Genomic DNA, 55,785 nt, shown 5'->3' with positions numbered 1-55,785 from the left:
GCGGACCTCCGCGCCGACGCCGAGCACCGCGCCGGAGTCGAGCCAGCTGCCGACCCCGAGCCGCGATCCGGGCGCCATCACGGCGCCCGCCTCGACGAACGCACCGCGAGCGACCACGGCGTCCGCGGGCACGTGCGCCTGCGGCGAGACGAACCCGCCACCGTTCTCGTGCTCCAGGTACCTGACCAGCTCGCCGCGCTCGTTCTCGAACTCGACCTTGCCACGCCGCCTCTGAGGCATGCCTCACCTTCCCTTCGCCCGTCATAACGTAGAGGGCCGGGTGTCTTGTTCCAAGGGTGTGCGGCACTTCTCACAAGGCGAAACCGCACGCGGGTCAAGAAGCGGGTCGAGCAGCCGGCGGCCGACCCAGGCGCGGGTGGGGTCAGCGGGGGTCGGGAGTGGCTCGACGCCCGGTGGGGTCGGGCTGGCTCGGGGGTAGCGGCGGCTGGGACGAGTCGTGCCGGCTCAGCCGGCCGACGGCCCGAGCGGGAAGCGCTCCAGCACCTCGTGTCGACGGGCGTTGCGCCGCGCCTCGCCCAGGTGCGAGGCGACCAGCTCGACCTCGGTCGCCGTCCACGCCGGGCCGGAGTAGGTCTCCATCACCTGGAGCCAGCGGTGCGCGGGCGTCGGCCGCGGCGTGCGTGCGAGCGTGAGGTGAGGCACGAACCGGGCGCCGTCGACGGCGATCCCCGCCGTCGCTGCCGCCGTGCGGCACGCGGTGGCGAGTCGAAGGAGCTCGTGGCGCTCGCCGTCGTCCAGCTCGGGTGCCAGCCACAGGACGCGGGCGGCGAACGGGTCGGGGAACGCGCCCGCGCCGGCGAGGCGGGTCGGCAGCGCGCGGTGACGCCCGACGGCGGAGCGCAGGTTCTCGCTCAGCGCGTCGAGCGTGCGCTCGGGTGCGTCGGCGACGAAGGCGAGCGTGAGGTGCCAGTGCTCGGGTGGCGTCCACCGCACGGGGAACGCGTCGAGTCGCGGCTCGAGGAACTCCTCGAGGTGCTTGCGCGCGGCGTCGGGGACGCGGAGGGCGACGAACAGGCGCATGGTGGCTGGTGAGGTGCCAGATCAGGCGGTGCGGTCGAGGACGCCGCGCAGGAACGCCGCCTGACCGGCGTGCTCGAGCGCGTCGCCGACGACGCTCACGAGGCGCACCCCGAGCGTCACGGGCGGGTCCCAGGAGTCGTCGACCACGACGTCGAGGTCCTCGTCGGTGAGCAGGTCGAGATAGGTGCGCGCGGCGCGGTGCACGGCGTCGGCGTAGCCGAGCAGGAGGTCGACGGGCACGTCGACGAGCGCGACCTGCTCGGCGGTGTGGCCGTAGCCCATCTCGGAGTCGGGGAAGGGGAGCGCGGCGCGAGCGGCCCAGCCGTCGCTCACCCACACCTCGGGCGTGCCGGCGAGCGCGGCGAGCTGCGCGTCCTGCTCACGGCCGGTGTGCCAGGCGAGCCACGCGAGCGTGTTGGCTGCCGGGTCGACGCGTCGGGTCAGGACGGCGTGACCGTCCTCGCCGTCGAGCCCGTCAAGCGCGCGGGCGAGCAGGTCGGGGATCCGGCCGAACGCGTCGGCGAGGACGTCGGTGCTGTTCATGGGGCTCCTTGTGCGGTCCGGGGGCGGTGCTGGCGTGGTCGGTGGGCGAGGTGGGTCGGGGCGGCGGGTCGGGCGTGGTCGCGCCGTCGCGCCGTCGCGGTGATCGGGGCGGCCCTCGGGCGTCGGCCGACTGGCTTGAGGCTACGCCGAGCGTCCCCGGGCCGGGCACGAAGCAGCGCGTCGACCGCCTTGGGGCCGGCTGGGCGCTCCGCCTGCGGCGCCGGGTCGATGACGGGACCGGCGACTGCGGCGTCGGGTACCCGCCGCCTGACGCGAGAGCGACTCTGCGGGACGGGAGAGCGACTCTGCTTGGCGCGAGAGCGACTCGCCACGACTGGTCCGCCGGCAGCAGGTCTCTGACCTGCGTCGATGCGCGAGGGCGTCGCGCGAGCGGGTGGGTGAGTCGCTCTGGCGTGACGGTGAGTCGCTCTGGCGTGACGGTGAGTCGCTCTGGCGTGATGGTGAGTCGCTCTGGCGTGATGGTGAGTCGCTTCCTCGTCACGCAGTGGCCGCCCAGACGCCGTCCGCGCCGGAGCCGGGGCCGCGTCCCTCGCAGGCCCATGGCGAGCGGCCCCACACGCCGTCGGCCCCGAGACGACGGGTCGAACGCGCGGGCGCGTCACCCGTCGCTGGGGTGTACTGAGCGTCCCTGTCTCGCCGAGGGTGCGCGTCGTAGCGTCGGCGGCGGGCCGCGCGACCGGCGCGGCGAGGACTGGAGGCCCCGCCATGCACACCCGCACACTCGGCCGCGGACTCGGACCCGGCAACGGCCTGGAGGTCTCGGCGCTCGGCCTCGGCTGCATGGGCATGTCGATGAGCTACGGACCGAACCCCGGACCGCGCGAGGAGATGATCGCGGTGCTGGGCGGCGCCGTCGAGCGCGGCGTCACGTTCTTCGACACCGCCGAGGTCTACGGCCCGTACGTCAACGAGGAGCTCGTCGGCGAGGCGCTCGAGCCGTTGCGCGACCAGGTCGTGCTGGCCACCAAGTTCGGCTGGGACATCCAGCCCGACGGCTCCTTCCCCCGCCCGGACAGCCGCCCCGAGCGGATCCGTGCGGTGGCGGAGGAGTCGCTGCGGCGACTGCGCACCGACGTCATCGACCTCTTCTACCAGCACCGCGTCGACCCGCAGGTGCCGATCGAGGACGTCGCCGGGACGGTGGGCGAGCTCGTTGCCGAAGGCAAGGTCCGCCACTTCGGGCTCTCGGAGGCGGGCGCCGGCACGATCCGTCGCGCGCACGCCGTGCACCCCGTCACGGCGCTGCAGAGCGAGTACTCGCTGTGGACGCGCGACCCCGAGGCCGAGATCCTGCCGACGCTCGCCGAGCTCGGGATCGGGTTCGTCCCGTTCAGCCCGCTCGGGAAGGGGTTCCTGACCGGCACGGTCGACACCTCGACGTCCTTCGCCGAGGGTGACATCCGCACCCGCGTGCCGCGCTTCGCGCCGGAGAACCTCGCGGCCAACGAGCGCCTCGTCGAGCACGTCCGCACGCTCGCGACGGCGAAGGACGCCTCGCCCGGGCAGGTCGCCCTCGCATGGCTGCTCGCGCAGCAGCCGTGGATCGTGCCGATCCCCGGCACGCGGCGACTCGCCCGGATCGAGGAGAACAACGGGGCGACGGCGTTGGCCCTGTCCGCGGACGAGGTCGCCGACCTCAACGCGCTCGCCCGCACGGTCGGCGTCGCCGGGAACCGCTACAACGACGCCGGGATGGCGATGGTCGGGCTGTAGGGCGGGCGGGCGGGCCGCGCGCGTCGCAACGCCCTCGCGGACGGGTCGTAACGCCCTCGCGAAGTGGGAGGGGCCGGTCGGAACCGGACCCCTCCCGCTTCGGAGTCACTCGGAGTCACTCCAGTCACTCGGCATCAGTCGAGTCAGTCGGAGTCACTCGGACTCGCCGCCCTCCTCGTCCTGCGTCGACAGCTTGCTCGCGCTCGAGACGTCCTCGACGCCGTCGGCGGCCTCGGGCATGCCACCCGGACCCGTCGACGACTCTGCGCCGTCGCCACCGGGCTCGCCGTCGCCTGCGCCACCGAGCGCACCACCGAGCGGCCCGCCGTGCGGGTAGGCGACCTCGAGCGAGGGCACCTCGACCGGCTCGAGCTCGCGCTCGACGCCGACCTCGTTGGCCCGCGCGACGAGCGCCGGTGCCGACTCGGCCGACACCGCCGAGGTCTCGGCGAGCACCGCCTTGGCGGCCGTGACGCGGACGCCGAGCTCGCCGTCGTCCACGAGCGAGGCGAGGATCGGCTCGGCCTCGTGCGCGGACAGGTTGACCGCGGTGCCAGCGGCCGCGATGCGCACGAGCGGTTCCTCGCTCGCGGCCGCGGTCGCGACCACCTCGCCGCCCCCCTCGATGAGGCCGGCCAGGTAGGCCGCCTTCGAGGCGAGCATGGGCTCCCCGGTCGTCACGAGCTCGTGCAGGTGCGGCAGCGCGGCCGGGCCGAGCAGGCTCGCGAACACGTAGTCGGGTTCGTCGACGTCGAGCAGCGCCCGCACGTCCTGGAGTGACACAGTCATCTCTCCCACCTCTCCGGATTCTCAGATGTTCTGGCTGAACGCGCTGGCGTCCATCGTCGACCCCTCGGACCCGACGAGGTCGGGCGGAGGGTTGGTGATGTTGAACGTGCCGTTGCCCGTCATGAGCCGGTTGTTGTCGTTGACGTGCGGCAGGCCGAGCACGTGCCCGACCTCGTGCCCCAGCGTCCACTGGCTCGCACCCGAGGCGATGACCACGCTGGGCAGCCCGTTCGGGTGCGACGCGCAGCCGTTCAGCGGCGGGTTCGTCGCCTGCACGAAGTACGCCGCGACGTCGAGCGAGCCCACGCCGTTGCGGAACGCGAAGAGCGCGAGCTGCTCCGCCGTCGCGTTGCCCTGGACGCACGGGTTGACGTCGACCGTGTTGAGCGACGCCGGCACGGAGATCGACTCCACCGAGGCGAGCTGCACGCGGATGCCGCGCGTGGCATACACGTTCACCATGTTGGCCACGCTCGTGGCGAGCGCGACGTTCGGGTTCGTGACGATCTTCGCGTGCAGCCGCACCGTGGGCACGAGGGCCCACCACTTGTGCCACAGCGCACCGTCGGTTCCCCGGACGAACGAGTCGATCCGGTTCGGCCCCCACGAGACGGCGTCGGGGTCGGAGGTGAGGACCCCGCCGAGCGACTCCCAGCCGGACCAGCCGGCCTGGAACCACTTGTGCCACATCGCGTTGTCGGTCCCGCGGACGAAGACGTCCAGCCGGCCCGGCGCCCACGAGGACACGCCCGGTCCTGAGGTGAGAACTCCGCCGAGGGACTCCCAGCCGCTCCAGCCGCCCGCGAACCACTTGTGCCACAGGGCGTTGTCGGTGCCGCGGACGAACACGTCGATCCGACCCTCGCTCCACGAGACGGCCGCCGGGTCGGACGTGAGGACTCCGCCGAGCGACTCCCAGCCGCTCCAGCCGCCGCCGATCCCGAACGTCCCACGCCGGAACCACTTGTGCCACAGCGCGTTGTCTGTCCCGCGGACGAACACGTCGAGCCGGCCGTGCGCCCACGACGCGACGGCGGGACCTGACGTGAGGATCCCGCCGAGCGACTCCCAGCCGGACCAGCCGCCGTCGAACCACTTGTGCCACAGGGCGTTGTCGGTGCCCCGGACGAACACGTCGATGCGGCCGTCGCTCCACGAGACGGCCGCGGGGTCCGAGGTGAGGACCCCGCCGAGGGACTCCCAGCCGGACCAGCCGCCCGCGAACCACTTGTGCCACAGGGCGTTGTCCGTCCCGCGCACGAACACGTCCAGCCGTCCGCTCGACCACGAGCTGACAGCCGGTCCCGAGCTCAGGCCTCCGCCCAGGCTCTCCCAGCCCAACCACGTCATCGCTGCTCCCTCCGTACGCGCGACCTCCCCGGGCCGCGTCGCCGTCGCCCGGGCGATCCGAGCTCGACGACGATGAGGCGCCCGCCCGGCGCGCTGATACGGCAGCGTCGGGGCGCTGCCCGATGGGGCGTGCGGTCGCCTACAGTCCTCCCAGCGCGACGCCGGGCACGCCTCGGCGCGTGGGGCCGGCACGGGGGTGCACGACGGCGGCACAGCACGGTGCACGACGGCGAAGGGGCGCGATGGGCGCAGACGGCAAGGACATGGTGGTCGTCGGGGCGGTGGCCGGCGCCCGCGTCGCGTCGCTCGCCGACCCCACGCGCCGCGTCACCGGCGGCTGGATCGGCGCGTTCGCCCTCGCCTGGCTCGGCGTTTGGATGGCGCAGGGACCCGGCCGCGCGCGGCAAGGACCTGGGGATCATGAACGTCGCGCTCGCGGTGCCGCAGGCCGTGGCGCCGCTGCTCGGCGCGCTGCTCGTGGCCGCGGCGGGCGGCTTCCGGCCGCTGTTCCTGCTCGCCGCGGCGTGCGCGGCGGGGGGAGCGGTGGCGCTCGGGAGGGTCCGCGGGGTGCACTGACCGGACATGGTGAGCCACCTAGAGTGGCCGGATGCTCCCCGCCGTTCCGCCCAGCCCGACGTCCGCGACGCTCGCGCCCCACCTGGTGCGCTACCTGCCGGCGGCGAGGTGACGTGCTCGTAGGGGGCGAGCTCGCAGGTGCGCGCTCGTGGATGCCGCGCTCGTCGTCGCGCGCCCAGCAGACGCACAGGGTGACCTAGCCCGCGCACAGCGACCGCTCAGATCGGACACCGGCCAGCCGCCCTGGCCGGTGAGGTCCCCGATCCTGGCAGGACAGGACCGCTCGGGTTCGCCGTCGGACCCCTAGCATCGCTGGCGGGGGGATCGAAGCGGTTCCGCGGGGAAGCGGCACCGACCGAACGCATGAGGGCGCACCGGTGCGCCCTCGCGAGCCGAAGGAGCGCCGTGACGTCGTCTCCCGTCTGCATCGTCGGAGCCGGTCCGGCCGGCCTCGCCGGGGCCCGAGCCCTCGCCGAGCGCGGCATCGAGTACACCCACCTCGAGCGGCACACGGGGGTGGGCGGGGTCTGGGACATCGACAACCCGGGCGGCCGATCTACGAGTCGGCCCACCTGATCTCCAGCCGCACGACGTCGGGCTACAGCGGCTGCCCGATGCCCGCGAGCTACCCGGACTACCCGCGGCACGACCACGTGCTCGCCTACCTGCGCGCCTTCGCGGCCCACTACGGCCTCGACCAGCGCGTGGAGACCGGCGTGTGCGTCGAGAGCGTCGAGCGGGACGGCAGCGCGTGGGTCGTGACGCGGACCGACGGCACGAGCTCCCGGCATGGCGCCGTGGTGGTGTCGACGGGCTCGCAGTGGCACCCGCGCCTGCCCGCGCTCCCCGGGACGTACGACGGCGAGGTGCGGCACAGCCAGACGTTCCGCAGCCCGCGGGAGTTCGCGGGGCAGCTGGTGCTCGTCGTCGGCGGCGGCAACTCCGGCTGCGACATCGCGTGCGACGCCGCGCGCAACGCCGACTACGCCGCGATCTCGATGCGCCGCGGCTACTGGTTCATCCCCAAGCACGTCTTCGGGGTGCCCTCGGACGTGGTCGGCGGCAAGGGCTCGTTCCTGCCCAAGCAGGTGGAGCGCGCGGCGATCCAGCCGCTCCTGCGCCTGCTGGTGGGGGACACCGAGCGGCTCGGCCTGCAGAAGCCGGACCACAAGCTGTTCGAGACCCACCCGATCGTGAACTCGCTTCTGCTGCACCACCTCCAGCGCGGCGACATCGTGGCCCGACCGGGCATCGCGGACACGGCCGGGCGCACCGTGACGTTCACCGACGGCACGAGCGAGGAGTTCGACGTCGTGGTGCTCGCCACGGGCTACGAGCACCGGGTGCCCGTCGCGCAGGACCTGTTCGGCAACGCGCAGCACCCGGACCTGTACCTCAACTTCGCCTCGCGCGAGCACACGGGGCTGTTCGGCGTCGGCTACATCGAGACGAACTCGGGCGCGTTCACGCTGTCCGACCAGCAGGCCCACCTCATCGCCGCCTACCTCGACGGGCGCGCCCACCGCACGCCGCAGGCCGCGCGGTTCGCCGCGATGATCCGCACCGACCGGCCCGACCTGTCCGCCGGCCTCACGTTCGACTCCTCGCCACGGCACACCGGGTACGTCGACTCCGACGGCTACACGCGCTACCTGCGCCGGGTGAGCCGGATGCTGGGCTGGCCACTCACGTCGCCGGCCGCGGGTGCGGCGGCGTCCAGCGGGCGCGGCGGGCGCTTCGCGCGTGGCGACGCGGGCCCGACGGCGAGCGAGGCTGCCGAGGTCGGCTCGCCGTCGGCGGTGGTCGCGGCGGGCAGTGCGGCCGTGCGGACGGCTGCGCGGTGACGAGGGCGGGCTGCGCGTGAGCGCGCGCGGGGTCGACCAGCGCGGCCGGGTGATCGTGGTGACCGGTGGCGCAGGCGCCGTGACCTCGGTGAAGGCGGGCTGCGCGTGAGCGCGCGGCGCGGGTTCGACCACCGCGGCAAGGTGGTCGTGGTGACCGGTGGCGCGGGTGGGATCGCGCGGGCGTTCGCGCCGCGGGCCGCCGAGCGCGGCGCGGTGCTCGTGCTGGTCGACGTGCGCGGCGAGGCGGCGCAGGACGCGGCCGAGGCGCTTCCCGGCGTCGGGCACCGCGGGTACGGCTGCGACCTCACCGACGAGGCGCAGGTGCGGGCGCTGATCGGCCGGATCGAGGAGGACCACGGCCGGATCGACGTGCTGGTGAACAACGTCGGGATGACGAGCTGCGAACGGTTCGACGAGCGGTCGGTCGCGAGCATCCGCACCGAGCTCGAGGTGAACCTGCTCTCGCCGCTCGTGCTCACGCGGCTGGCCGTGCCCCTACTTCGGGCGTCGGCGGATCCGCGTGTGGTGACGACGGTGTCGCTCGGCGGCATCTTCCCCCTGGGCGAGACCCCGATCTACACGGCCTCGAAGTTCGGGCTGCGGGGCGCGATGCTCGCGATCGGCCTCGACCTGCGGGACAAGGGGATCCGCGCCGGGTCGGTGCTGCCGTCGGCGACGGACACCCGGATGCTGCGCCGGGAGGCGGTCGAGGGCGGCAACGCGCTGCAGTTCCAGGACCCTCCGCAGTCGCCCGACGTCGTCGCGCGCGCGATGCTGCGCCTGCTCGACTCGCCGCGGCTCGAGGTCTACCCCCGGCCGAGCGAGGCGTGGCTCGTCAAGGCGGCGCTGCTCGTGCCCAACGCGTTGCCGCGCCTCATGCGGCTGTTCCGGCGTCGGGGCGAGCGCGGGCAGGCGGCGTACCTCGCCCGGCTGGAGCGCGAGGGTGTGACGCGCCGCCGCGCCGACGGGTCGTGGGAGCTGCTCGACGCCGAACGCGTCCTCCGGTAGGCGCCCGCCGGCCGGGTGCCGACTGTCGGGAGCGACGACGACTGCCCGCCCGCCGGGTGGCGGGAGACGCCGTTCGCGCGTGGAGCGCGGGCTCGCTCTCGCGCGCGCCTCAGGGCCGCCTTCGTGCGCGCCTGCATGGCCGGAAGGCGCCTCGGTCGGCTGCGGGCGGCCCGTCGCCGTGCGCATTGACTGGTGGCCCGTGCGCTTTGACTGGTCGAACCGGCCCGAGCCGCGGCGCGAGTGGCCCGCGTTGACATCGCTGCAGGTCACAGGCTTGCGCCTGGACGCCGTTTCGGCGCCGGGGGATCCAGCCAGTCAATTCGTTGGGGCCTCCAGTCAAAGCGCACAGCTCCCCGGGCCCACGGGCACCGCGCGGGACCCGTGAGCCGTGCGGTGCCCGGCGAGTGGGCCGGCCGGCCGTGCGGTGCCCGGCGATTGGGCCGGCCGGCCGTGCTGGGCCGGGCTGCTGGGCCGGCCAGCCGCGCGCCGCCCGCCCGCTGGGCCGGCCAGCCGCGCGCCGCCCGCCTACTGCGCCGACCACCCCCCGTCCGAGGGCAGGATCGCGCCCGAGACGTTGATCGCGTCGTCGCTGAGCAGGTAGGTGATCGCGGCCGCGAGGTGCTCGGCCTGCGCGGGCGGCGGCAGGATCGCGTGGAACGCCTGCAGCCGGCCCATGCCGGTCGGGTTGATCGCCGGGATCGCGATGTTGGTCGCCACCCCACCCGGCGCGACGCCGTTCACCCGGATGCCGTGCGGTGCGTACATGACGGCCGCGCTCTTCGTCAGCCCGATCACGGCGTGCTTCGACGTCGTGTACGCGGTGCCGGCGGCGCTGCCGCGCAGCCCCGCCTCGGACGTCACGTTGACGATCGACCCGTGCCCAGCCGCGAGCATCGCGGGCAGCACGGCGCGCATCAGCTGGAACGATCCCGTGAGGTTGACCGCCAGCACGCGCTGCCACATCGCGTCGGTGACCTCGTGCACCGGTGCGAAGTCGTCCATGATCCCGGCCACGTTCGCCAGTCCGTCGATCTGCTCGCCGGCCGCGGCGACGATCCGCGCCACGTCCTCGGTGGACGTGATGTCGCCCCCGACGGCGACGATCGCCTCCCCGAGCTCGCCCACCACCGCGTCCAGCCGGTCCGCGGCGACGTCGACCGCCACGACCCGGCCGCCCTCGCGGGCGATGCGCGACGCCGTCGCGCGCCCGATCCCGGACCCCGCCCCGGTGACGATCACCGTGCGACCGGCGAACCGGTCCGGCGTGATCCGTTCCTGCCACTCCTGCACGGTCCTGTCCGCCGTGAGTGTCATCGTTCCCACCTTCTCCTTCTCCTTCTCCTGCCCGTCGGCGGCGCCGACGGAAGAACGCCTCGAGCTGTGCGCCGGAGGCCCCGAGGTGACTCGGGGCGGAAGGTCCGCGCGGTGCGCCCCACCGGGTGGGGTGCACCGCGCGGGCGGTGCGTCGTGCTGGTCGTGCTGGTCGAGCCGAGTGAGCCGACGAGCGCGCCTCAGCCCCCCGCGCGCGCCATGTGTCGCGCGCCACGGAGCCCGAACACGGCCGCGGGGCCGATCGTCGAGCCCGGACCGGGGTAGGTGTGCCCCATGACCGACGCCGACGTGTTGCCCGCCGCGTACAGGCCCTCGATCACGGAGCCGTCCTCGCGCAGCGCGCGGGCGTCGGCGTCGGTGACCACGCCGCCCTTGGTGCCGAGGTCGCCGAGGACCACCTTGTACGCGAGGAACGGACCCTTCTCGATCGGGCCGAGGTTGTTGTTCGGACGCACGGTCGGGTCGCCGTAGTAGCGGTCGTACGCGGAGTTGCCGCGGCCGAAGTCGCCGTCGACGCCCGAGCGGGCGAAGCCGTTGAACCGCTCGACGGTCGCGCCCAGCACGGTCGCGTCGACCCCGATCGCGCGGGCGAGCTCGGGCAGGGTCTTCGCCTTGACGGCGATCCCGGCCTCCTTCATCGCCTTCATCGCGCGCGGGTCCATGGCGAACGTGCGGAAGTACCGTTTCGCGTACCGGCCGTCGAGGATGAGCCAGTAGGGGCCCTCGCCGTGGTCGCGCTCGAGCATGTGGTGTCCGAGGTCCACGTAGGACTCGGACTCGTTGGCGAACCGCTCCCCGGCGGCGTCGACCATGATCGAGTACGGCATCGACCGCTCGCCCACGAGGAACGACGGGCGCCCCCCCGGCGGAGCGGCGAGCGAGGCGCCCCACCACGCGTCGTCCATGAGCTCCAGGGCCGCACCGGCGCGCCGGGCGACGTCGATCGGGTGGCCGAGGTTGCCGAGGTTGCCCGACGGGTCGCCATCGATGCCCTGGTACTTCTGCCGCCACTCGCGGTTGCCCTCGAACCCGCCGCCGGCGAGCATGACGCCGCGGTCCGCGCGGACGGTGACGGAGGCGCCCTCGTGCGTGACGCGCACCCCGACGACGCGGCCGTCCTCGACGACGAGGTCCTCGAGCGGGCTGTCGAGCCAGACGGGTGTCGCGTGGTCGACCATCACGGCCTTGCCGAACGCCGTCGCCCACGCGTTGCCGATCCCGACCAGACGCTTGCCCGTGACGACCCCGCCGGCGATCCGGCCGACCACCTGCGCGCCGCGGACCATGCCGCCGACCGTCGACCACGAGCGGCCCAGGAGCCACACGTCGTTGGTCATGGCGGGCAGCGGGATCGCGCCACGCAGCGTGTCCCACCAGGGTCCGAGGACCTTGGAGTCCAGCGGCTTGACCTCGATCGAGCGGCCGATCTTCCCGCCCGGCAGCTCGGGGTAGTAGTCGGGGTAGTCGGTCGCGCGCGCGAACACGACCCCGTACCGCTCGGCGGTCGTGACGAAGTCGTCGACGCCGTCGACGAACGCCTCCTTGCGCGCCCGGTTGGCCGCCTCGCCGACCTCGCCGACGCACGCGTCGAGGTAGGTGAGGGCCTCCTCGCGCGAGTCGCCGACGCCGTCGCGCGCCATCAGCGGATTGTCCGGCAGCCACATGCCGCCCCCGGACATGGCGGTGCTGCCGCCCCACTTGTCGGTCGACTCGACGATCAGGACCGACAGTCCCGCGTCGATCGCGCCGAGCGCTGTCGCCAGGCCGGCGCCCCCGGACCCCACGACAACGACGTCGTAGGCGAGTTCCGTGGTCGTGCTGCTCATGTGAGCTCCCCTTCCATCCGGACAACCTTGTCCGGATCGATAGTATGCGACGGTGAGCGAGATCGGAAGCGGAACGCTCGGCGCCGCTCGGACACCGGCGCGAGCCTCGGAGCCGACCTCGAGGCGGGCCTCGGGGCGGGCCTCGGGGCGGACGGCCTCCGCGCGCACGAACCGGGGCCCCGCCGTCGCGGCGGAGAACCGCCGCGCGATCCTCGCCGCGGCGCGCCGGCTCTTCGCCGAGCGGGGCTTCGAGGTTCCGCTCAGCGCGATCGCGCGCGAGGCCGGCATCGGCCAGGGCGTCCTGTACCGGCACTTCCGCTCGCGCCTCGACCTCGCGATCGAGGTCTTCGACGACAACTTCCTCGAGCTCGAGGCGGCCGCCGCCGACCCCGCGCCGGACGCCTTCGACCGGCTCTGGCGCCTCCTCCTCGCGCAGACCGTGCGCGAGGCCGCCTTCGTCGAGATGGCCGTCGAGGCGCAGCGCCTCGAGGTGACGTACGACGGCGACGCTCGCCTCGCCGCGCTCGTCAGCCTCGCGCTGGGGCGTGCGCAGGCGGCGGGCACCGCGGATCCCGCGCTCACGCTCGAGGACGTGCTCGTGAGCTGGCGGATGGCGTTCGGCATCGTCGCCACAGCGCCGAACCCCGCCGAGGCCGAGCGGCTGCTCGCGCAGCGGCTGCCGCGCCCGATCCCGCTCGGGCAGCCGCTCGCGCCGGTCACACCCGGCGGCTGAGCCGCCTGACCGGCGCTGCCCGGCTGCTGGCCGCCGGCCCGGCGCTTTCGGTCGGCACGCCGACCGCGCGCCTCGGCCAAGCAGATGCGTGCGCCTCAGCGGTGCTGCTGCGCCGAGTCGTGGTGGGCGAACACGCGCCGGGTGGTGAGGTCGGCGCCCGTGAGGATGCCGGCGCGTGCGAGCAGCCGCCCGTGCTCCCAGTTCGACAGCCCCAGCTCGGGCTGCGCGAGCGCGTACTGGCCGTCGACCCACCGGGTGAACCCGTCGCCCACGAACGGCGCGTCCACGGCGTCGCGGAACCACGCGTGCGCCGCGGCGTCCTCGCTGATCAGCGAGGCCACGAAGCGCGGGCTCCAGCGGTTGAACAGGTCGGCCGCGGCCGCGAGGTCGGGCACCACCACGAGCGTGAGCTCCGGGGTGTCCTCCCACTCCCACTCCTGCCCGAGGCGCTCCACGGGAAGGAGCGACGCGCGCGGCTCGGTGTGCACGCCGTCGGCTCGGTGCACCGGGATCTGGCGGGTGAGCTCGCCGTCGGGCAGCGCGCCCTCGCTGCCCTCCACCACGTGCACGCGGGCCGTGCCCGAGCGCGTCGCCGCCGCCTCGTCGGCGGCCGCGAGCAGCACGGGCACGAGCTCCTGGGCGCGGTCGGCCACGAGCACCGCGACGTTGAGCGTGTTGCAGACCTTGCGGTCCAGGGAGTGCCGCACTGCGCCGGCGAACCGGTCGACGTCGGCCGCGGAGTCCGCGACGAGCCACGCCCCGCCGGTCCCGTGCGCGCTGACGGGGACGCCGGCCGAGCGCGCCACCCCCGACAGCTGCGCGACGGCGGGCCCCGAGCCGCGCGCGACGGCGAGCGCCAGGCGGGAGTCGCTGAACAGCGCCCAGCCCGCCGAGCGGTCGCGCACCGGGAGCAGGCTGACCGCGCCCTGGGGCAGCCCGGCCGCGGCGAGCGCGGGCCGCAGCGCACCGTCGCGGATCGCCTCAGCCGTGCCGAGCGCGTCGCCGCCGATGCGCAGCACGGCCGTGTTCCCGGTCGCGAGCACGCCCGCGGCGTCCGCGAACACGTTGGGCCGGCCCTCGAACACGAACGCGACGACGCCGAGCGGCGCGGCCTGGAGCTCGACCTCCCAGTCCGCGTGGCGCACGCGCTCGTCGGCGGAGACGCTTGAGCCGCGGGACAGGAGGATCCCCGCCCACTCGCGCAGCCCGTCGACCATGTCGGCGCGCATCCGGTCCGAGACGGTCAGCCGGGTCGTGGTGCGCCCGGCGGACCGTGCGCGCTCGACGTCGGCCGCGTTCGCCGCCCGGATCCCCGCCCAGACGGCGTCGTCGGCGAGGCGGTCGGCGAAGGCGGTGAAGAACGCCTCGATCGTGGCGCGGGGGGCCGCGCGGACGACGCCGAACGCGGCCACCGCGGCGTTGATCTGCTCCGCGACCACCCGGCGCACCGCGGCCGGCACGTGCAGCAGGGCGCCCGTGCCGGGGTCGACGTGCAGCGCGTCGCCAGGGGCGAAGGCGGCGGCGAGGGCCTCGTCGACGACGGCGTAGCGGTCCCCGCCGAAGGGCACGAGCGTGCCGGCGGTCAGGTGGTCGAGCGTGCCGTGGGTCACGGCGTCCATCGTATTTGCGGCGCGCCGCGCGCCTTACGGTTGTCCCATGGCACGGACGATCGCCACGAGCACGCGCCTCGAGCGCCCCGAGCTGCTGGACCTCCTGCGCTCACGGCACGACGGCATCCTCGTCACCACCCGCCGCGACGGCTCGCCACAGCTCAGCCCGGTGACGTACGGGGTCGACGGCGAGGGTCGCGTCGTCGTGTCGACCTACCCCGAGCGCGCGAAGGCCGCCAACGTGCGTCGCGACGAGCGCGCTTCGCTGCTCTCCCTCGGACCGAAGTTCTCCGACCCGTGGGTGCAGGTGGACGGCGCGGCCGAGCTGATCGAGCTGCCCGAGGCCGTCGAGCCGCTCGTGGAGTACTTCCGCGTCATCAGCGGGGAGCACCCGGACTGGGACGAGTACCGCGCGGCGATGGTCGCGCAGGGCAAGTGCCTCATCCGGCTCACGATCGGGCGGTGGGGTCCGGTCGCGACCGGCGGATTCCCCGCACGCCTCGCGTGAGCCTCGCCGGGGGTGAGCTGAGCGCCCTGCCGGCGCTCGCCGTCGTGGGCTCCGCGAACGTCGACATCACGGCGATGACGGAGCACCTGCCGCGGGCCGGCGAGACCGTCGGGCCGGGGCGGCTGCGGCGCGACCCGGGAGGAAAGGGCGCGAACCAGGCGGTTGCCGCGGCGCGGCTCGGCGCGCGAACCCGGATGATCGGGGCCGTCGGCGACGACGAGGACGGCACGTGGATGCTCGCGACGCTCCAGGCGGCCGGTGTGGACGTCGCGCACGTCCGGCGCGCGGCGGACCACACGGGGACGGCGCTCATCACCGTCGACGCCGAGGGGGAGAACCAGATCGTCGTCTGCCCCGGCGCCAACCGGCTCGTGACGACCGACGGTGTGGAGTTCGGGCCCGACGAGGTGGTGCTCGCGCAGGTCGAGATCCCGGTCGAGGTGGTGGCCGGGCTCGCGGACGTGGTGCCCGGCTTCCTCGCGGTCAACGCCGCGCCCGTTGAGCTCGATGCCGCGCTCGTTCGTGGAGCGGGTCGACCTCGTGGTGGTCAACGCCGTCGAGTACGCGGCGCAGCCGTGGCTGCGGGACGTCCGGATGGTCGCGGTCACGTACGGCGGGGACGGCGCGCTGCTGCTCTCGGGTGGGCGTGAGGTGGCGAGCGCGCCGGCGCTGCACGTGCCGGTGGTGAGCACGGTCGGCGCGGGCGACGCGTTCGGCACGGCGCTGACGCTGGCGCTCGCGGCCGGGGTGGACCCTGAGTGGGCGCTCGCGGCGGCGTGCGCGGTGGGTGCCGACGCCGTGCAGCACCCCGCGAGCCAGCCTCCGCTGCGACGGCTCGCGGAGTATCTGCGCTGACGCAGACCGCTCCCGGGTGAGCGTGTCGGCGGAGCGCGCCATGATGGCCCGGTGACGACGCACACCTACCGCACCGACCTCACCTGGACCGGCGCCACCGGCGTGGGCTACGCGGCCTACCCGCGGGAGCACCGGGTCGAGGCGCCCCCGGCGACGGCGAGCCTCGACCTGTCCGCGGACCCGCACTTCCGCGGGGCGGCCGAGCGGCTCAACCCCGAGCAGCTCGTGGTCGCCGCCGCGAGCTCGTGCCAGCTGCTGTCCTTCCTCGCGGTCGCGGCGCGCGCCGGCGTGGACGTCGTGGGGTACGCGGACCACGCCGTCGGCACGATGGACCTGCGGGACGCGCCGATCCGGATCGGGGCGATCGCGCTCGACGTCACGGTCACCGTGGCGCCGGGCACCCATCACGCGCTCGTGCACCGCCTGGCGGAGGAGGCGCACGGGCAGTGCTACATCGCCAACTCGCTGCGCTCGGACGTGACCCTCGCGCTCACGGTGGTCGACGCGTGAGCAGCGGCGCCGAGCCCGTCGGGGGCGACGGCATCGGGGCGTTCGCGCTCGGGCCGGGCGAGCCGCCGGCGGGGCCGTGGACGGCGCGACCGGTCGCCGACCTGGCCCGGGAGCTGCTCGAGCTCGCGCGGGCGCGTCGGGCGGGCCAGGTCGGCCGAGTGGCCGGCCCGGTCGTGATCGCCGTCGACGGACGGTCCGCCGGCGGGAAGACGACCCTCGCGGGACGGGTGGCCGACGCGGTGGGGCGCTCCGCCGTCGTGCATGCGGACGACCTGGCCTGGCACGAGCCGATGTTCGGCTGGGCGCCCGTGGAGCGCGCGCTGCTCGAGGCGGTGCGCGCCGGCGGCCCGGTGCGGCTGCGGCCGCCCGCCTGGGCCGAGCGGGGGCGAGAGGGCGCGATCGAGCTGCCGGAAGACCTCGAGCTCGTGGTGATCGAGGGGGTCGGGTCGGCGCAGCGGGAGGTCGCCGACCTGCTCGACGCCGTCGTGTGGGTGCAGTCCGACGACGCCGAGGCCGAGCGCCGCGGGATCGCGCGGGACATCGCGTCGGGGGAGAACGGCGACGTCGAGGAGACGATCGCGTTCTGGCACGCCTGGATGGCGCACGAGCGTGAGCACCTGCGCGCCGACCGGCCGTGGGAGCGGGCGGACGTCGTGGCCGCCGGGACGCCGCCGATCCCGCTGGCCGACGGCGAGGTGGCGGTGGCGCCGCCCCTTCGGCCTCCCCATCCGGCCCTTCCGCCGCAGCCGTGACCGGGACAGGGTGGGCGCATGCCGACCGGTGACTGGCCCGCCTACGACCCCGGGTTCCTCGGGATCGACGTCGCGCCGCCGGCCGTCGGCCTGCCCGCCGGCTCGGCCGGCGCGGAGGCGGGCGAGGTGCCGGTGCTCGACTACACGCACTTCACCGTCGCGATGAACCGCACGCGGCGGCTCGCCTGGTGGTCCGCGTGGAACATCGACGGCCTGCGGCTGCTCACCGGCGACGGCCTGGACCGGGACGGCCTCGCCTTCCGCACCGACCCCCGGCTGCCCGACGACGAGCAGACCGACGACACCGTCTACCGGAGCAACCGGCTCGATCGCGGCCATCTCGCACGCCGCGCGGACCTGCTGTGGGGCGCGCTCGCCGAGGCACAGGACGCCAACGCGGACTCCTTCTTCTTCACGAACATCACCCCGCAGGTCGACGACTTCAACCAGTCCAGCAAGGGCGGCGTGTGGGGGCTGCTGGAGAACGCGCTGCTCGCGCAGGAGGGCCTGGTGGACCGGCGCCTCGCGGTGTTCGCCGGCCCGGTGCTCGCCGACGACGACCCGCCCTACCGCGGGATCGTCCAGGTCCCGCGCGAGCACTGGAAGGTCGTGGTCTACCAGCTCGACGGCGAGCACCGCTTCCAGGCCTTCCTCCTCACCCAGAACCTCGAGCGCGGCGTGCTGGCCGGCGGCTTCCTCGAGGAGTTCCGCACGTATCAGGTGCCGCTCGCGACGTTGACCGGACGGACCGGCCTGACGTTCCGGGGCTCGACGGGCTGGTGGCGGGCGGCGAGGGTGTCCCGCCGGACGGTTCGCTCGCCGGCCCCGCACCGGCCGCCCCGCGCCCGATCGACGAGGTGAGCGCGCTCGCGTGGTGAGGGCGGGCGCCGCGATCGGGAGCGCTGGTCGAGTCGCTCCGTCAGGTGAGTGCGCCGGGCCTGCTCAGGTGATCCGGAAACCCTCGGCGCCGGTCACCGGCACGTCCTGCACGTGGACGCCGCCCACGCGGGCGTGCCGCGGTCCGTGCCGGAGCCAGTCGACCATCGTGCCGACCGCCTCCGCGGGCCCTTCGACCTCGCACTCGACGGTGTCGTCGGGCAGGTTGCGCACCCACCCGGCGACGCCGAGTCGCGCCGCCTGCTCTTGCGCGGAGTAGCGGAACCCCACGCCCTGCACGAGGCCCGACACCACGGCGCGCACCCGGATCATCCGCCCATGATGCCGCCGCCTCGGCCGCCCCGCACACCCCCGCGCGGGCGTCCCTCGTCGGAGCGCGCTGCCTACGATGGGCGGCACCACCCGGAGAACGAGTGAACGACGAGGTCCGATGAGCGACGCAGCGCCGTCCGCGCAGATCGGAGCGCGCCTGCGCAGCGTGCGGCAGGCCTCGGGTCGTTCGCTCGCCTCCGTCGCGCAGGCGATGGGGATCTCCTCCAGCGCGCTCTCGCAGATCGAGACCGGGGCGATGCAGCCGTCCGTGAACCGACTGGTCGAGCTGGTCGGCGTGCTCGGCGTCCCGGTGTCGACGATCTTCGACGGCCACGAGCCCTTCGCCCCGCACTTCGAGGGGGAGGCGGGCGCGGTGAACGAGCCGGTGGAGGGCGTGCTCGTCGCGCGGCCCGACGTCACCGACGCTGCCCACCTCGGTCAGGGGGTGACCTACCGCCGCCTCTCACCGGCCGCGCTGCCCGGCGTCGACTGGTTCGAGTCGACCTACCCGGCCGGCTCGTCGTCGTCCGTCGACGGCGCGATGCTCGTCCACGCCGGCTACGAGTCGGGACACGTGCTGCGCGGTGAGCTCACGTTCGAGTTCACCGAGGGGTCCGTGACGCTGCAGGCCGGCGGCTCCCTGTCGTTCGCGGCCACGCGGCCGCACCGCGTGGTGAACACCTCCGACGACGTCGCCGTCGCTGTGTGGCTCACCCTCACGTCGTTCGACGTGAGCGGGACGCACGACGGCGAGCACCCGGCCTGAGCGCCTCGACGCACCTCGGGCGGGGGTGAGCTCGCGCCGGCCGATCGGCGCAGGCCGCTCCGCGTGTCTCTGGCCTCGGCGCCCGGGATGCGCCACGGTAGGCCGGTGACCTCGACGCTGAGCTTCCGGAGCTGGGACACGCTGCGCCCCGGACCCCGCCTCATCGTCCTGGGCGGAGTGCACGGCGACGAGACGTGCGGCACCCGGGCCCTCGAGGCGCTCGAGGCCGAGATCGACGCAGGGGCTCTCGTGCTCGAGCGTGGGGTCCTCACCCTCGTGCCGCGTGCCAACCCGCTCGCGTGCGCGCAGGGCACCCGAGCGGGCGAGCGCAACCTCAACCGGTCCTTCGTGCCCCGCCCGGCCGAGGCTCGGCAGGACTACGAGGACCACGTCGTGGCCGCGCTGGCGCCGGTCCTCGCAGCCCACGACGTGCTGCTCGACCTGCACTCGGCGACCTCCGACACCGTGCCCTTCGTGATGATCGAGCTCGCCGAGCCGGACGGCGTCCCCTTCCGTCACGCCGAGCACGAGGCCGCCCTCGCGGGAGCGCTCGGCCTGGACGTGGTGGTCGAGGGCTGGCAGGACGTCTACGAGGCTCGGCTCGAGGAGCACGCCGAGCGCGCCGGGGTCCCGGTCACCCCCGAGGACCGGGCGGTGGGGACGGGGACGAACGAGTACCTGCGCGAGCGGGGCGGATGGGCGCTCACCGTCGAGTGCGGCGGACACGACGACCCGGAGGCCTTTGCCGTCGCGCTCACCGTGACGCGCCGCGCGCTCGCGCACCTCGGACTGGTCGCGGCGCCCCAGGGGCCGCATGCCACGGCGCCTGCAGCGCCCGGCGCGGCGCCGCGCGTGCTGCGCACCGCTGTGGTGGTGGACAAGGAGGACCCGGCCGACCGATTCGTGCGACCGTGGCAGCCGTTCGAGCCGGTCCGCACCGGCGACCTCATCGGGGTGCGCGCCGACGGCACCGAGGTTCGCGCGAGCGTCGACGGCGCGATCATGTTCCCCGACGACGACGCCGACCCCGGCGAGGAGTGGTTCTACCTCGCGGTCACCAGCGATCGACCGCTCGGCTGAGCAGTCGGTCGGCCGGCGAGCTCAGCGGTCTGTCGCGCATCCGACGGTGGATACAGCGATCTGTCGCGGGTCGGTGCCCCGAACCGGCACGGATCGCTGGCATCGCGGGGGCTGCCGGCACGGATCGCTGGCATCGCGGGGGCTGCCGGCACAGATCGCTGGCACGGCGCGGGCGATCGGTACGGATCGCTGGCATGGCGCGGGTTGCCGGCACGGTCGCGCCGCTCGCCAGGGCCAGCGGTCATGCCGTCCCCCCCGTGGACAGCGGGAGCCGTCCGTGGAACGGCGCGGACCCTCGCTCAGGCGGCCGACGCGGAGGTGCCCGCACCGCCGGGGGCGGGCTCGCAGTCGGGCACCTAGGCGTCGGGAAGCTCGTAGGTCGTGACCTCGAAGCGCCGCAGCTCGTGCGAGCCGAAGACCGTGGTCATCGCGACGTCCGCGGCGTCGCGGCCGTAGGCGATCTCGATCCGGCCGATCCGAGGTTCGTTGTGCCGCGCGTCGAAGGCGTACCAGCGTCCGCCGAGGTACACGTGGAACCAGGCCGAGAAGTCCATCGGGTCCGGCAGCGGCTCGATGCCGATGTCGCCGAGGTAGCCGTTGACGTAGCGCGCGGGGATGTTGAGGCAGCGGCACAGGGTGACGGCGAGGTGCGCGAAGTCTCGGCACACCCCCGTGCCCTCGCGGAACGCTTCGAGCGCCGTGCGGGTGGGACGCGCGTTGGCGTAGTCGAACCGGATGCGCTCGTGCACGGCGTCGACCACCGCCTGCACGCGCGCCCAGCCGGGCGGGACCGAGCCGAAGGTCTGCCACGCGTAGTCCATGAGCTCGGAGTCGACCTCGCAGTACCGGCTCGGCAGGAGGAACTGGAGCACCTCGACGGGGAGCTCGTGCAGGGGGTGCTGCTCGGCGTCGGGCACGACGGGGTCGGGCTCGCCGGAGTAGTAGGCGACCGTGTCGAGGGAGAGCTCGACGAGGTCGACGCCCTCGGGGATCGCCACCCGGACGGCGCGATTGCCGAACGGGTCGGAGTAGGCCTCGGAGACGAGCTCCGGCGAGATCGACAGGTGCTCGAGAGCACGCAGGTCACGCTGGAACTCGGGCCGGACGAGGAGGTTCGCGACGAGCATCGTGGGGCTGGACACGGCCAGGTGGATGTCGAAGCCGATGCGCTGCAGCACGGGTGCCTCCGAGGGTCGGGTCTCCCATGATGCGGCCCGCCCCGCCGCCGGCGCTACGCCCGGAAGGATGGCGGTGTGCGGCGCGGTGCGGCGCGGTGCGGCGCGGTGGCGCCGAGGGCCCGCCTCAGTACTGCGCGGCCAGCCGCTCCAGGCAGTCCAGCCAGCCCTCGCGCAGGTCCGCCAGCGCAGCCGGCCGAGCGCGGTGCGCCACGTGCACCTGCGTCTCGCCGACCCCGAGCGCGAACGACACGGTCACCGTGTCCGCCTCGGTCTGGTCCTCGTCCGTCTCCCACCACCACGTGAGCACTATCAGGTCCTCGTCGACGTCGAGGAACTCCCCGCGTGCGCCGAACCCGCCCTCGGCGGTCGCGATCCGCCACGAGCGCCCGACGGCGGGCGCGAAGTCGTACGTCGTGTCGCCGAACATGGGCCACCACCAGGAGGCCATGCCCTCGCTCGTCCACGCCGCCCGCACGGAGGCGAGGGGAGCGGCGACGGCGACGATCATCTCGGCGACGTCGCTGCCGGTCGCGTCGCTGCCGGGCGCGCCGCCAGGCACGTCGCCGGTGCCGTCGCTGCCCTCGTGCGCCATGGCCGCACGGTAGACCTCAGACGGCGCCCTGTCGCCGTGTCGCAGGTGCGGCGTACGGTCGGCCCATGATGGAGATCAGCGAGCAGGGGTGGCCCGAACCGGCGCTCAACGGCAGCGAGGAGGACACGCTGCTCGGCTCGCTGGAGCGTCAGCGCGCCACGTTCATCTGGAAGGCCTCCGGTGTCGACGCCGCGGGTATGCGCATGCGTGTCGGGGCCTCGGAGCTGACGCTCGCCTCGCTCGTCAAGCACCTCGCATTCGTCGAGGACGAGAAGATCGCCACGTTCCTCACCGGCGAGTACGGCGGGCCGTGGGACTGGTACGCGATCCGCGAGGACCGTTCCATCCCCTGGCGGATCACGGACGAGGACACCCCCGAGTCGCTGATCGCACTGTGGCAGGGCGCCGTGCTGCGGTCCCGTGCCGCCTACGCGCAGGTGCTGGCCGACGGCGGACCCGCCGCGCTCACCCGGGTCGAGTGGGACGAGGACGTCAGCGTCCGTCGGCTGCTGGCCGACGTCATCGAGGAGTACGCGCGGCACACGGGGCACGCCGACCTCATCCGCGAGGCGGTCGACGGTGTGGTGGGCGAGGACCCGCCGGACGGCGCGCCGCCCGCGGCCTACCCGCCGCTGCGCTGAGCCGGCCGGCCTGGAGGCGCAGGGGGAGTGGTGAAGTGAGCGGCTACGTGAGCGTGCTGGACCTGTTCTCGATCGGGATCGGACCGTCCTCCTCGCACACCGTCGGGCCGATGCGCGCGGCCCGCGCCTTCGTCGCGCGGATCGCGGCCGCGGACCGGCTCGAGGAGGTCGAGCGCGTCCAGGTCGTCCTGTGCGGGTCCCTCGGCGCGACCGGGGAGGGGCACGGCACGCCGGACGCCGTCGTCGCCGGCCTGCGTGGGCTGGACCCGGAGACCTGCGACTGCGACGACGTGCCGCGCGGCTGGGAGAAGCTCGGCGACGGCGTCGACGTGCTGCTGCTGGGCCGGCGCGCGGTGCGGATGACCAGCGCCGACGTCCGGCTCGCCCCGCTCACGCGAATGCCCGGCCACTCGAACGGCATGCGGTTCGTGGCGCTCGACGCCGCCGGCGAGGTGGTCCTCGAGGAGGTCGCGTACTCGATCGGCGGCGGGTTCGTCGTGACGGAGGCCGAGCTGCTCGGGGTGACCGAGGCGCAGGCGAGCCCGACGGCGGAGGGTGCGTTCGCCGTCGTGCCCCACCCCTTCGCCACGGCCGCCGACCTGCTGGCCACGTGCGAGCGGGAGGGGCTCGACATCGCCGAGGTGGCCTACGCCAACGAGTGCGCGCTGCGGCCGGCCGAGACGGTCGACGCCGGGCTGGACCGGATCTGGCAGGCGATGAGCGACTGCGTCGACGCAGGGCTCGAGCGGCAGGGCGTGCTGCCCGGCCGGCTGCACGTGCGGCGTCGCGCGCGGGCGCAGCGCGAGCGGCTCGAGGCGCTCGAACGCACGGACGCCGCCACGGGCCGGCCGATCCTGGACCGCGGGATCGAGTGGCTGCAGGCGTTCGCGATGGCCGTGAACGAGGAGAACGCCGACGGGCGGCGGGTGGTCACGGCGCCCACGAACGGGGCGGCCGGCATCATCCCGGCGGTGGGGCGCCACCACCTGCGGCTGTCGGGGCTCGACGGCGAGGCCCGCCGTCGAGCGATGCGCCGGTTCCTGCTCACGGCCGGCGCGGTCGGGTCGCTGTACAAGCGCAACGCGTCGATCTCGGGCGCCGAGGCCGGGTGTCAGGGCGAGGTCGGGTCGGCCGGCTCGATGGCGGCGGGTGCGTTCGCGGCGCTGCAGGGCGCGGACGTGCGGCAGGTCGAGAACGCCGCCGAGATCGCGATGGAGCACTCGCTCGGGCTGACCTGCGACCCGGTCGGTGGTCTGGTGCAGGTGCCGTGCATCGAGCGGAACGCGATCGCCGCGTGCACGGCGGTGTCGGCCGCGCGGCTCGCGATCCAGGGCGACGGTCTGCACGTGGTGTCGCTCGACGCCGTCATCGAGACCATGCGGCAGACCGGCCTGGACATGTCGACGAAGTACAAGGAGACGTCGACGGGCGGGCTGGCGGTGAACGTGGTGGAGTGCTGACGGTGAGGCACCTCGACGACGCCGAGCGACGCCGTCGCCTCGTGGTGCGGCACGCGCACCGCGGTGACGCGCACTCCCCGCACGAGGCGGCGCTCGCCGTCGTCGCCCTGCACTCCACCGACCCGGTGGCGATGACGCTCGCCGTCGCAGCCCGCACCGGAGCGGCGACGTCCGAGCCGCTGGACCGGGCGCTCTACCGCGACCGGACGCTCGTGCGGCTGCTCGCGATGCGGCGCACGGTGTTCGCCGTCCCTGTCGACGAGGTGCCGGACGTCCTCGGCGCGACCCGGGCGATGGCCGCCAACCAGCGCCGGGTCACGGTCAAGCTGCTCCGCGACGGCGGCATCGAGGGCGACGTCGAGGACGTCCTCGCGCGCGCCGAACGGGCCGCGCTGGACTTCGTGGCCCAGGCCGGGGAGTTCACGAGCGCCGACCTCGCAGCCGCCGACCCGATCCTCGCCACGCGGTTCACCCTCGTCCCCGCGGGCGCCGGTGCGAGCCAGTCCGTCGCGAGCCGCCTCCTCACGATGCTCTCGGCGGACGGGACGGTGCTGCGCGCGTCCGTCGTCGGTGACTGGACCTCGGTGCGGTTCCGCTGGGCCGGGCGCGCGCACTGGCTGCCCGAACTGCCCCCGGTGCCGGACGCCGCGACGGCGAGCTCCGCCGTCGCGCGCCGGTGGTTGGCCCGGTACGGGCCGGCGACGCCCGCGGACCTGCAGTGGTGGACCGGCTGGACCAAGGGCGTGACCACGGCGGCGCTCGCGGGCGTGGGAACCGAGAGCGTCGAGACCGAAGGCGGGCCGGCACTCGTGCTCGAGGGCGACGCCGAGCCCACGCCCGACGTCGAGCCGACCGTCGCGCTCCTGCCCGGCCTCGATCCGTCCGCCATGGGCTGGCGCGAGCGTGGCTTCCACCTCGGCGACCTCGGCCCGCGAGTCTTCGACACCGTGGGCAACGCGGGCCCGACCGTCTGGGTCGACGGGCGCGTCGTGGGCGGCTGGGCGGTGCGCGACGACGGCACCGTCGGCCTCGACCTCGCGCTGCCGCGCGCGCTCGGCCGCGAGCACCACGAGCTGCTCGGGGCGCGGGTCGCCGCGCTCGAGACGTTCCTCGCCGGCACGGTGGTGAAGCCGCGGGCACGCCGATGGACGACGGCGGAGCGCGCCTCGCGCGGTGAGGCCGCGGCGGGTGCGGGCTAGGGGGGCGAGACGGCCGAGCGGACCTCGTCGAGGATGAGCTGCATCGCGGCGCGGGCCGCGGCCGGGTCGCCCCGGAAGACGGCCTGGGCGACCGCCTCGTGTCCGTCGAGCGCCTCGGGCTGCGGCTGCGCCGGCATGAGGCCCTGGTCGGTGCGGCCCGACAGCACGACGGCGACGAGGTCGCTCAGCGCCGCGAAGAGCTCGTTCCCGCTCGAGCGCAGGATCAGACGGTGGAACTCGATGTCGTGCTGCAGGAACTCCTGCAGGTCCCCGGCCTCGCCCGTGCGGCGCATCTCGGCCGCGAGCGGGAGCAGGCGCGCGCGGGTGTGCACCGACGCGTGCCGCGCCGCGCCCTCGGCGGCCTCGGGCTCGACGACGAGGCGCAGCTGGGTGAGCGAGCGCAGCTGGTCCGCACGCCGGGTCGAGCGCAGTCGCCAGTCGATGAGCTTCGGGTCGAGCACGCTCCACCGCTCGACCGGCTGGGGCAGCATCCCGTGCCGGCGTCGCGTGAGGACGAGTCCCATGACCTCGAGCTGACGCGCGACCTCGCGCGCCACGGTGCGGGACACCCCGAACCGGGTCTGCACGTCCTCGAGGGTGCGTGCCTCGCCGACGGGCCACTCCCCGTCGATCACCTCGATGCCGAGCGTGCGCGCGCACTCCTCGTGCAGCCGCACGGGTTCTGGTGTCCCCGTTCCTGCGTCGACCACTCCAGCCTCCCCGCCGTGACGTCGTGCGACTGAGCGTACGCGTCAGCCATCAGGGATGCGGTTCGAGAAGTGAGTTGTGATCTGACTCTTGATTCGTACTCCGATTGGGCTCTATGGTCATCCCACGAGCGCAGAGGTGCGCTCCTGAACAGAGGGTCGATGATGACGCACACACATCTGGTGATCATGGGAGTGGCCGGTTCGGGCAAGACGACCGTGTTGCACCGGCTCGGCGAGCTGCTGGACTGGTCGGTCGCCGAGGGCGACGCGTTCCACCCCGAGGCGAACGTGGCGAAGATGAGCGAGGGCACCCCGCTCACGGACGAGGACCGCTGGCCCTGGCTGGACCGGATCGTGACCTGGACCGCCGTCGAGGACGCCGCAGGCCGGGACACGCTCGTGACCTGCTCGGCGCTGCGCCGCGCCTACCGCGACCGGCTGCGCCAGGCCCCGGGCCGCACGATCTTTGCGCATCTCGCCGGCACGACCGGGCTCATCGAGGAGCGGATGACCGCGCGCACGGACCACTTCATGCCCACGACTCTGCTGCCCTCGCAGTTCGCGACGCTCGAGCCCCTGCAGGACGACGAGGACGGGATCGTCGTGGACGTGCTCGGCACGCCCGAGGACGTCGCCCGCGAGATCGTCCGGCGGCTGCGGCTCGAGCCCGTCACTGCCTGACCGCACTGCCTGACCGCACTGCCTGACCGCACTGCCTGACTCACCGCCTGACGCACGGCCCGCACCACTCGTCGTACCCCGCACCACCCCGCACTGCACCCCACCCCTGATGCACCACCGACACCGGAGTCACCCATGACCACTCAGCTCGTCCTGGCGGCCCTTGCGGGCATCGCCGTGATCGTCGCCCTCATCGTCTGGCTCAAGGTCCATCCGTTCCTCTCGCTGATGGCGGGCGCGGGCGTGATGGCGATCGCCGCCGGCATGCCGTACACCGAGCTCTTCACGAGCTTCACCACCGGGTTCGGCACGACGGTGGCGGGCGTCGGCCTGCTGATCGTGCTCGGCTCGATCGTGGGAACGCTGCTCATCTCCTCGGGCGGCGCCGACGTCATCGTCGACACCATCCTGGACAAGACGCCCCTGCAACGCCTGCCGTGGGCGATGGCGCTCATCGCGTTCGTCGTCGGCATCCCGCTGTTCTTCGAGGTCGGCGTCGTCATCCTCATCCCCGTCGTGATGTACGCGGCGCGCCGCGCCAACCTCCCCGTGATCCTGCTCGGCATCCCCGCCCTCGCCGGCCTCTCGGCGCTGCACGGTCTCGTGCCGCCGCACCCCGGTCCGCTCATCGCGATCGACGCGCTCGGCGCGAACCTCGGCCTCACGCTCGGCCTCGGCCTCATCGTCGCGATCCCCTGCGTGGTCATCGCGGGCCCGCTCCTGGCCAAGGTGCAGGCGAAGTGGGTTCCGATCCCGGCCCGCGAGCTGCTCGGCTCGGACGAGAACACCCGTCAGTCGGACCGCCGCCCGTCGTTCGGCGCCGCGATCCTCGTCGTCCTGCTCCCCGTGATCCTCATGCTCGCCCGCACGGTCGTCGAGATGGCCGGACAGGAGGAGGGCCAGATCGGCCGCGCCGTCGTCTTCCTCGGCACGCCGCTCATCGCGCTGCTCATCACCGTGGTCACGGCGATGTTCCTCATGGGCTTCAACGTCGGTCGGTCGCGCGCCGAGGTCGGCTCGCTCGTCGGCTCCGCCCTGCCCCCCATCGCCGGCATCCTGCTCATCGTGGCCGCCGGCGGCGGATTCAAGCAGACTCTCGTCGACTCCGGCATCGCCGACGCCATCGCGTCCGGCATCGCCCAGGCGGCCATCCCACCGCTGCTGGCCGGCTGGATCGTGGCCGTGCTGATCCGCCTCGCCACCGGTTCGGCGACCGTCGCCACCATCACGGCCGGCGGCATCATGGCGCCGCTCGCCGCGGGTCTCTCGCCGAGCCACACCGCCCTGCTGGTCCTCGCCATCGGCGCGGGCTCGGTGTTCCTCAGCCACGTCAACGACGCCGGCTTCTGGATGGTGAAGGAGTACTTCGGCATGACCGTGGGTCAGACCTTCAAGACCTGGTCGCTCATGGAGACCGTGCTGTCCGTGACCGGTCTGGCGTGCGTCCTCCTGCTCGGGCTCGTCGTGTAGCGATGGGCTCGTCAGGCGCCGTGGACCTCGCCCGCCACGTCCGGCCCGCCCACCCCGCCGGCCTCGACCCGCGGCAGCCCCGCGACGTACGCCGCGATCGCGGGCCGGACCGGGGCGGGCGGGTCGGAGACGAAGCTCGCGAGCATGAGGCCGTCGATGAGCGCGAGGAGCCCCGCCGCAGCCGTCGTGGGGTCGGCGGCTCCGATCTGGCTGAGCAGCGTCTCGACCGCAGCGACGACGGCCGCCTGGATCGGAGACTCGGCGAGCAGGTCGAGCAGCTCCGGGTCCCCGCGCAGGTCGATGAGCAGCACGAGACGCGCCAGCTGGTCGGTGCCGTGCTCGGCGAGCAGCAGCTCGACGGCCGACGTCAGCGCGGCCACGGCCTCCGGCTCGGTGCTCACGGAGGAGGCCTCCCCGAGCGGCAGCGCGTCGAGCCGCGCCGCCAGTCGTTCGACGGCGAGCGCCACGAGCTCCCGCCGCGACCGCGCGTAGTACGAGGTGGTGCCGGGCGGGAACGCGAGCGCCGCGTCGACGTTGCGGTGGGTGAGAGCGTGCAGGCCGGAGGACGCGATGATCGTGAGGCCGGTCTGGCCGATCCGCTCGCGACGACCGCTCGGGCGACGGGGCACGGGGGCAGCCTAGGGGTACGCCGCCCCCGGTCGCCTGCGTCTTCCCCGCCCGTTCGGGCGAGACTCGTGGCCGGGACGGCCCCGACCGCCCGCCGAGGCTGCGTAGCCTTCACCCGTGAGGACATCGCACGTGGGCGGGGTGACGGTGCTGACCGGCGCCGGCATCTCCACCTCCGTCGGCATCCCGGACTTCCGGGGACCGGACGGGGTGTGGACGCGCGACCCGACGGCGGAGCGACTGCTGGACATCGACGCCTACGTCGCCGAGGTCGACGTCCGCACAGCGGGCTGGGCCTCCTGGGCGAGCCACCCCGCCTGGCGCGCGACGCCGTCGCCGGCCCACCGCGCCCTGCTGGCGCTCGAGGGCGCGAACGCGCTGCGCGGGGTCGTGACGCAGAACTTCGACGGGCTGCACCAGCTCGCCGGCACGGCGAGCGATCTCGTCGCGGAGGTGCACGGCAGCCTGCGCACGACGTCGTGCCTCGCCTGTGGCGCGACGCAGGAGACTCCCGAGGTGCTCGCCCGGCTCGGCCAGGACCCCGACCCGCACTGCCCGTGCGGCGGCGTGCTCAAGGTCGACGTCGTCTACTTCGGCGAGATGCTGCCGGGCGGGACGTTCGAGCGGGCGGTCGGCGCGACGCGCGCGTGCGACGTCTTCGTCGCGGTGGGCAGCACCCTCACCGTCCAGCCCGTGGCGATCCTCGCGGTGGAGGCGGTGCGCTCGGGGGCGCGGCTCGTCGTCGTGAACCGCGACCCGACCCCCTACGACCCGCTGGCCGCCGACGTGCGCCGCGGACCGATCGACGTCGAGCTCCCGCGGCTCGTCCAGGAGCTGCTGGACCAGGTGTAGCCAGGTACGACCCCCCGCCGACCCCCTGCGGTCGGCCGACTCGAGGAGAGACATGCAGCTGGGAATGATCGGTCTGGGCCGGATGGGCGCCAACCTCGTGCGCCGCCTCATGCGCGCCGGGCACGAGTGCGTGGTGTGGGACGTCAACGCGGACGCGATCGCGGCGCTCGCGGCCGAGGGTGCGGTGGCGGCCACCAGCCTCGAGGACCTCGCCGCGCGGCTGACCGGACCCCGGAACATCTGGGTCATGGTGCCCGCCGGGTACGTGCAGTCCACGGTCGACGGCCTCGCCGAGGTGCTCTCGCCCGACGACGCCGTCATCGACGGTGGCAACTCCTACTACCGCGACGACATCGCGCGTGCGGCCCAGCTGCGCGAGAAGGGGATCCACTACGTCGACTGCGGCACGTCCGGCGGCGTGTGGGGCCTCGACCGCGGCTACTGCCTCATGATCGGCGGCGAGGACGAGGTCGTCGCGCGGCTCGACCCGATCTGGCGCACCATCGCGCCGGGTGCGGGCGACGCCGAGCCCACGCCCGGGCGCCACCCCGGTGGCACCGCGCAGGAGGGGTACCTGCACTGCGGGCCCAACGGCGCCGGCCACTTCGTGAAGATGGTGCACAACGGCATCGAGTACGGCGTGATGGCCGCGATCGCCGAGGGCCTGTCGATCATCCGGCACGCCGACGCCGGGCTGCACACGCAGGAGATCGACGCCGAGACCACGCCCCTGCGCGACCCGCAGTTCTACCAGTACGAGATCGACATCGCCGAGGTCGCCGAGGTGTGGCGGCGCGGGTCGGTCATCGGCTCGTGGCTCATGGACCTCACGGCTGCGGCGCTCGCCGCCGACCCCGACCTGTCCTCGTTCGGCGGCCGGGTGTCCGACTCAGGCGAGGGCCGGTGGACGGTGATCGCCGCCGTCGAGGAGGGCGTGCCGGCCAACGTCATCCAGGCCGCGCTCAACGCGCGGTTCTCCTCGCGCGACCTCAACGAGTTCCAGGACAAGGTGCAGTCCGCGCAGCGCAGCCAGTTCGGCGGCCACGCCGAGAAGCCGATCGTCGAGGGCGGGGCGGCGGACGCGGCGGCCACCGCGCCCTGACGTCCGGTCCTTCGCAGCGGGCGACGCCGTACGCGAACCTCGCGTACGCCGTCGTGCGTATGGGCGAGGCGCACCCGGGCGACGGCGTACGCGAACCTCGCGTACGCCGTCGTGCGTATGGGCGAGGCGCGGCTAGCGCTGCGCGGCGCTGCCGTGCTGCACGGGGTTGGTGAAGAGCGTCTCGGTCTTCTCCAGCTCCATCCCCTTGGTCTCGGGGATGCGGGCCCACACGTAGAAGAAGGACAGCGCGGCGAACACCGCGTACATGCCGTAGGTGATCGGCAGCGACCACGCCGACATCGGCGGGAACGTCACGGTGATGAGGAAGTTGGCGATCCACTGGGCCGCGGCGGCCACGCCGAGCGCCTTCGCGCGGATCCGACTGGGGAAGATCTCGCCGAGCAGCACCCACACGAGCGGGCCCCACGACGCCCCGAACCCGATCACGAAGAGGTTCGCCGAGATCAGCGCGATGGTGCCCCAGGGGTCGTCGAGCGTCACGTTGTCGCCCGTCCCGGTCGCCGACATGAAGCACAGCGCCATGGCGCCGAGCGAGACGGTCATGATCGCGGAGCCGGTGAGCAGGATGGGCTTGCGGCCGACCCGGTCGACGAGCCAGATGGCCACGAGCGTGACCAGCACGTTGGTCACCGACGTGAACACGCTGATCGTGAGGGAGTCGTCCTCGGTGAACCCCACCGACTTCCACAGGCTCGTGGAGTAGTAGAAGATCACGTTGATCCCCACGAACTGCTGGAAGACCGACAGGATGATGCCGACCCAGACGATCTTCTGCAGGCCGAGCACCGGACCCTTGAGCGAGACGTTCGCGTTCCTGCGGTCCGTCTCGATCGCGGTGGTGAGCTCGCGCATCGTCTGGGGCAGATCGACCTCGGGCACCAGTCGGGCGAAGATCTCCCGCGCTTCCTCGGTGCGGCCCTTGGCGATGAGGTAGCGCGGCGACTCCGGCAGCGTGAAGGCGAGGATGCCGTACACCGCAGCCGGGATGACGCCGACGAGGAACATCCACCGCCACGCCTCGAGGCCGAGCCAGAGGTCGTCCGAGGCGCTGCCTGCCTGGAACGCCAGCAGCGCGTCGCTGAGGAGGGCCACGAAGATGCCGAGCGTGATCGCGAGCTGCTGGAGCGAGGCGAGGGCGCCGCGCACCTGACGCGGCGCGATCTCGGCGATGTACGCCGGTGCGACGACCGACGCGATGCCGATGCCGATGCCGCCGAGGATGCGCCACAGCAGCAGGTCCGGCACGCTGAACGTGAGGCCGGCCCCGATCGAGCTGATGAGGAACACCGCGGCGCCGAGCATCATGACCCTGAGGCGGCCCCAGCGGTCCGACAGCTGGCCGGCGACCATGGCGCCGACGGCGCAGCCGAGCAGCGCGACGGCGACGACGAAGCCCGTCAGCGTGTCGTTGATCTCGAAGTTGGCGGAGATCGAGTCGACGGCGCCGTTGATCACCGAGGAGTCGAACCCGAACAGGAACCCGCCGACGGCGGCGGCGACCGACAGGCCGATCGCGCGGCGCCCGTACGGGCTCTTCATCGAGAACGTGTTCTCGGGAATGGAGTCGTCGATCCGTGCGTCGTCGCTGGCCACGTACGCACAGTAGGCCCGGCGGGGCGTCGAGCGGCAGGGGGGCGTGGGTACGTCAGACGAAAGTCGCTGTCAGGTGCGGGTCAATCGTCGGTCAGTCGTGGGTCACAGGGGGGTCAGGAGCGCGTCAGCGCTGGTCACGCGCGTCAGCGACAGGTCACTCGCGCGGCGCGGCGGGTGGCGCACCCGTGCTGGCGCGGACCACGAGGGTGGCGGGGATGAGGTGGGCGCGTGGCTCGAGCGCCTCGTGGTCGCGGATCTGTCGCATGAGCAGCGCCACCAGGGTGCGCCCCGTCTCGGCGAAGTTCTGGTGCACCGTGGTCAGGGGCGGCCAGAGGTACTCGGCCATCGGGATGTCGTCGAAGCCGGCCACCGAGAGGTCTTGCGGCACCCGCAGCCCCGCCTCGTGCACGGCCCGCAGGAGGCCGCCGGCCATCTCGTCGTTGGCGCAGTACACCGCCGTGGCGCCCGCGGCGATGATCGCCCGTCCGGCCGCGTAGCCCGACGCCATCGTCCAGTCGCCCACGACGGGCTCGGGCACGGGCGCACCGCGCGCGAGCAGCGCCTCGCGCCAGGCGTCCGCGCGCTGGTTGCCGGGCCCGGAGTCCAGCGGGCCGCGCACGTGGTGCACCGTGCGGTGCCCGAGGTCGAGCAGGTGGTCGACCACCAGGGTCGAGCCCGCCGCCTGGTCGATCCCGACCGAGGGCAGGTGACCCACGAAGCGGGAGTCCGCGACCACGACGGGGAAGCCGGGCGCGAGCGCGAGCGTCTCGGGCGTCGCGTCCTCGGCGCGGATGATGACGAGGCCGTCGATGGCCTGGTGCTCGAGCCGTACGGCGGCGGCGGTGACCTCGCTCGTCGTCGCCTGCTCGAGGTCGACGAGGTTGACGGTGTAGCCCTCGGCTCGGGCCGCCGCGACCACCGCCTCGACCGTGCGGGACTCACCCGTGCGGGACAGCCGGTGCGCGATGAGTCCGATCGTCGTGAAGGAGCCCGACCGCAGCGCACGCGCCGCCCGGTTCGGGGTGTAGCCCAGCTCCGTCATCGCCAGCTGGACCTTGTCCCGCGTGGCGGGGCGCACGGCGTCGGACCCGTTGGCCACTCGCGAGACTGTCTGCTGCGAGACGCCCGCGCGCCGGGCGACGTCCCCGATCGAGGGCGCCGAGGAGCCGCGCCGGACCGGCGTCGGCCGCGCGGTCGGCTGCTCGCTCATGGCCCGGACCCTACCCGAGCAGGCCCGCCTCGGCGTCCCGACGATCCGCGTCGTTTCGCCGACGGTGACGTCGCCATCGGACGAAGCGCGTCCGCCGCGGCGGTGCGCACGGCCGAGGCGACGGCGTCGAGCGTGGCGGTCCGCAGCGACCACTGCTGCCAGAACAGGGTGACGTCGATCGCGGGGGAGGGTGCGCCGTCGGGCGTCGTGAGCACGACGGCGTCGGCCGCCGTCCAGGTGGGCACCTGCAGCTCGGGCACCATGCCCCAGCCGTAGCCGAGCCGGACGGCGGTGACGAACTCGGCGGACGCGGGCACGACGTGGCTCGGCGGCGCGGACCGCACGCCCCAGTCCTCGAGCAGGCGGTGCTGCAGGCGGTCGCGATCGTCGAAGACGACGACGGGCGCGACGGCGAGCGACGCCGTCGTGAGTCCCTCGGGGAAGTGCCGGCGCGCGAACGCGGGCGAGGCCATCGGGAGGTAGCGCATCGCGCCGAGCGGGGTGACGGTGCAGCCCTGGACGGGCGTGCTCACGGACGTCACGGCCGCGGTGGCGTCACCCGTGCGCAGGACCTCGGCGGTGTGGTCCTGGTCCTCGCGCACGAAGACGAGATCGACGTCGGCGGAGAGGGGGGCGAGGGCCGGGAGCACCCAGGTGGCGAGCGAGTCGGCGTTGACGGCGAGGCGGAGGGTCGGGCGCGAGGTGGTGCCGCCGACGGGTCCTGCGGCGCCGGCGTCCTGTGCCGCGAGCTCCGCGTCCGCGGCGAGCAGGTCGACCTGCCGGGCGAACCGGAGCACCGGCTCGCCCTGGGCGGTCACCCGCACCGGTCGGGTGCGCCGCAGCAGCACCGCACCCACGGTGCGCTCGAGCGCCTTGAGGCGCTGGCTGACCGCCGACGGCGTCACGGAAAGTGCTCGCGCGGCGGCCTCGAGGCTGCCGTGGTCGACGACGGCCGCGAGGGCGCGCAGCTGGGGCAGGTCCCAGTCGGGGGCGCGGTGCTGAGTGACCGCACCTGGGTCCGTGGACATCCGGCCATCGTAAGCGCTGCTAAGGAAACCGAAGAAACATTCGTTGGACTGTCTTGATGGCTGCTCGTAGCGTCGCAGCGTGACCACTGTGCTTGCCGGCCTGCTCTTCGGATGGGGCCTCATCGTCGCCATCGGCGCCCAGAACGCGTTCGTCCTGCGGCAGGGGGTGGCGCGCTCCCACGTCGGGGTCGTCGTCGCCGTCTGCGCGGTGAGCGACCTCGTGCTCATCGGGATCGGCGCCGCCGGGCTGGGGCGCGTGATCGCGGCGCACGACGGCGTGCTCACCGTGGTCACGGTCCTCGGCGCCGCGGTGCTGCTCTGGTACGGGTGGCTTGCCGCGCGGCGGGCCTGGCGGCCGGCTGTGCACGGGCTCGAGCTGGGGGCGGCCGAGGGCGACGGCTCGTCGCCGGGTGCGGGTGACGGCGGTCGCGGTGCCGCGCTGGACTCGGGACCCGGAGTCGGTGCCGGCAGTGGTTCTGCGGTTCCTGGTTCCGCCGCTCCTGAGTCCGCCGCTCCTTCCGCGGTCACCGGCTCCACGGTCACTGGCTCCGCCGTCGCCGCGGTGGCTGCCGTTCCTCTCACGCCTTCGGGGCCTGCCGCCGCGCGGCCCGCCCGCTCCAGCCTGCGCGTCGCGGTCCTGACGGCGCTCGCGCTCACGTGGCTGAACCCGCACGTGTACCTCGACACGGTGGTGCTGCTCGGCTCGGTGTCGGCGAGCTACGCGCAGCCGTGGCTGTTCGCCGTCGGGGCGGGGATCGGGAGCATCACGTGGTTCACCGCGCTGGGATACGGCGCCGGCCTGCTCGCCCCGGTGTTCGCGCGACCGTCCGCGTGGCGCGTGCTCGACACCGTGATCGCCGTCGTGATGGTCGCGGTCGCGGCGAGCCTGCTGGCCGGGCTGCGCTGACTGGTCGGCGTCGTCGGCCAGGTCGGCCACGGTCTGGGTGGACGTGGCGGTGGCGGTCTCCACGTGGGGCGCGCCGGACGGGCGTGTGCCGCGTGTGGGGTGGACGTGGCGGTGGCGGTCTCCACCTGGGGCGCGCGGTCGGCGGGGTCCGCAGCCGCACAGCTGCAGCCGCGGACCCCGCCACGGGCGGTCAGCCCTGTGGGCCACCCCCGCCGCCGAAGCCGCCCCCGCCGGACGGCGGGCCGCCCTGGAAGCCACCGCCCTGCTGCTGCGAGTCGCCGGAGAGGCCGGTGAGACCGGAGGAGGTGGAGTCCTCGTCACCGGTGTCGATGGCCTGAGTGAGGTCGGCGAGCACCACCTCGTCGCCGGCCGTCAGCCCGTCGGTGATCTCGGTGAGTTCCGCGCCGACGGCGCCGACCGTCACCTCGCGCGACGTCACCTCGCCGCCCTCGAGCACGTCGACGGTGGTCGTCGAGCCGGACACGTGCACCGCGGACGTCGGCGCCGTGAGCACCCCGGTGCGCTGCGCCACGTCGACGTCGAGGTCCGCGGTCGCGCCCTCGAGCAGCCCGCTCGTCGGGTCGGTGACCGCGAGCACCACGGTGAACTGCGGCGTCGTAGTCTCGGACACGTCGGTCACCCCGATGCTCGCGACGTGTGCGGCCACGACGGCGTCGCTCCCGCCCACGCTCCCGCTCGCGGTCTGGCCCACGGCGAGCTGCTTGACGTCGGACAGGTCCAACGTCGACGTCACGACGTAGCCGCCGTCGCCGAGCACCGTGACGACCGCAGTCGTCGAGGACGCCGTCACCTCGTCGCCCACGGCGAGCGCGACCTGCGCGACCGTGCCGTCGATCGGGCTCGTGAGCGTGCCCGACGCCGCGGCGGCCTCGGCGATCGCGAGGTCGGCCTGGGCGACGTCGACCGCGGCCTGGTCGGCGAGGATCCGCTGGGCCGTGACCTCGACGCCGGACGAGCCGGTGCTGCCCGTGGCACCGGCCGTGCCACTGCCCGTCCCGCCCGTGGTGGCGGCGCCACCCGTGCCTCCGGTCGCACCGGAGGCGCCCGTGCCGCCCGTCGACGGAGCGCTCCCGGTGGTCGAACCGCCGGACATGCCGCCCGACGTCGAGCCACCCGTGCCGCCCGTGCCCCCGGTCTGGCCGCCGGTCCCGTTCGTCGGCTGGTCGGTCGGCTGAGAGGGCTGGCCGGTGGGCTGAGTCGTGGGCTCGGTGGTCGGCTCAGCGGTGGGCTCGTCTGTCGGCTCAGAGGTCGGCTCGGTGGTCGGGTCGTCCGTGCCGGCCGCCTCGTCGGCCGCCTTTGCGGCGTCGACCGCGTCGTTCAGCGTGGCCACGGCGGTGTCGAGCTCGCTCGCGCGATCCAGCAGCGCCTGCTGCTCGGTCGCGACCGTCGCCTGGTCCGCGAGCGACAGCGTCACGGCGCCCTGGCACGCGACCAGCGCGGCCTGCAGTGCGGCGAGGTCGGCGCCCGGGTCCTCGCCCGAGCCGTCGTAGGTGGCCGCGAGGAAGGGCGCGCACGTGTCGGTCGACGTCTTCCCCGAGCCCGTCGCCGCGGCCAGCGCCGCGTTCACGGTGTCGTACTGCGCGAGCAGCGCGTCCTGCGCGACGGTCACGTCGGCGCGCGCGGCGTCGACCGCCGCCCACGCCGCCTCGACGTCACTGGATGTGCCGCTCGAGCTGTCGTCGTCGCCCGAGGTGTCGGCAACCGCCTCGGCCACCGTGAGCACGGTCACCACGAGCGGCCGGAGCAGCCCGGTCACCACGAGTGCGCCGCCGGACCCGCCGGACGTCCCGCTCGAACCACCCGATCCGCCCGAGGACGTGATCGAGCTGACGGTGTCGCCTGCGGTCTGCGCCTCGAGGTCGGAGGACAGCGTCTCCTGCGCGGTGGCGAGCGCGTCCTGCGCGTCGGCCACGGCGTCGGCCAGCTCGTCCGCGTCCAGCGTCGCGAGCTGCTGTCCGGCTGTGACCGTGTCGCCTAGGGCGACGTCGACGCTCGCGACGGTGCCCGCCGTCGAGAACGCCGCGTCCGCGCGGTCGACCGACGTGAGCGTGCCGGTGGCCGCGATGCTCTGGCTCACGTCGGCGGTGCTCGCCTCGGCCGTGCGGTAGTGCTCGGCCGGCCGTACGGTCAGCGCGACGGCGCCGCCCGCCACCGCGAGCGCCACGGCCGTGCCGGCGGCGATCGTCACGACGCGCCTGCGGCGCCGGGCCCGACGGCGAGCGGTCGCCGTGGTCGTCGGCCTCGCCGTGGGCGCGGCCACCGTCCCCGTGGTGCCCGTCCCTGTGGCGGCTGCCGCCTCCGGGCCCGTCGTCTCGGAGGTGAGCCCGGACGTCCCCGACGTCCCCGACGTCCCCGACGTCCCCGACGTCCCCGCCTCCTCCGCTGGACCCGTGCCCTTCACCGCGCGCTGGTCAGGCATTCCCGCTCCCGCTCGTGCTCTCCTCGCCGGCGCCGCTCTGACCGTTCTGGCCGCGCTGCCCGCCCGGGCCACCGCCGAAGCCACCGCCGCCGAAGCCGCCGCCCCCGAAACCGGTCGAGCAGCCCTCGTCGCCGGGCTGGGACAGCGCGATCGAGCTCGCCGTGACGGCTCCGGAGGAGTCGGCGTCGCCGAAGGCCGTCGCGCACAGCCCGGTGGCGATGTCGCTCGTCGCGGCCGTCGCGGTCACGGTGTAGGTGGTCGCGTCGTCGGTCGCGATCGTGGCGGTCTCGCCGTCGGAGGTGGTGACGGTGATCGTCGTCCCGTCGACGGCGGTGACGGTGCCGCTGGTCGGCATGCCGCCGGCGAACCCGCCGCCCGCACCGCCGCCCTGCGGCATATCGGTCGGCATCTCGCCGCCGTTCGGCATGTCGGTGGGCATCTCGCCGCCGTTCGGCATGTCGGTCGGGAGGTCGGTCGGCGTCTCGCCGCCCTCGGGCAGCTGCCCTCCGCCCGGCATCCCGCCGCCCATCCCGCCGCCGAACCCGGCGGCGCACGTGCCGTCGTCGCCCGGCTGGGTGAGCGCGACCGAGACGGCGACGTCGTCGGTGAGCTGCGCCGTCGCGCACAGACCGGCGACCACGTCGGCGATCGTGCCGTCGGCGGCGAGCGTGACGCTCGTGTCGTCGGTCCAGGTCACGGCCGTCTGCTCGTCGTCGCCCTGCACCTGCGCGGTGCTGCCGGTGACGAGCACGATCTCGCCGGACACGCCGCCGCGATCGGCGTCGCCGCCCGCACCGCCGCCGAGCGCGCCCTGCCCGCCGTCGGGCGCCGCGGAGGCGTCCACGGACGGCGCCGCGGAGGCGTCGGAGTTGCCCGCGGCCTCGGACGTGCCGGTCGAGCAGGACGCGACGAGCGCGGTGGCTGCCGCGAGCGCGGTGAGGGCGACGAGGCGGGAGGGCCGCAGGGATGCCCGCCGCGATGCCCGTGGCGAGCGGGAGGGAGTGAGTGCACGCATGAAGAGCCTTTCGGGTGGGTCACTCGCTGCGGAGTGCGTCGATGGGGGCGAGCCGTGCGGCCCGCGCTGCCGGGTAGGTGCCGAAGAGGAGGCCGATGCCGAGGGCCACCGCGATCGATCCGGCGATCGCCACGCCGGAGACGACGATCGAGGAGCCGAGCACGCTCGGGAGCGTGAGCGCCGCGACCACGCCGAGCCCGACGCCGAGCACGCCGCCCGCCAGCCCGAGGATCGAGGCCTCGGTGAGGAACTGTCGCCGGATCACGCGGGGCGGTGCGCCGAGCGCCTTGCGCAGGCCGATCTCCCGGGTCCGCTCGGTGACCGACACGAGCATGATGTTCATGACGCCGATCCCACCGACCAGCAAGGAAAGGGCAGCGATTCCGGTCAGCAGCACCGTCAGGGTGCGGTAGACCGACGTCGCCGTCTCCACGAGGGCGTCCTGGCTGGAGATCGAGAAGTCCGCCGAGTCGGCGTTGGTGATGCCGTGCAGGTTGAGCAGCAGCGTCTCGGCCTCCTGGTACGCCGCCGAGATGACGGTCGTGTCCACAGCCTTGAGGTAGATCGTCGACACCGTGGTCGGGTTCGTCCCGATGAGGTCGGAGCCCACGACGGCGAGAGGCAGCACCGCGAGGTCGTCCAGGTTCGTCTCGCTCGAGGACCCGGCCGAGTCCAGCACGCCGACCACCGTGAACGGCAGGTCGGATATGGTCACGCTGCGTCCGACGACGTCGGTGCTGCCGAACAGCTCGGTCGCGGCCTCGGACCCGAGCACCACCTGCGAGGTGGAGTCGGGGTCGACGAACTCGCCCGAGGACAGCGTCCGTGAGCGCACCTCGAGCCAGTCGGCGGTCACGCCGGTGACCGTGGTGGTCCAGTTCGTGTCGCCCGCCTCGACCGACAGCGACGTGGAGCGCTCGGCGGCCACGGCGTCGACGTCCGGCGTCGCGACCGAGGAGTCCAGCGCCTCGACGTCGGACGTGGTGAGCGTGGCGGCCGAGCCGAACCCGCCGCGCATGCCGGAGGAGTCGATGCTCGAGCCAGGCGTGACGATGAGGAGGTTGGAGCCGAGCGAGCTGATCTGCGCGCTGACGTCCTTCTGGGTGCCCAGGCCGAGCCCGACCGTGAGGATCACCGCGGCGATGCCGATGAGGATCCCGAGCGTGGTCAGGAGCGAGCGCATCGAGTGCGCGCGGATCGAGCTCCAGCCGGTGAGGAGGGTCTCGCGCCAGCTCATGCCGTGGCCCCCTGCTCGGTGACCGCGGTCGGGAACGAACGAGCCCCGGTGTCCTCGGCGATGAGCCCGTCCCGCACCCGCACCACGCGCGCGGCCCGCGAGGCCACCTCGTCCTCGTGCGTGATGAGCACGACGGTGCGCCCGGAGGCGTGCAGCTCGTCGAACAGCGCGAGCACGTCGTCGGTCGAGGACGAGTCGAGGTTGCCCGTGGGCTCGTCCGCCAGGATCAGCGCGGGCTCGCCCACCAGGGCACGCGCGACGGCCACGCGCTGCTGCTGACCGCCGGACATCTGGCCCGGCCGGTTGGGCGCCTTGTCGGCGAGCCCGACCCGGTCCAGCGCCCTGACCGCCGCCTCCTCGCGGGCCCGGCGGGCCGCGCGAGCACTCTGCCCGGGGTTCTGGCGGTAGGTCAGCGGCAGCATGACGTTGCCCTTGGCCGAGAGCGACGGCAGCAGGTGGAACTGCTGGAAGACGAACCCCACCTCGCGGTTGCGGATGTCGGCGAGGTCCTCCTCGTCCAGGTCCGCGACGTCGTGCCCGGCGAGCGCGTACGACCCGCTGGTCAGCACGTCGAGGCACCCGAGGATGTTCATGAGCGTCGACTTGCCCGACCCCGAGGGGCCCATGATCGCGACGTACTCGCCCCGGTCGATCCGCAGCGTGACGCCGCGCAGCGCCTCGAACGTGATGGCGCCCGTGGTGTAGGTCTTCCGCGCGTCGACGAGGTCGATGACCGGACCAGGGACGTCCTCCTCGGCGAGCGCCGGCTCGTCGTCGTGGCCGAGCAGCAGCGCGCTCATCCCTGACCGCCGGGGAACCCGCCGGAGAAGTCCGGCATCTGGCCGTCTCCGCCGGGGAGCTCGCCGCCGCCGGGGAGCTGGCCCTGCTGGTCCTGCGTTCCGGTGCCGGACGTGTCCTGCGACGCGATCGCGACCGTGTACTGCACGGTGTCGCCCTCGGACAGGCCCGACGTGATCTCGACCGTGGAGCCCGACGTCTCGCCGAGCTCCACGGTGGTCGTCATGGTCTCGACCGCGTTCGCCGAGTCGGCGTCGGCGGACCCGGCCGTGCTGTCACCGCCGGGCGTCGCGCCGTCGCTCGCTGCGCCGTCGGACGTCCCGCTCGAGGTGACGAGCTCGACGGTCGCCGTGCCGTCGGCGTTCTGCGTCACTGCGGCCGACGGGATCGCCAGGACGTCCGTGCGGCGGGAGTAGATGATGCTCACGTCGACCGCGACGCCGTCGTAGAGGCCCTCGCCGTCGCCCGTGACCTCGATCGTGACCGGGTAGGTCACCGATCCGGAGGAGGAGCTCGGCAGCTTCCCGATCTCGGTGACGACGCCGAAGATCGTGCCGCTCACGTCGTCGGAGGTCATCTCGACCTGGTTGCCGACGGCCAGGTTCGCCACGTCCGACTCGCCCACCGAGACCGACACGGTCCACGCGTCGGTGCCGACGATCGTGAAGGCGCCGCTCGCCGTCGTCGTGGTGCTCGAGCCCGTCGAACCGCCGGCGCCGGTCGCGCCGGTCGTCCCGCCGCCGGCGCTCGCCGAGGACGAGCCGGACACCGCGTCCCCGACGGCGACGCCCACGCTGGTCACCAGGCCCGCCACGGGCGCGACGAGCGTCGCGTCGGCCATTGCGGCCTCGGCGTCGTCGTAGGCGCTCTGCGCGACGGCGAGCGCGGCGGTGCGCGACTCGACGAGGGCGTTCGCGCTGTCGCTGTCGTCGTCGGCGTCCTGCGCCTCCTCGAGCGCCGCCTTCGCGACCTCGAGGTCGTAGAGCGCCTCGGTGCGGGTGGCGTCGAGCTGCAGGGTGTCGATGGTCGCGAGCGTCTGACCGGCCGTGACGGTGTCGCCCTCGGCGACGTCGACGGTCTGCACGGTGCCCGCGGCGGCGAACGAGATCGTCTCGTTCGCGGCCGGCGTCAGCGTGCCCGAGGTCGTGACGGACTGCTCGAAGGTGGTCAGCGTGGCCTGGGCGGTGAGCATCTGGCTCGTCGCGCTCGTCGTGGCCGCCTGTGCGGGCCGCATCACGGCGAACCAGAGCACGGCGGCGACGGCGAGCACGAGCACAGCGCCCGCGGCGACCAGGACGCGGGGTCGGGGGAGGTGGAGTCTCACGGGCCGGGACGCTAGGGGCGTGCTCTGGCGCGGTTCTCAGCGGAACCTGTCAGGACACTGTGAGTGGGGGTGTGGTCCACCGCGCTGCCGGCCGTGCCGCCCGGCGCGGTGCTCGGAACGCCGGTTCCCACGCCCGGCGGAGCGCCGCTCCCGACCCCGGATGGGCCCTCCCGGGCTCCGTCGGGGCGCTTTGACTGGTGGTCCCGCCGCATTGACTGGTCAGATCGTCTCGGGGCCCTGTTGTGGGTGCATTCACGCAGGTCGCCGTGCGCTCCGCCGATCTGACCAGTCAATGCGGCGGGGCGACCAGTCAATCCGTCGGGATCTGGCGGCAGACCTCCGCGTTCGGCTTCACGGCCGCGCCGTCGGCTGCGCTGGCCGCTGTGGCGCTCGCCGCGGTGGGTCACCTGCTCGCGACGCCGGTGCTCGCCGTCGGGCTCCTGCTCCCCGTGCTGTGGGAGGTCTCGTGCGGAAGACGCGTGCGCGGGCGCCGCTGACGGGGTAGGTTTTCGCTAATCAACTTAGCGAGGTGGACTGCGTGCCCACACTGCCCCTGCCGGTGTCGACGGAGAGCGCGCTCGCCCAGGTGCGCGCTCGGCTGGAGGAGTACGTCGCGCGCTGCGTCGCGGGTGCGAGCGGTCCGGAGTCGGAGCGGCTCTGGCGCGTGGCCGGGGACAGCCTGCGCGGCGGGAAGCTCGTCCGCCCCGCGATCCTCCTCGTCGCCGCCGAGGCGCTCGACGGCGAGGAGCACCGCGCGGTCGACTCCGGCGCCAGGCTCGACCTCGCCGTCGCCGTCGAGCTGCTGCACTCCGCCTTCCTGCTGCACGACGACGTGATCGACCACGACGTGCTGCGCCGCGGCGAGCCGAACCTCATCGGCCGCGCGCACGAGGTGGCCGGGCAGGAGTTGGGCCGCGCGTCGCACCGGCGGCTCGGCGAGGCCGCCGGCATCCTCGCCGCGGACGTGCTGCTCGCGGACGCGCACCAGCTCGTCGCCCGGCTCGACGTGCCGCACGACGTACGGCTGCGGATGCTCGACGTGCTCGGCGAGACGCTCGCGCAGTCGGTGGCCGGCGAGCTCGCGGACGTCCTGTACTCGCTGCCCGAGACCTCGCCCGACGTCGAGGCCGTGCTCGCGATGTCGGCGCGCAAGACGGGCGTCTACACGGTCCGGCTACCGCTCCTGCTGGCGCTCGCCGTCGCGGGCGCGCGGGTGCCGACCGGCCTGGAGGAGTACTGCACGTCCCTCGGCCTGGCCTTCCAGCTGCAGGACGACGTCCTCGGGGTGTTCGGCGACCCCGAGGAGGTGGGCAAGGACCCCTACTCCGACATCCGCGAGGGCAAGGTCACCGCGCTAGTGGCGTGGGTGCGCGCCGGCGCGGACTGGCCGCGGCTGGCGTCGCTGCTCGGCCGGGGTGACCTCACGGCGCGTGAGGCCCAGGAGGCGGTCGACCTCATCGAGTCCTCCGGGGCACGCGCCGCCGTCGAGCAGGACGCGGCGATGCACCTGGCCGACGCGCTCGCGCAGGCCGCCCGGATCGGCGAGCAGCCCGGCTACGCAGCGTTCGGCGCGGTGCTCGAGGGCGTCGCGCGCGCCATCGCGGAGCGGAGGTCGTGACGGCCCCCGACGCCGCCCGCCTCGCGCTCTACACGCGTGCCGCACGGGTGGCCGCCGACGGCGTGATCCGCAGCTACTCGACCTCGTTCGGCCTCGCGACCGCGCTGCTGCCCGACCGTTGCCGCGACCACGTGCGGGCCGTCTACGCGATGGTCCGCGTCGCGGACGAGATCGTCGACGGCGTGGCCGCCGAGGCCGGCCTCGACGCTGACGCCCAGCGCGCCGCCCTCGACGCCTACGAGGCCGCGACCTACGAGGCGATGGCCACGGGGTTCGCGGCCGACCTGGTGCTGCACGCGTTCGCCGCCACGGCCCGCGCGTGCGGCATCACGCGCGACGTGGTCGAGCCGTTCTTCGCGTCCATGCGGATGGACCTCGACCCGCGCTCCCTCACGCCCGCCGAGCAGGCGCGGTACGTGTACGGCTCGGCCGAGGTGGTCGGCCTCATGTGCCTGCCGATCTACCTCGACGGGCATCGCGTGTCCGACGGCGAGCACGCGGTTCTCGTGCGGGGTGCCCGGGCGCTGGGGGCGGCCTTTCAGAACGTCAACTTCCTTCGTGACCTCGCCGACGACGCAGGGCGGCTGGGGCGGGGGTATCTGCCGGCGGTGGGTGAGGGGAACGGTGCTGGTGCTGGTGCTGGTGCTGGTGCTGGTGCTGGTGCTGGTGCTGCGCACGGCGGCGCGCCGAGCGCGGGTGGCGCCCGCGCCGGCCGGCCGGACGAGCCGCCGGACGGGCCGCTCGACGCGCCGCTGGACGAGGCGGGCAAGCGCGCGTGGGTGCGGCGGATCCGCGCCGACCTGCGCACCGCCGACGAGGGCCTCGCGCTCCTGCCGGCCGACGTGCGCCCCGCCGTGCGCGCGGCGCGCCTGCTGTTCGGCGAGCTCACCGCGCGGATCGCGGCCACCCCGGTGCACGAGCTGTACCGCGAACGGGTGAGCGTCCCCACGCCGGTCAAGCTGCGTCTCGTGGCGCGCGCGGTCCTCGCCGACCCGGCGCCGCTGCTGGACGGGGGGTGGCACCCGTGGCGCGCGTGATCGTGATCGGCGCGGGTGTCGCCGGCCTCGCGACCGCCGCCCTGCTCGCGCGCGACGGGCACGACGTGCACGTGCTCGAGCGAGGCTCCCGCGTGGGCGGACGCGCGGGCCGGATCGACGACGCGGGCTTCGTGTTCGACACCGGTCCGTCCTGGTACCTCATGCCCGCGCAGTACGACCACTTCTTCCGGATGCTCGGCACGAGCGCCGAGGCCGAGCTCGACCTGCGCACGCTCGACCCGGGCTACCGCGTGCTGCACGGGCCCGGCGCACAGGGCGGGCCGCTCTCGCGCGTCGGCCCCGACGACGTCGAGTCCTTCGACGTGCCCTGGGGCGAACCGGCCGCTCGCGCCGCGTTCGAGGCGCGCGAGCCCGGCGCCGGCGCGGCGCTCGCGGAGTACCTCGCCACCGCGCGGCAGGCCCTCGACCTGTCGCTGGCCGCGTTCCTCTACAACCCGTTCACCTCGGTGCAGCCGTTCCTCGACCCCGAGGTCCGGCGCGCGGCGCCGGCCCTCGCGCGGTGGCTCGTGACCTCGCTCGCGGGGCACGCCGGACGGCGGTTCGCCGATCCCGTGCTGCGCGAGGTGCTGAGCTACCCCGCCGTGTTCCTCGGCGTGGACCCGCGGCGCGCCCCGGCCATCTACCACCTCATGAGCCAGGTCGACCTGTCCGACGGCGTGCGCTACCCGGTCGGCGGGTTCACCGGGGTCGTGGCGGCGCTGGAGCGGCTCGCCCGCACGGCCGGGGTCCGGATCACGCTCGACGCGACCGTCGACGCCCTCGCGGTCACCGGACGCGGCCGCCGCGGTCACGTGCGCGGCGTGGAGTGGACCGACGTCCGCGGGCGCGCGCACCGCACGCCGGCCGACGTCGTCGTCTCGACCGCCGACCTGCACCACACCGAGACCCGGCTCGTGCCGCCCACCTACCGCACCTACCCCGAGCGCTCCTGGCGGCGGGTCACGCCCGGGCCCTCCGCCGTCCTCGTGATGCTCGGCGTGCGCGGTGCGCTGCCCGAGCTGCCGCACCACACCCTGGCGTTCACGCAGGACTGGGAGCGCAGCCTCGACGCCGTGTTCGGCGGGGGCGAGCTGCCCTCGCCGACGTCGCTGTACGTCTGCCGGCCGTCCGCGACCGACGACGGCGTCGCACCCCCCGGGCACGAGAACCTCTTCGTGCTCATCCCGGTCTCGGGCGACGTCGGGCTGGGGCACGGGACCGGGTACCCGGCGCCGTTCGTGCGCGACGGCGCGCCTTCCGAGAGCGAGTCGCCCGACGGCGAGCGCACGGACGCCACCATCGCACCGAGCGCGTCGGTCGGGTCGGACGAGTCGACCGCGTCGGCCGGGTCGGCCGGATCTGCCGGGTCTGCCGGGTCTACCGGCGCTCGCCGCGCGGACCCGCGCGTCGAGCGGATCGCCGACCTCGCCGTCGAGCAGATCGCGCGCTGGACGGGCGTGACCGACCTCGCCGAACGCGTCGTGGTGCGGCACACGATCGGGCCCGCCGACTTCGCCGACGACTACCACTCCTGGCGCGGCGGCATGCTCGGGCCCGCGCACACGCTCGCGCAGTCCGCGATGTTCCGGCGTGGCCCGCGCTCGCGGCGCGTGCGCGGGCTGTACTACGCGGGCGGCACGGCCTCGCCCGGGGTCGGCGTGCCGATGTGCCTCATCTCGGCCGAGCTCGTGCTCAAGCTGGTGCGCGGGGACGCCTCGGGCGGGCCGCTGCCCGAGCCGGCGCCCGCGCAGTCCAGCGAGCCGGGGGCCGGGTCGAGCGATCGTCCGGCGCCGGGCCTCGCGAGCGAGCCGACGCGCGAGGCGGGCGTCGAGCCGGACGCGGGTCCGCCGTCGTGAGCCGCGCATGCTGAGGTCGACCGCGGTCCGGCCGCCCGCCGCGCACCGCGTGCCGATGGGGCGCGTGGTCGCGGGCCAGGTGGCGTGGATCGCGCTGCTGGCCGCGCTCGCGGTGCAGGCGAGCTTCGCGATCACGTGGGGCGGCACGCTGCGCCAGACCGTGGCGAGCGTGTGCCTCATGGCGCTCACCGCGGTGCTGCACGCCGCTTCGGTGGGCGGCTGGCGGTTCGCGCTCGGCGTCGGCGGCGGCGTGGCGGCGCTCGGCCTGGTCGCGGAGGCGGTCGGGGTCGCGACCGGCTTCCCGTTCGGCGAGTATGCCTACACGGGCGGGCTCGGGCCCTCGGTGCTCGGGGTCTCGGCGCTGGTGCTGCTCGCCTGGACGACGCTCGCGTACCCCGCCTGGGTGGTGGCGCGCCGGCTCGTGCCGGTCCGACGAGTGCCGGGCACGGGACGCGAAGCGTGGTGGCGCTGGGTCGCGCGGCACCTGGTGGCGGCGTGGGCGCTCACGGCGTGGGACGTGTTCCTCGACCCGCAGATGGTCGACGCCGGCAACTGGGGCTGGGCCAACCCGGAACCGTCGCTGCCCGGCACACCCGGCATCCCGCTCACCAACTACGCGGGCTGGCTCGGGGTGTCGTTCGCGATGGCGGTGCTCATCTCGGCGTCCTACACCTGGGCGCGGCGCGCGGCGACCCCGGGGGCGGGCGACGTCGGCACCCGCGCTACGCAGTGGCCGGACGCCATCCCCTACGCGGTCTACGTGTGGACGTGGCTCACGTGCGTCGCGGGCAACCTCACGTTCTGGCCGCGACCCTCGGTGGCGCTCGCGGGCGGCCTCGCGATGGGGGTGATCGCCGTGCCGCTGCTCGTCACGTTGTGGCGCGGGCGGCTGCGGTTCGGGCCGCGTGCCCCGGACACCCCGCGCAACCAGCGCACTCCAGACACCCCGGGCACTCCAGACACCCGGGGCACTCCGGGCGGCGGAGATCCCCGATGAGCCGCGTCGTCGTGGTCGGGGCCGGCCTCGGAGGCCTCGCCGCCGCTGCGCGTCTCGCCGCGGGCGGCCACGAGGTGACCGTGCTGGAGCAGGCGCCCGACGTGGGTGGCAAGCTCGCCGTCGAGCGCTGGCGGGGCTACTCCTTCGACACGGGACCGTCGCTGCTCACGATGCCCGACGTGCTCAGCGAGCTGTTCGAGGCGACCGGCGGGCCGCCGGCCGGGCTGCGCCTGGAGCGGCTCGAGACCGCCTGCCGCTACACGTTCGGCGACGGCACCGTGCTCGACCTGCCCGGCCGGCGCGAGGAGATCCCCGCCGCGCTGGACGCCGCGCTCGGGCCGGGTCGCGGCGCGCAGTGGGCGGACCTGCTCGCCCGCGCCGAGCGGATGTGGCACGTGGTGCGCGAGCCGTTCCTCTCCTCGCCGATCACGGCCGCGACGCTGCCGGCGATGGTGAGCTCCGGCGTCGGGCTCGCGGAGGTGGCGCCGTGGCTGTCGCTGCGCGCGTACGGCGCGCAGAGCCTGCGCGACCCGCGCCTGGTGATGCTGCTCGACCGCTACGCGACCTACACGGGCAGCGATCCGCGGCGGGCGCCGTCGCCGCTGGTCACGGTGCCGTTCGCCGAGCAGGAGTACGGCTCCTGGTACGTGCCGGGCGGACTCGGCGAGATCGCGCGCGCGGTGCGCGAGCGTGCCGAGTCGCTCGGTGCGCGGGTGCACACGGGGGTGCGGGTCGCGCGGATCGAGCAGGCGGACGGGCGGGTGAGCGGCGTGGTGACGTCCGACGGCGAGCGGATGCCCGCCGACGTCGTCGTCGCCAACGCGGACGCCGCCTCGGTCTACGGGATGCTCGACGGCGAGGCCCCCCTGCGCACGCGGCTCGCCACGGCCGCGGCGCGCGTCCGCGTGGGGCTCGCGACGCCGTCGCTCGGCGGGTTCGTGCTGCTGCTCGCGTTCGAGGGGCTGCCGGAGGAGCTGCGGGGGGTGCACCACCGCGTGCTGTTCGCGGAGGACTACGACGGCGAGTTCGACGCGATCTTCCCGTCGCTCGGGGCGCGGGCGGTGGGCGCGCGGCCGCGGCCGGTGCGGCGCCCGACCGTCTACGTGACGGCCCCCGACGATCCCGCGGTGCTTCCCGACGGCGTGGCCGGTGCGGGTGCCTGGTTCGTGCTCGTGAACGCGCCGCGACACGATCCGGCCCGCGGGTGCGACTGGCGCGCGCCCGGCCTCGCCGACGCCTACGCCGACCACGTGCTGGCAGTCCTCGCCTCGCGCGGGCTCGACGTGCGGCCGTACCTGGTGCAGCGGCTCGTCCGCACGCCCGCCGACCTCGAGCGCGCGACCCTCACGCCCGGCGGCTCGATCTACGGGACGTCCTCGAACGGGCCGCTCGCCGCGTTCCTGCGGCCGGCCAACCGCGGCCCGGTGGAGGGGCTGCACCTCGTGGGCGGGTCCGCACACCCGGGCGGCGGGCTGCCGCTCGTGATGCTGTCGGCGCGGATCGTGGCCGAGATGGTCGGGAGCGCGGCTTAGGGCTGGGTCGCGGTCCGGACAGACCGGTGGCCCAGCGGGTCGGGTCCGCGTAGCCTGCGAGACGTCCGGCCGGGTCGCCGAGGTGGTGACCTGCGATCTGGGGTGCGCCTCGGGTCAGCCGGCCGTCCAGGACGTGGAGGCGCCCTTGCCCCTGCCCGAGCGCCCGCAGCCGCCCGCGATGGACCTCACACTGCTCTGGCTCGACGGGCGCGGTCAGCGCCCCGGATGACGTCTCGGGAACGGTGTGACCCCCGGGAGTCCCAGCCCCTGGCGCCTTGGGCCTTGCGCGGCCAACGCGGTGCCGCCACTGGACAGCCACAGCGCTGTTGCCCCACTGGCGCGGCCGGCGACCCGGATGGCGTCTCGGAAACGGCGTGATCCCGCGGATTCACAGCCTCTGGCGCCTTGCACGGACACGGTGGTTCCGACGCTGCACAGCCACAGCGCTGTGGCTGTGCAGCGTCCGCGCCTTCCGGCTTGTGGTCGCCCGTCGCACCGCGACCCGCGTCGTGACCCGCGGATTCGTGCGGCTCCCGCGCTCCGCACCCCCGACAGCCCAGGCCTCGTCGCGGCCACAGCGCTGACGATCGGGATGGCGACGTCATGCGGAACCCCTTGATCGAGGCGAGGCTTCTATGGTTACCTACTCAGGTAACTAACCGGCGAACCGCGGAGGACTCGTGATCGAGGAGGGTCGGGCGCTGTTCCTGCAGATCGCCGAAGGGATCGAGGACTCGATCCTGGACGGCAGCCTGCCGGAGGAGACGCGCGCACCCTCGACCAACGAGCTCGCCGCGTTCTACCGGATCAACCCCGCAACGGCCGCGAAGGGAGTGGGTCTGCTCGTGGACAAGGGCGTGATCTACAAGCAGCGCGGCATCGGCATGTTCGTCGCGACCGGAGCACGCGCCGCCGTGCTGGCCGAGCGTCGCGCGGCGTTCGCCGACCGGTTCGTCGATCCCCTGCTCGCCGAGGCGCGGTCGCTCGGGCTCGGCCCAGACGAGCTCGCCGTGCTGGTCCGGGACCGGGCCGCATCGGTGAGTGGCGCGGCGGCCGCCCCGCCATCCGGTGTCCCGACGTCGGCGGTCGGCGTGACGACGGCCAACGCCGCACCCCTCATCCCCGCGGCCACGGCCGCGCCCACCTCGCCCGCCACCCCGTTCCCCACCCCCACCCCCTCCCAGACCACCCCCGACTCCTTCGGAGGAGCGCGATGACCAGCGTGATCGAGGTCGAGCACCTCACCAAGCGGTACGGCGACACCCTCGCCGTCGACGACGTCTCCCTCGCCCTCGAGAAGGATGCGATCTACGGCCTTCTCGGCCGCAACGGCGCGGGCAAGACCACCCTGATGTCCATCCTCACGGCCCAGGGCTTCGCGACCTCGGGCAGCGTGCGCATCTTCGGGCAGCGGCCGTACGAGAACGCCGCCGTGCTGCAGCGCATGTGCTTCGTCCGCGAGGGCCAGAAGTACCCCGACGACGCCAAGCCCTGGCACGCGTTCCGGATGGCCCGCCTCTTCTTCCCGAACTGGGACCAGGACGTGTGCGACTCCCTCGTCGCGCAGTTCCAGCTCCCGATGAACCGCACGATCAAGAAGCTCTCGCGCGGTCAGCTGTCCGCCGTCGGCGTCGTGATCGGCCTCGCCTCCCGCGCGGAGATCACGTTCTTCGACGAGCCCTACCTGGGCCTCGACGCCGTCGCGCGCCAGATCTTCTACGACCGCCTCCTCGAGGACTACGCCGAGCACCCGCGCACGGTGCTGCTGTCGAGCCACCTCATCGACGAGGTCGCCAACCTCCTCGAGCGCGTCGTCGTGATCGACGCCGGCCGGATCGTGATGGACGCCGAGACCGACGCCGTGCGCGACCTCGCGAGCACGGTGGTCGGCGACGCCGACGCTGTCGAGCGCTTCGTCGTCGGGCGCGAGGTCCTGCACCGCGAGTCGCTCGGCCGGGTCGCCTCGGTCACCGTGCTGGGGACGCTCACCGACGCCGACCGCCGCGCGCTCGCCGAGGCGAGGCTCGACGTCGCCCCGGTGTCGTTGCAGCAGCTCGTGGTGCGCACGACCCAGGCGGCGGCCCGACGGCGAGCCGCCGGGGACACCGAGGCCGGCGCCTGGGGGATGGAGAGCGCACGCGACGCCGCCGCGGTGGGCGCCGCCGACGGCGGCGCCACACCCGACACCACCCGCACCGCCGAGAAGGGAGTACTCCGATGAGTCGGACCGTGAACGTCGTGCGCATGCAGCTCGTCAACAAGCAGACGTTCGGCTGGGTGCCCCTGGCCATCCTCGTGGGCGCCCTCGCGGTCACGCTCGCGATCTGGGCGATGGTCCCGGACGGGGGAGCGCTGTACAGCGGCGGCGCGCAGGCGCCGTTCTGGTACTTCGCCGTCATCGGGGTGCAGGCCCTCACGCTGACGTTCCCGTTCTCCCAGGCGATGAGCGTGACGCGGCGTGAGTTCTACCTGGGCACGCTCCTGACGGCGGCGCTGGCCGCGGCCGTGCTCACGGTCGTGTTCCTCGTCGGCGGGTTCGTCGAGCAGGCCACGGACGGCTGGGGGATGAACGGGTACTTCTTCACGTTCCCGTGGATCTGGGACGCCGGCGCGCCGGTCGCGGCGGCGTTCTACTTCGTCCTCTCGATGCTGTCCTTCGTCGCGGGGTTCACGGGCGCGACGCTCTACAAGCGCTTCGGCGCCTTCTGGCTCGTCGTCGTGTCCGTGGGGCTCGTGCTCGTCCTCATCGCGGCCGCGTGGCTCGTCACGCGCGCCGGGGCGTGGTCGGACGTCATGGGCTGGCTGCTCACGAGCGGCGTGGGCGGGCTGACCGCGGTGCTCGCCGGGATCACGGTGGTGGTCGCGCTCGTCGCGTTCCCGTTGCTGCGGCGCGCCGTGCCCTGAGCGCGCTCGCGGGGCTCGCCCCGGTCCGCGCGCTCAGGGACGCCGGGACTCACGACCAGGGGATCGCGTCCGCCCCGTCCGCCGGCGGCGCGGTGTGGTTCCAGTGCTCCGCGGTCTGCAGCACCCAGAACGCGACAAACGCGAGCAGCAGCACGATCTCGAGCCAGAACGTCACGGGGAACGTCTCGGGGACCGCGCCGTCGCCGCGCACGAGGAACACCACGATCGCGACGATCACCGCGGCCGCCATCGTCACCGCGATCCCGTAGTACCACCGGCGGTAGCCCCGCTCGGACATCCGCAGCAGGTCGGCCCCCGGCTGGGTGTTGCGGCCGTTGAGCCACACCACGGCGGTCAGCAGGGCGAAGAACCCGACGGCGCACACGTAGTGCGCGTGCATGAGGAAGCTCGTCCGGCCGAACAGGAACCATGCGCCGAGCGCCGCCCAGGCCAGCGTCGCGGTCGCGACGCCCCGCGTCGTGCGCGAGCGCCACGCCTGTCCGGCGCGCGCCGCCGCGAGCAGGCGCAGCCACACGTACCCGAGCGCTACGACGCCGAGCAGCCCGTACGCCGCCGCGTTGTTCTCCACGCCCGGCACGACGTCCGCCGGCACGCAGGCCACGCCGGGGTCGGGGCAGACGAAGTCGGCCGCGTCGACCGCCGGCAGGGTCGCGAGCACGATCGGCGTGGGCACGAACCCGACGAGCGGCACCAGCAGCCCCGCGAGGTCGAGCAGTCCGTTCTCGAGCCCCGGCCGGCCCTTGATCGCCACGAGCGCGAGCCCGACGGCGAGCAGCACCGACACGAGGACGCCTCGCACGGGCGAGTAGAAGGTCGCGGAGATCGAGGACGGGACGGCGCCGACCCGCACGGACTGCAGCACGACGGAGAAGATGAGCAGCAGCCCCGCGCCGACGAGCGCGACGCGCAGCGCGCGGTAGGTGTCCAGCGTCGCCTCGCTGGTCTCGGAGTGCCGCGGCGCGTGCGCGTCCGTCGAGCCGACCATCGCCTGCCTCCCTCGTCCACCCCGATCGTGCCCTGTGGGGCCGACATCCGCGAGGAGTCGCGGCGGTGCCGCTGGACGCACGCCCACCCGACCGTGTCCGCGCCCGCTCCGACCGCGGCCCAACCCGCCCCGCTTCCCGCGCACGCGCCGCACCCGCTATCGTGGCAGCGCTTCCACGGTGTCGACGTCCGGCCCCACCCCGTGAACGAAGGAGTTCGCAGATGACCACGTTCGGCCCCGACTTCGTCTTCGGCTCGGCGACGGCGAGCTACCAGATCGAGGGGGCGGTGGCCGAGGACGGCCGCGGCCCGTCGATCTGGGACACCTACTCCCACACCCCCGGTGCCACCGAGTACGGCGACACCGGCGACGTCGCGTGCGACCACTACCACCGCTGGCGCGAGGACGTGGGCCACATCGCCGCGCTCGGCCTGGACGCGTACCGCCTCTCGATCGCGTGGCCGCGCGTGCAGCCCACCGGTCGCGGCCCGCTCAACCCGGCCGGCGTCCGGTTCTACCGTGACCTGCTCGACGCGCTCACGGCCGCCGGCGTCCAACCGCTCGTCACGCTCTACCACTGGGACCTGCCGCAGGAGCTGGAGGACGCGGGTGGCTGGGCCAACCGCGACACGGCGTTCGCCTTCGCCGACTACGCGCGTGCGATGGCCCAGGAGCTCGGCGATCGCGTGCACACCTGGACCACGCTCAACGAGCCGTGGTGCACGGCCTACCTCGGCTACGCCTCGGGCGTGCACGCCCCCGGCCGCACCGAGCCGGCCACCGCGCTGGCCGCCGTGCACCACCTCAACCTCGCGCACGGCCTCGCGGTCCAGGCGATCCGCGAGGTCCTGCCGGACGCACGTTGCTCGGTCACCCTGAACTTCCACGTGCTCCGCGCCGCCGACCCGGCCGACCCCGAGGACGCCGACGCCGTGCGCCAGATCGACGCCGTCGCGAACCGCGCGTTCACGGGTCCGATGCTCGAGGGCGCGTACCCCGAGGACCTGATCGCCGACACCGCCGCGATCACCGACTGGTCCTTCGTGCGCGACGGCGACCTCGCCGTCGTGCACCAGCCGCTCACCGCGCTGGGGGTGAACTACTACTCCACGACTATGGTGCGCCGCGCTCCCGAGGGGGACGCGACGTCGGACAACTCCGGCCACCGCGAGTCCGCCGCCTCCCCGTGGGTGGGCGCCGACCGCGTCGCGTTCGTCCGCGAGCCCGGCCCCTACACTGCGATGGGCTGGAACATCGCGCCCGAGGCGCTCACCGAGCTGCTGCTCGACCTGCACCGGCGCTACCCGACGCTGCCGACCGTCGTGACGGAGAACGGGGCCGCGTTCGAGGACGAGGTCTCGCCCGACGGTCGCGTGCACGACCCGCGGCGGGTGTCCTACCTGCACGACCACATCGCCGCCGTCGCGGCGGCGCGGGAGCGCGGCGCCGACGTGCGCGGGTACTTCGCCTGGTCGCTCCTGGACAACTTCGAGTGGGCCTGGGGCTACGCGCGCCGGTTCGGGATCATCCGGGTCGACTACGACACGCTGGAGCGGACGTGGAAGGGCTCCGCGCACTGGTACGCGCGCCTCACCCGCACCCGGGAGCTCCCCGCGGTCGACGACGTCGAGCCGTCCGTCCGCGAGGTCGGCGCGCCGCTGCGCGCCACCAGTCCCGCGGGGGCAGGCGCCGGCTCGCTCAGCGACCCAGGAGCGCGCGCAGCACGCGCGTGACGCCGTGGTCGGCGTTCGTCGGCGCACGGTAGCGCGCCGCGGCCGCCACGTCGGGGTGCGCGTCCGCCATCGCGTAGGACCACGTGGCGCGCGCCAGCATGCCGAGGTCGTTGGGGAAGTCGCCGAACGCCATGGTCTGGTCGGGCGACACCCCGAGCTCCGCCTGGAGCGTGGCGAGCGCGCGACCCTTGTCCGCCGTCGGGCTCATGACGTCGACCCAGACGCCAGCTGACGCGACGACGCGCGCGCCGGGGACCTCGCCGATGCTCCGCCCCACGCCTCGCTCGGCGCCGGCCGGGTCCCACACGGCGACCTTGAGGACGTCGTCCTCGACGGCCGCGAGGTCCGCGACCTCCTCGAGCAGCGGGTAGTACGGCCGCGACGCGGCGAGGAACTGCTCGGCCATCGCCTCGTCGTCGTGCACCGCGTCGAGCGCGACGTAGGCGCTGCGCAGGCCGCACACCACGATCCCGGGGTGCCCGCCCGCGCGGGCGTAGTCGCGCGCCGCCGCCAGCACGTGCCCGACGGCGTGGCGCGGCACGGGGTCGACGGCGATCGGCTGGGTGCCGCGCGCCACGAGGGCGCCGTTCTCGGCGATGATCGTGCGCTGCTCGCCGGTCGGGCTGTCGTCGACCCCACCCGCACCGTCCGGCCAGACCGTGCGCCGGATGCTCTCGAGCTGACGCCCGCTGGCGGGGACGAGGGTGATGCCCCGCTCCGCGAGGGCGTGCTCGACGGCGGGGAAGTCGGGGTCCAGGCGCTTGTGCGGGTCGAGCAGCGTCCCGTCGAGGTCGACGGCGACGAGTCGGATGTCGGCGGGATCGGGGGTGGGGGTCACCCGGCCATTCTCCCCGGCTCCGTGCTCGCCGCCCCCGTGCCCTCCGGCCTCAAGCCCGCGGCCCGCGTCACCCGCCCCCGTGCCCTCCGGCCTCAAGCCCGCGGCCCGCGTCA

54 protein-coding genes and 1 pseudogene (1 of these 55 only partly in view) are annotated in these 55,785 nt (G+C 74.3%); 32 read left to right on the top strand and 23 right to left on the bottom strand.

Annotation, left to right across the window (positions count from 1 at the left end):
- The 3 genes from FH969_RS06165 to FH969_RS06155 form a co-directional block, all read right to left on the bottom strand.
- Nucleotides 1–240 carry the 5' portion of an LbetaH domain-containing protein gene (locus FH969_RS06165; protein WP_108718746.1) on the bottom strand. Its footprint begins 171 nt before the window's first position, so only the first 240 of its 411 coding nucleotides appear in the window; it begins with the start codon at nt 238–240; its stop codon lies off the left edge, out of view.
- A 225-nt stretch (nt 241–465) separates the two neighbouring features.
- The gene (gene thpR, locus FH969_RS06160) at nt 466–1,041 is read right to left on the bottom strand and encodes an RNA 2',3'-cyclic phosphodiesterase (protein ID WP_108718747.1); all 576 of its coding nucleotides are present in this window, start codon (nt 1,039–1,041) and stop codon (nt 466–468) included.
- A gap of 21 nt (nt 1,042–1,062) precedes the next feature.
- Nucleotides 1,063–1,584: a mycothiol transferase gene (locus tag FH969_RS06155; RefSeq protein WP_139986493.1), complete on the bottom strand. Its 522-nt coding sequence runs from the start codon at nt 1,582–1,584 to the stop codon at nt 1,063–1,065.
- Between the two features lie 726 nt (nt 1,585–2,310).
- Between FH969_RS06155 and FH969_RS06150 the strand changes: the two genes are divergently transcribed.
- The gene (locus tag FH969_RS06150; protein ID WP_139986492.1) at nt 2,311–3,318 is read left to right on the top strand and encodes an aldo/keto reductase; all 1,008 of its coding nucleotides are present in this window, start codon (nt 2,311–2,313) and stop codon (nt 3,316–3,318) included.
- A gap of 153 nt (nt 3,319–3,471) precedes the next feature.
- On the opposite strand, the gene FH969_RS06145 is transcribed toward FH969_RS06150, so the two are convergent.
- Both FH969_RS06145 and FH969_RS06140 read right to left on the bottom strand, forming a co-directional pair.
- Entirely contained in the window at nt 3,472–4,107 is a 636-nt protein-coding gene (locus tag FH969_RS06145; RefSeq protein WP_139986491.1) for a HEAT repeat domain-containing protein, read from the bottom strand.
- 21 nt (nt 4,108–4,128) lie between these two features.
- A complete protein-coding gene (locus tag FH969_RS06140) occupies nt 4,129–5,457 on the bottom strand; it encodes a DUF8189 domain-containing protein (protein WP_139986490.1) in 1,329 nt (442 codons plus the stop codon).
- A 420-nt stretch (nt 5,458–5,877) separates the two neighbouring features.
- Here FH969_RS06140 and FH969_RS06135 point away from each other — a divergent pair, with 420 nt between their 5' ends.
- The 4 genes from FH969_RS06135 to FH969_RS06125 all read left to right on the top strand — a co-directional run bounded on the left by FH969_RS06135 (nt 5,878) and on the right by FH969_RS06125 (nt 8,885).
- Nucleotides 5,878–6,033 carry a hypothetical protein gene (locus FH969_RS06135; RefSeq protein WP_180359692.1) on the top strand — a complete coding sequence of 52 codons (156 nt, stop codon included), beginning with the start codon at nt 5,878–5,880 and terminating at the stop codon, nt 6,031–6,033.
- 405 nt (nt 6,034–6,438) lie between these two features.
- A complete protein-coding gene (locus tag FH969_RS15670) occupies nt 6,439–6,609 on the top strand; it encodes an NAD(P)-binding protein (protein ID WP_234417946.1) in 171 nt (56 codons plus the stop codon).
- Nucleotides 6,561–7,877 carry a flavin-containing monooxygenase gene (locus tag FH969_RS06130; RefSeq protein WP_246071738.1) on the top strand — a complete coding sequence of 439 codons (1,317 nt, stop codon included), beginning with the start codon at nt 6,561–6,563 and terminating at the stop codon, nt 7,875–7,877. The genes FH969_RS15670 and FH969_RS06130 overlap by 49 nt, the downstream gene beginning before the upstream one ends.
- A gap of 105 nt (nt 7,878–7,982) precedes the next feature.
- Entirely contained in the window at nt 7,983–8,885 is a 903-nt protein-coding gene (locus FH969_RS06125; protein WP_139986489.1) for an SDR family NAD(P)-dependent oxidoreductase, read from the top strand.
- A 525-nt stretch (nt 8,886–9,410) separates the two neighbouring features.
- Here the strand turns inward: FH969_RS06125 and FH969_RS06120 are convergent.
- Nucleotides 9,411–10,199 carry an SDR family NAD(P)-dependent oxidoreductase gene (locus FH969_RS06120; RefSeq protein WP_108718753.1) on the bottom strand — a complete coding sequence of 263 codons (789 nt, stop codon included), beginning with the start codon at nt 10,197–10,199 and terminating at the stop codon, nt 9,411–9,413.
- A gap of 197 nt (nt 10,200–10,396) precedes the next feature.
- The gene (locus FH969_RS06115; RefSeq protein ID WP_108718754.1) at nt 10,397–12,043 is read right to left on the bottom strand and encodes an FAD-binding protein; all 1,647 of its coding nucleotides are present in this window, start codon (nt 12,041–12,043) and stop codon (nt 10,397–10,399) included.
- A gap of 52 nt (nt 12,044–12,095) precedes the next feature.
- Between FH969_RS06115 and FH969_RS06110 the strand changes: the two genes are divergently transcribed.
- Nucleotides 12,096–12,776 (top strand): TetR/AcrR family transcriptional regulator, encoded by a 681-nt coding sequence (locus tag FH969_RS06110; protein ID WP_246071737.1) that lies wholly within the window; start codon nt 12,096–12,098, stop codon nt 12,774–12,776.
- A gap of 95 nt (nt 12,777–12,871) precedes the next feature.
- Here the strand turns inward: FH969_RS06110 and FH969_RS06105 are convergent, their stop codons facing one another.
- On the bottom strand, nt 12,872–14,395 hold the full coding sequence (locus FH969_RS06105) for an aldehyde dehydrogenase family protein (protein ID WP_108718755.1): 1,524 nt from the start codon (nt 14,393–14,395) through the stop codon (nt 12,872–12,874).
- A 37-nt stretch (nt 14,396–14,432) separates the two neighbouring features.
- Here FH969_RS06105 and FH969_RS06100 point away from each other — a divergent pair, with 37 nt between their 5' ends.
- From FH969_RS06100 to FH969_RS06080, 6 genes are read left to right on the top strand one after another with little or no spacing between them, the layout of a single operon-like run.
- Nucleotides 14,433–14,894 carry a PPOX class F420-dependent oxidoreductase gene (locus FH969_RS06100; protein ID WP_108718756.1) on the top strand — a complete coding sequence of 154 codons (462 nt, stop codon included), beginning with the start codon at nt 14,433–14,435 and terminating at the stop codon, nt 14,892–14,894.
- Nucleotides 14,891–15,544, top strand: a complete 654-nt coding sequence (locus FH969_RS06095; RefSeq protein ID WP_342776995.1) for a PfkB family carbohydrate kinase — start codon at nt 14,891–14,893, stop codon at nt 15,542–15,544. The genes FH969_RS06100 and FH969_RS06095 overlap by 4 nt, the downstream gene beginning before the upstream one ends.
- Nucleotides 15,489–15,749 carry a PfkB family carbohydrate kinase gene (locus tag FH969_RS16030; protein ID WP_342776994.1) on the top strand — a complete coding sequence of 87 codons (261 nt, stop codon included), beginning with the start codon at nt 15,489–15,491 and terminating at the stop codon, nt 15,747–15,749. The genes FH969_RS06095 and FH969_RS16030 overlap by 56 nt, the downstream gene beginning before the upstream one ends.
- Before the next feature lie 51 nt (nt 15,750–15,800).
- Nucleotides 15,801–16,259, top strand: a complete 459-nt coding sequence (locus tag FH969_RS06090; RefSeq protein ID WP_108718757.1) for an OsmC family protein — start codon at nt 15,801–15,803, stop codon at nt 16,257–16,259.
- Nucleotides 16,256–17,011, top strand: a complete 756-nt coding sequence (locus FH969_RS06085; RefSeq protein ID WP_199916450.1) for a uridine kinase family protein — start codon at nt 16,256–16,258, stop codon at nt 17,009–17,011. Before FH969_RS06090 ends, FH969_RS06085 begins: the two co-directional genes overlap by 4 nt.
- 18 nt (nt 17,012–17,029) lie before the next feature.
- Nucleotides 17,030–17,872 (top strand): DNA/RNA non-specific endonuclease, encoded by an 843-nt coding sequence (locus FH969_RS06080; protein WP_139986488.1) that lies wholly within the window; start codon nt 17,030–17,032, stop codon nt 17,870–17,872.
- Between the two features lie 81 nt (nt 17,873–17,953).
- On the opposite strand, the gene FH969_RS06075 is transcribed toward FH969_RS06080, so the two are convergent.
- Nucleotides 17,954–18,220: an acylphosphatase gene (locus FH969_RS06075; RefSeq protein ID WP_108718759.1), complete on the bottom strand. Its 267-nt coding sequence runs from the start codon at nt 18,218–18,220 to the stop codon at nt 17,954–17,956.
- A 118-nt stretch (nt 18,221–18,338) separates the two neighbouring features.
- Here FH969_RS06075 and FH969_RS06070 point away from each other — a divergent pair, with 118 nt between their 5' ends.
- Nucleotides 18,339–18,986, top strand: a complete 648-nt coding sequence (locus tag FH969_RS06070) for a helix-turn-helix domain-containing protein (protein ID WP_159096474.1) — start codon at nt 18,339–18,341, stop codon at nt 18,984–18,986.
- Nucleotides 18,987–19,091: 105 nt separating this feature from the next.
- Complete coding sequence (locus FH969_RS06065; protein WP_218975270.1) at nt 19,092–20,066, top strand: succinylglutamate desuccinylase/aspartoacylase family protein; 975 nt, start codon at nt 19,092–19,094, stop codon at nt 20,064–20,066.
- 356 nt (nt 20,067–20,422) lie between these two features.
- On the opposite strand, the gene FH969_RS06060 is transcribed toward FH969_RS06065, so the two are convergent.
- Nucleotides 20,423–21,244: a transglutaminase-like domain-containing protein gene (locus FH969_RS06060; RefSeq protein ID WP_108718762.1), complete on the bottom strand. Its 822-nt coding sequence runs from the start codon at nt 21,242–21,244 to the stop codon at nt 20,423–20,425.
- A gap of 124 nt (nt 21,245–21,368) precedes the next feature.
- Nucleotides 21,369–21,836: an SRPBCC family protein gene (locus FH969_RS06055; protein WP_108718763.1), complete on the bottom strand. Its 468-nt coding sequence runs from the start codon at nt 21,834–21,836 to the stop codon at nt 21,369–21,371.
- Between the two features lie 65 nt (nt 21,837–21,901).
- Here FH969_RS06055 and FH969_RS06050 point away from each other — a divergent pair, with 65 nt between their 5' ends.
- From FH969_RS06050 to FH969_RS06040, 3 genes are read left to right on the top strand one after another with little or no spacing between them, the layout of a single operon-like run.
- Nucleotides 21,902–22,477, top strand: a complete 576-nt coding sequence (locus FH969_RS06050; protein WP_108718764.1) for a mycothiol transferase — start codon at nt 21,902–21,904, stop codon at nt 22,475–22,477.
- 35 nt (nt 22,478–22,512) lie between these two features.
- Complete coding sequence (locus tag FH969_RS06045; protein WP_139986486.1) at nt 22,513–23,937, top strand: L-serine ammonia-lyase; 1,425 nt, start codon at nt 22,513–22,515, stop codon at nt 23,935–23,937.
- Nucleotides 23,938–23,939: 2 nt separating this feature from the next.
- Entirely contained in the window at nt 23,940–25,136 is a 1,197-nt protein-coding gene (locus FH969_RS06040; RefSeq protein WP_180359691.1) for a winged helix DNA-binding domain-containing protein, read from the top strand.
- Here FH969_RS06040 and FH969_RS06035 read toward each other — a convergent pair.
- On the bottom strand, nt 25,133–25,846 hold the full coding sequence (locus FH969_RS06035; protein WP_246071736.1) for a FadR/GntR family transcriptional regulator: 714 nt from the start codon (nt 25,844–25,846) through the stop codon (nt 25,133–25,135). The genes FH969_RS06040 and FH969_RS06035 overlap by 4 nt on opposite strands.
- 162 nt (nt 25,847–26,008) lie before the next feature.
- On the opposite strand from FH969_RS06035, the gene FH969_RS06030 reads away from it, so the two are divergent.
- Nucleotides 26,009–26,527, top strand: coding sequence for a gluconokinase (locus FH969_RS06030; protein ID WP_234417444.1), 519 nt, complete (start codon nt 26,009–26,011; stop codon nt 26,525–26,527).
- A 135-nt stretch (nt 26,528–26,662) separates the two neighbouring features.
- Entirely contained in the window at nt 26,663–27,997 is a 1,335-nt protein-coding gene (locus FH969_RS06025) for a GntP family permease (RefSeq protein ID WP_108718769.1), read from the top strand.
- A gap of 11 nt (nt 27,998–28,008) precedes the next feature.
- On the opposite strand, the gene FH969_RS06020 is transcribed toward FH969_RS06025, so the two are convergent.
- Nucleotides 28,009–28,626, bottom strand: coding sequence for a TetR/AcrR family transcriptional regulator (locus FH969_RS06020; RefSeq protein WP_139986484.1), 618 nt, complete (start codon nt 28,624–28,626; stop codon nt 28,009–28,011).
- 115 nt (nt 28,627–28,741) lie between these two features.
- Between FH969_RS06020 and FH969_RS06015 the strand changes: the two genes are divergently transcribed.
- Entirely contained in the window at nt 28,742–29,476 is a 735-nt protein-coding gene (locus FH969_RS06015; protein WP_246071735.1) for an SIR2 family NAD-dependent protein deacylase, read from the top strand.
- Between the two features lie 52 nt (nt 29,477–29,528).
- A complete protein-coding gene (gnd, locus tag FH969_RS06010) occupies nt 29,529–30,578 on the top strand; it encodes a phosphogluconate dehydrogenase (NAD(+)-dependent, decarboxylating) (protein ID WP_108718771.1) in 1,050 nt (349 codons plus the stop codon).
- 132 nt (nt 30,579–30,710) lie between these two features.
- On the opposite strand, the gene FH969_RS06005 is transcribed toward gnd, so the two are convergent.
- The 3 genes from FH969_RS06005 to FH969_RS05995 form a co-directional block, all read right to left on the bottom strand.
- Nucleotides 30,711–32,138 (bottom strand): sugar porter family MFS transporter, encoded by a 1,428-nt coding sequence (locus FH969_RS06005; RefSeq protein ID WP_139986496.1) that lies wholly within the window; start codon nt 32,136–32,138, stop codon nt 30,711–30,713.
- Nucleotides 32,139–32,346: 208 nt separating this feature from the next.
- Nucleotides 32,347–33,402 carry a LacI family DNA-binding transcriptional regulator gene (locus FH969_RS06000; RefSeq protein ID WP_108718772.1) on the bottom strand — a complete coding sequence of 352 codons (1,056 nt, stop codon included), beginning with the start codon at nt 33,400–33,402 and terminating at the stop codon, nt 32,347–32,349.
- Nucleotides 33,399–34,430, bottom strand: coding sequence for a LysR family transcriptional regulator ArgP (locus tag FH969_RS05995; protein WP_108718773.1), 1,032 nt, complete (start codon nt 34,428–34,430; stop codon nt 33,399–33,401). Before FH969_RS05995 ends, FH969_RS06000 begins: the two co-directional genes overlap by 4 nt.
- A 79-nt stretch (nt 34,431–34,509) precedes the next feature.
- Here FH969_RS05995 and FH969_RS05990 point away from each other — a divergent pair, with 79 nt between their 5' ends.
- Nucleotides 34,510–35,337, top strand: coding sequence for a LysE/ArgO family amino acid transporter (locus FH969_RS05990; protein ID WP_139986483.1), 828 nt, complete (start codon nt 34,510–34,512; stop codon nt 35,335–35,337).
- Nucleotides 35,338–35,527: 190 nt separating this feature from the next.
- On the opposite strand, the gene FH969_RS05985 is transcribed toward FH969_RS05990, so the two are convergent.
- The 5 genes from FH969_RS05985 to FH969_RS05965 form a co-directional block, all read right to left on the bottom strand.
- On the bottom strand, nt 35,528–37,546 hold the full coding sequence (locus FH969_RS05985) for an efflux RND transporter periplasmic adaptor subunit (RefSeq protein ID WP_180359690.1): 2,019 nt from the start codon (nt 37,544–37,546) through the stop codon (nt 35,528–35,530).
- A 223-nt stretch (nt 37,547–37,769) separates the two neighbouring features.
- Nucleotides 37,770–38,792: a hypothetical protein gene (locus FH969_RS05980; RefSeq protein WP_139986481.1), complete on the bottom strand. Its 1,023-nt coding sequence runs from the start codon at nt 38,790–38,792 to the stop codon at nt 37,770–37,772.
- A gap of 19 nt (nt 38,793–38,811) precedes the next feature.
- On the bottom strand, nt 38,812–40,029 hold the full coding sequence (locus FH969_RS05975) for an ABC transporter permease (protein ID WP_139986480.1): 1,218 nt from the start codon (nt 40,027–40,029) through the stop codon (nt 38,812–38,814).
- A complete protein-coding gene (locus tag FH969_RS05970) occupies nt 40,026–40,829 on the bottom strand; it encodes an ABC transporter ATP-binding protein (protein WP_139986479.1) in 804 nt (267 codons plus the stop codon). The genes FH969_RS05975 and FH969_RS05970 overlap by 4 nt, the downstream gene beginning before the upstream one ends.
- Entirely contained in the window at nt 40,826–42,151 is a 1,326-nt protein-coding gene (locus FH969_RS05965; protein WP_139986478.1) for an efflux RND transporter periplasmic adaptor subunit, read from the bottom strand. Before FH969_RS05965 ends, FH969_RS05970 begins: the two co-directional genes overlap by 4 nt.
- A 266-nt stretch (nt 42,152–42,417) precedes the next feature.
- Here FH969_RS05965 and FH969_RS05960 point away from each other — a divergent pair, with 266 nt between their 5' ends.
- The 9 genes and pseudogenes from FH969_RS05960 (at nt 42,418) to FH969_RS05920 (ending at nt 52,095) form a co-directional block, all read left to right on the top strand.
- On the top strand, nt 42,418–42,648 hold the full coding sequence (locus FH969_RS05960) for a hypothetical protein (RefSeq protein ID WP_139986477.1): 231 nt from the start codon (nt 42,418–42,420) through the stop codon (nt 42,646–42,648).
- Nucleotides 42,649–42,689: 41 nt separating this feature from the next.
- Entirely contained in the window at nt 42,690–43,769 is a 1,080-nt protein-coding gene (locus FH969_RS05955) for a polyprenyl synthetase family protein (protein WP_159096477.1), read from the top strand.
- The gene (locus tag FH969_RS05950; RefSeq protein ID WP_139986476.1) at nt 43,766–44,806 is read left to right on the top strand and encodes a phytoene/squalene synthase family protein; all 1,041 of its coding nucleotides are present in this window, start codon (nt 43,766–43,768) and stop codon (nt 44,804–44,806) included. The genes FH969_RS05955 and FH969_RS05950 overlap by 4 nt, the downstream gene beginning before the upstream one ends.
- Nucleotides 44,794–46,662: a phytoene desaturase family protein gene (crtI, locus tag FH969_RS05945; RefSeq protein WP_180359689.1), complete on the top strand. Its 1,869-nt coding sequence runs from the start codon at nt 44,794–44,796 to the stop codon at nt 46,660–46,662. The genes FH969_RS05950 and crtI overlap by 13 nt, the downstream gene beginning before the upstream one ends.
- A 7-nt stretch (nt 46,663–46,669) precedes the next feature.
- Nucleotides 46,670–47,659 carry a carotenoid biosynthesis protein gene (locus FH969_RS05940; protein ID WP_139986474.1) on the top strand — a complete coding sequence of 330 codons (990 nt, stop codon included), beginning with the start codon at nt 46,670–46,672 and terminating at the stop codon, nt 47,657–47,659.
- On the top strand, nt 47,656–49,191 hold the full coding sequence (locus tag FH969_RS05935; protein WP_139986473.1) for a phytoene desaturase family protein: 1,536 nt from the start codon (nt 47,656–47,658) through the stop codon (nt 49,189–49,191). The genes FH969_RS05940 and FH969_RS05935 overlap by 4 nt, the downstream gene beginning before the upstream one ends.
- Nucleotides 49,192–49,871: 680 nt before the next feature.
- Nucleotides 49,872–50,243: pseudogene (locus FH969_RS05930) on the top strand (GntR family transcriptional regulator); the annotation flags it as partial.
- Between the two features lie 161 nt (nt 50,244–50,404).
- Nucleotides 50,405–51,412, top strand: a complete 1,008-nt coding sequence (locus FH969_RS05925; RefSeq protein WP_139986472.1) for an ABC transporter ATP-binding protein — start codon at nt 50,405–50,407, stop codon at nt 51,410–51,412.
- Nucleotides 51,409–52,095, top strand: coding sequence for a hypothetical protein (locus FH969_RS05920; RefSeq protein ID WP_108718788.1), 687 nt, complete (start codon nt 51,409–51,411; stop codon nt 52,093–52,095). The genes FH969_RS05925 and FH969_RS05920 overlap by 4 nt, the downstream gene beginning before the upstream one ends.
- Nucleotides 52,096–52,144: 49 nt before the next feature.
- Here FH969_RS05920 and FH969_RS05915 read toward each other — a convergent pair whose 3' ends face one another.
- A complete protein-coding gene (locus tag FH969_RS05915) occupies nt 52,145–53,101 on the bottom strand; it encodes a hypothetical protein (RefSeq protein WP_139986471.1) in 957 nt (318 codons plus the stop codon).
- 221 nt (nt 53,102–53,322) lie between these two features.
- Here FH969_RS05915 and FH969_RS05910 point away from each other — a divergent pair, with 221 nt between their 5' ends.
- A complete protein-coding gene (locus FH969_RS05910; RefSeq protein ID WP_139986470.1) occupies nt 53,323–54,834 on the top strand; it encodes a GH1 family beta-glucosidase in 1,512 nt (503 codons plus the stop codon).
- Here the strand turns inward: FH969_RS05910 and FH969_RS05905 are convergent.
- On the bottom strand, nt 54,800–55,672 hold the full coding sequence (locus FH969_RS05905; RefSeq protein WP_139986469.1) for an HAD family hydrolase: 873 nt from the start codon (nt 55,670–55,672) through the stop codon (nt 54,800–54,802). The genes FH969_RS05910 and FH969_RS05905 overlap by 35 nt on opposite strands.
- Between the last annotated feature and the right edge of the window lie 113 nt (nt 55,673–55,785).

This window comes from Miniimonas arenae, assembly GCF_006351005.1.
Classification (GTDB): Bacteria; Actinomycetota; Actinomycetes; order Actinomycetales; family Beutenbergiaceae; genus Miniimonas; species Miniimonas arenae.
This window is presented reverse-complemented; position numbering and strand designations above follow the sequence as displayed.

What these genes read in the sequence shown, in the direction of transcription:
- thpR (WP_108718747.1), bottom strand. Translation starts at nt 1,041, where the DNA reads ATGCGCCTGTTCGTCGCCCTCCGCGTCCCCGACGCCGCGCGCAAGCAC.
- FH969_RS06155 (WP_139986493.1), bottom strand. Translation starts at nt 1,584, where the DNA reads ATGAACAGCACCGACGTCCTCGCCGACGCGTTCGGCCGGATCCCCGAC.
- FH969_RS06150 (WP_139986492.1), top strand. Translation starts at nt 2,311, where the DNA reads ATGCACACCCGCACACTCGGCCGCGGACTCGGACCCGGCAACGGCCTG.
- FH969_RS06145 (WP_139986491.1), bottom strand. Translation starts at nt 4,107, where the DNA reads ATGACTGTGTCACTCCAGGACGTGCGGGCGCTGCTCGACGTCGACGAA.
- FH969_RS06140 (WP_139986490.1), bottom strand. Translation starts at nt 5,457, where the DNA reads ATGACGTGGTTGGGCTGGGAGAGCCTGGGCGGAGGCCTGAGCTCGGGA.
- FH969_RS06135 (WP_180359692.1), top strand. Translation starts at nt 5,878, where the DNA reads ATGAACGTCGCGCTCGCGGTGCCGCAGGCCGTGGCGCCGCTGCTCGGC.
- FH969_RS06120 (WP_108718753.1), bottom strand. Translation starts at nt 10,199, where the DNA reads ATGACACTCACGGCGGACAGGACCGTGCAGGAGTGGCAGGAACGGATC.
- FH969_RS06115 (WP_108718754.1), bottom strand. Translation starts at nt 12,043, where the DNA reads ATGAGCAGCACGACCACGGAACTCGCCTACGACGTCGTTGTCGTGGGG.
- FH969_RS06105 (WP_108718755.1), bottom strand. Translation starts at nt 14,395, where the DNA reads ATGGACGCCGTGACCCACGGCACGCTCGACCACCTGACCGCCGGCACG.
- FH969_RS06100 (WP_108718756.1), top strand. Translation starts at nt 14,433, where the DNA reads ATGGCACGGACGATCGCCACGAGCACGCGCCTCGAGCGCCCCGAGCTG.
- FH969_RS16030 (WP_342776994.1), top strand. Translation starts at nt 15,489, where the DNA reads ATGGTCGCGGTCACGTACGGCGGGGACGGCGCGCTGCTGCTCTCGGGT.
- FH969_RS06080 (WP_139986488.1), top strand. Translation starts at nt 17,030, where the DNA reads ATGCCGACCGGTGACTGGCCCGCCTACGACCCCGGGTTCCTCGGGATC.
- FH969_RS06075 (WP_108718759.1), bottom strand. Translation starts at nt 18,220, where the DNA reads ATGATCCGGGTGCGCGCCGTGGTGTCGGGCCTCGTGCAGGGCGTGGGG.
- FH969_RS06070 (WP_159096474.1), top strand. Translation starts at nt 18,339, where the DNA reads ATGAGCGACGCAGCGCCGTCCGCGCAGATCGGAGCGCGCCTGCGCAGC.
- FH969_RS06055 (WP_108718763.1), bottom strand. Translation starts at nt 21,836, where the DNA reads ATGGCGCACGAGGGCAGCGACGGCACCGGCGACGTGCCTGGCGGCGCG.
- FH969_RS06050 (WP_108718764.1), top strand. Translation starts at nt 21,902, where the DNA reads ATGATGGAGATCAGCGAGCAGGGGTGGCCCGAACCGGCGCTCAACGGC.
- FH969_RS06030 (WP_234417444.1), top strand. Translation starts at nt 26,009, where the DNA reads ATGACGCACACACATCTGGTGATCATGGGAGTGGCCGGTTCGGGCAAG.
- FH969_RS06025 (WP_108718769.1), top strand. Translation starts at nt 26,663, where the DNA reads ATGACCACTCAGCTCGTCCTGGCGGCCCTTGCGGGCATCGCCGTGATC.
- gnd (WP_108718771.1), top strand. Translation starts at nt 29,529, where the DNA reads ATGCAGCTGGGAATGATCGGTCTGGGCCGGATGGGCGCCAACCTCGTG.
- FH969_RS06005 (WP_139986496.1), bottom strand. Translation starts at nt 32,138, where the DNA reads ATGAAGAGCCCGTACGGGCGCCGCGCGATCGGCCTGTCGGTCGCCGCC.
- FH969_RS06000 (WP_108718772.1), bottom strand. Translation starts at nt 33,402, where the DNA reads ATGAGCGAGCAGCCGACCGCGCGGCCGACGCCGGTCCGGCGCGGCTCC.
- FH969_RS05995 (WP_108718773.1), bottom strand. Translation starts at nt 34,430, where the DNA reads ATGTCCACGGACCCAGGTGCGGTCACTCAGCACCGCGCCCCCGACTGG.
- FH969_RS05980 (WP_139986481.1), bottom strand. Translation starts at nt 38,792, where the DNA reads ATGCGTGCACTCACTCCCTCCCGCTCGCCACGGGCATCGCGGCGGGCA.
- FH969_RS05975 (WP_139986480.1), bottom strand. Translation starts at nt 40,029, where the DNA reads ATGAGCTGGCGCGAGACCCTCCTCACCGGCTGGAGCTCGATCCGCGCG.
- FH969_RS05970 (WP_139986479.1), bottom strand. Translation starts at nt 40,829, where the DNA reads ATGAGCGCGCTGCTGCTCGGCCACGACGACGAGCCGGCGCTCGCCGAG.
- FH969_RS05940 (WP_139986474.1), top strand. Translation starts at nt 46,670, where the DNA reads ATGCTGAGGTCGACCGCGGTCCGGCCGCCCGCCGCGCACCGCGTGCCG.
- FH969_RS05935 (WP_139986473.1), top strand. Translation starts at nt 47,656, where the DNA reads ATGAGCCGCGTCGTCGTGGTCGGGGCCGGCCTCGGAGGCCTCGCCGCC.
- FH969_RS05925 (WP_139986472.1), top strand. Translation starts at nt 50,405, where the DNA reads ATGACCAGCGTGATCGAGGTCGAGCACCTCACCAAGCGGTACGGCGAC.
- FH969_RS05920 (WP_108718788.1), top strand. Translation starts at nt 51,409, where the DNA reads ATGAGTCGGACCGTGAACGTCGTGCGCATGCAGCTCGTCAACAAGCAG.
- FH969_RS05915 (WP_139986471.1), bottom strand. Translation starts at nt 53,101, where the DNA reads ATGGTCGGCTCGACGGACGCGCACGCGCCGCGGCACTCCGAGACCAGC.
- FH969_RS05910 (WP_139986470.1), top strand. Translation starts at nt 53,323, where the DNA reads ATGACCACGTTCGGCCCCGACTTCGTCTTCGGCTCGGCGACGGCGAGC.